The following is a 55,283-nucleotide window of genomic DNA, read 5'->3' on the forward strand; positions in this document are numbered from 1 at the left end:
CGGGGTCCAGGCGTACCGAGGGCCGCACCGCGCGCGCCCGCGCCGCGAACAGATCGGTGGCGGGCGATCCGCCGGCGTCGATCACCAACGGCGGCAACGGATACACGGTCTCGGCCGTGATCTCCAGTGGCGCCCGGCTGGTGGTCAGCACGGTCAGCCGATCGGTGCCGCCCACCAGATCGGCGACCACTTCGGCCACCGCGTCGATGAGATGCTCACAGTTGTCGAGGATGAGCAGCATGGCGCGCGCCCCCAGCGCGTCCCGCAATCGCTGGCCGATATCGCGAGCGGCCATGGGCCGCAGCACATTCGTATCCCGGCCCACCTCGCTCACGCCGAGTGTCGCCGCGATGGCCGCCTCGATATCGGCCCGCGTCGCCGCCGGATTCGTATCCGCTCGCAGCGACGCCAACTCCACCAGGGTCACCGGCATCTCCCGGGCCACCCGAGCCCCGAGCTCATTGGCGACCCGGGTCTTCCCGGTCCCGCCCGGCCCGAGCACGGTGGTCACCCGCGACCTGCGCAGCGACTCCTCCAGCGCGGCGAGATCGCCTTCCCGCCCCAGCAGCGCATTGGGCGCGACCCGCAACCCGATCCCCACCGGCCCGCCCCGCCCGCTCGGAAACGACCGCCCCGCACCCGAACTCGCCGAACCACCCGGTCCCGGCCCCGCCTCGGCCACCACGCCGCGGGTCTGGGCCGCATCCCCTCCTCCGGCCGCGTACACGAATCTCGCCGCTTGTCCGGCTTCCGCCACATACCCGGCCCCTGCCACGTATTCGACCCTGGCCGGGTGCGAGAACCCCGCCGGGTTTCCCGATCCCGTCATGTTCTCCGCGCTCGCGGAGTATCCGACTCCCGACCCCGCCGCGTCGTCGGCCCCGACCACGCGCCCGGCCCGGGGCGGATGCTCGATTCCCGCCGCGTATCCGGCTCCGGGGGTTCTTCCTTCGTCGGCCGAGGCGCGTTGCCCTGCAGGGTATTCCGCCATCGCGTTCGGACCCTGGGGAGGGACGTCGGCGGTGGCTCCGGCTTCGGGAGTGGCCGAAAGGCTCTGCGCGGCTGCGTGACCTGGCTCGGCGGCCGCGGCTCGGTCCGAGGTTCGCTCTGTTCCGGGGCGGCCACCGGATCTGGCTGGGCTCCCCGGTGGGGTCGAGGTACGGATTCGTGCGGTCGGCGCGCCCGGGATCGGTTCGCCGCGCAGGATGGCCGTATTGACTGCGGTGAGGGCGGGGCCCGGGTCCGCGCCGAGTTGGTCCACAAGGCGGGTGCGTAGCGAAGCGAAGACGTCGAGGGCTTCGTTGGTCCGGCCCGCTGCCGCGAGCAGGCGCATGAGGGTGCCGTGGGCGGGCTCGTCGAGCGGCTGGGTGGCGACGGCCTCGCGGGCCAGGTCGATCGCGCCGGTAAGGTCGCCGATCGTCTCGCGGGCCATGAGTTCGAGGGTGTCGAGCGCCTGGCGGCGGGTGGCCGCGACGGTGGTCAGCTCGTCGGCGACCGGGCCGGGCGGGAGGTCGGCGGCGGGGTCACCGCGCCACAATGCACGAGCGGTCTCGATCAAGGCGAGAGCTGCGGCGTCGTCACCGGCCTGGTGCGCTTGGCGCGCTCGAGTTTCGAGCTGGGCGGCGTAGGCGAGGTCGACCTGGTCGGGGGCGAGGAGCAGGCGATAGCCTGCCGGGCCGATTTCCAGGGTTCCGTCGGGTAGCGCCGAGCGCAGCCGGGAGACCTGGGTGTGCAGGGCGTTCATGGGGGCGCGGGGCGGGGTGTCGCCCCAGATGTCGTCGATGAGGGTCTGGGCGCTGCGGCTGCGGCCGGGGTGGGTGGCCAGCGCCGCGACGAGGAGGCGGGCCCGCGTTCCGGGTACGGGTGCGAGCAGGCCGTCGCGCCGCAGCGCGACCTCGCCCAGCAGGGCCACGAGTACCGGATCGCCCGCGGTCGGCCGGGGGTGCCCGGCGGTGTCGGGACTGCTTGTTTCCGAAAACATTCCTCGCCAATCGTAGGTGAGTCGCGGCGCGGCGGCCGGATTCGGTGGACCGGTCGGTGCGGTATCGCTATCAGCGCTGCCTGCCTGGGCCTAAGCTCGTTTCATGACCGACTTCGACATTCACCGGGACACGGTCATCAAGGCCGACCCGGCACAGGTTCAGGCGCTCGTCGACGACTTCCACCAGTGGCGCAAGTGGTCGCCCTGGGAGGACATCGACCCGGCCATGGAACGCAACTACAGCGGAGCCGACCGCGGTATCGGCGCCCGCTACTTCTGGAACGGCAACCGCAAGGCCGGGCGCGGCGATATGGAGATCACCTCCGCCACCTCCGACCGGATCGGCATCCGCCTGCACTTCGAGAAGCCCTGGAAGGCCACCAACCAGGTCACCTTCGAATTCGCCCCGGACGCCGCCGGTTCCACCGCCGTCACCTGGCGCATGACCGGTCAGCAGACCGGGTTCATGGGCTTGATCGGCAAGCTCATCCCGATGGACAAGATGGTCGGCAAGGATTTCGAGAAGGGCCTGGCGCAGCTCAAGGCCGCCGCCGAATCCTGATCGCGCACCCCCGCACACCCTCGCACTAGGCTGCGGTGCATGGCTACAGCAGCACAGTGGATCGAGGGCGCTCGGCCGCGCACCTTGCCGAACGCTATCGCCCCGGTCCTGGTGGGGACGGGGGCCGCCGCCGCGATCGACGGGGTGAACTGGTGGAAAGCGGTGCTGTGCCTGCTGCTTTCGCTGTCCCTGATCATCGGCGTGAACTACGCCAACGACTATTCCGACGGCATCCGCGGCACCGATGACGAGCGCGTCGGCCCGCTGCGCCTGGTGGGTTCGAAGATCGCGAGCCCGGCCGCGGTGCGCAATGCGGCGGTGGGCTGCCTGGCGGTGGGCGCGGTGCTGGGCCTGGTGCTGGTGGCGACCAGCGCGTGGTGGCTGCTGGCGGTGGGCGCGGCCTGCCTGGCGGGCGCGTGGTTCTACACCGGTGGCCGGAATCCGTACGGCTACAGCGGTTTCGGTGAGATCGCGGTGTTCGTGTTCTTCGGTCTGGTCGCGGTGCTGGGCACCGAGTTCGTGCAGGCGGGGCGGATCGATATCGCGGGTGTCGCGGGGGCGATCGCGGTGGGTTCGTTCTCCAGCGCGGTGCTGGTGACCAACAACCTGCGCGACATTCCGACCGACACCGTGTCGGGCAAGCTCACCCTCGCGGTGCGCCTAGGCGACACGCGCACGCGCACACTGCATCTGGTGCTGCTGGCGGTGCCGTTCCTGGCCACGATCGCGCTGGCCGTCACCGTCACCCCGTGGGCGCTGGCGGGCCTGGTGGCGCTGCCGCTCGCGATCAAGGCCAATGAGCCGGTGCGCACCGGCAAGTGCGGGCCGAATCTGATTCCCGCGCTTGCCGGTACGGGTATGGCGCTGCTGGTCTGGTCGCTCGCGACAGCGGTGGCGCTGGTCTTCGCCTGACCCGGGTCCGGGGCGGTCGCGCCGCCCCGGATCGGCTAGTCGTTGTCCGGCACCAGGACGCCGAGCACCCAGTTCACCAGGGCGATGATGATGCCGCCCCAGACCGCCGCCCAGAAACCCTCGACGTGCAGCTGGTACTTGGTGGTCTCGGTGATGATCGAGGTCAGCCACAGCATGAGGGCATTGATCACGATCAGGAACAGGCCGAGGGTGAGGATCACCAACGGCAGTGACAGCAGTTTCACGATGGGCTTGACCAGCGCGTTCACAATGGTGAAGATCACCGCGGCGACCGCGAGGACGATGAGCTTGTCGGAGGTGCTGCCGTCGGGGCGGATGTCGATGCCGTCCACCCATTCCGAGGCCAGCCAGATGGCGAAGCCGGTGATTATCAGACGAATCAGGAGCGTCATGCCCCGATCGTAGAGCCGACCGGCCCGTCCGGCCCTCAGGCGGCGCGATCGAGAAACGCGTTGGTGGCGTCCCGCAATCGCGCCAGCGCCGCGTCGTCACCGACCAGCCGCCGGACCGTGTCGTTGGGGGCGCGCAGGATGCCGAGCAGGATGTGCCCGCCCTCGATGGTCTTGTCGCCACGCGCCAACGCCTCCCGCAGCGACAGTTCGAGCACCTTCTTGGCCTCCCGGGTGAACGGAATATGGCCCCACGGCTTGCCTTTGGCATTGCGGAAGAACCCGCGGCGGGTGTCCTCGGCCGGGGGTCGGTCGAGGGCGTCCTCACCGAAGGAGGCTTCCAGGCTTTCGCGCACGGCGTCGAGGTCGATGCCGATGGAGCGCAGCGCTTCCGCGTCCTCTTCGCCGAGTGGTTCGCCGCCGCGCTTGCGCGCCAAGGCTTCTCGTACGCCGTCGACGGTGAGTCCGGATTCGGCGAGTACGTCTTTCACGCCGTGGCCGGGTGCGGCCAGTAGTCCGAGCAGGACGTGTTCGATCCCGATGGAGGGCGCGTGCAGTTCGCGCGCCTCCTCCTGGGCGACCACGACCGCGAATTTGGCCTCTTTGGTGAATCGTTCGAACATCAGCGGATTCCGCCCTTCCGGTTGTACTTCTGGTGCACCGCCTGCCGGCTGACCTCGAGCGCGTCCGCGATGGCCTGCCAGGACCAGCCCTGCCTGCGGGCATTGGCTACCTGGATGGACTCGAGCCGCTCGAGCAACCGGCGGAGAGCCAGCACGGCCCGCAATCCCACCTGGGGATCGGGGCTGCCGGCCGCGGCCGCCAGAGTTGTTGCTTCACTCATGAGTGTCAATTTACGTTGACACTCCGGGCGCGTCAACAAAAATTGACAGAACCGGAAAGATGTTCGCCGACAGGGAAACCGGTCAGCGGGAAACGGTCAGCAGGGGGTGAACGGGGCGTAGTCGACGACGTGCCCGTCGTTCCAGCCCCACACCGCGTGCGGCTCGACCTCGACGCCGGCCTGCAGCACCAGTCGCCAGCCGCGCGCGTCCTTCTCCCAGACGTCGCCGTCGCGATCGCGGTAGCGTCCGGCCGCGACCGGTTCCCACGCGTGGATGATGCCGGCGACCTCGGCGTGAACCTGCGCCTCGGCCTCGGGCGTGACCACCCACGGACCCGCGGTCACATTGGCGCCTATCACCGAGTGCGGATGCTGCCCCAACTCAACTCCTGGATTGTTGTTGTTTCAAACTATTGGAGCAGAACGGGATACCGCGCAGCCTCTCCCAGCACCACCGTGCGTGTATCAGTTGGCAACCGCGCGTGTACTTATCAGCTATACAAGTAAGGTCAAGCTAACTAATGAACGGAGTTCCCACGTTCGGCGAGTTCATTCGCCAGCGCCGCACGACCGCCAATCTCACCCGCCCCCAACTGGCCTGGCTCGCCAACCTCTCGGTCCCCTACCTCACCAAGATAGAAGCCGGCGCGAACCCGTCCCGCCGAGTCGTCGAATCCCTCAGCAGCGCACTCCAATTGAACCGGGGCGAACACGAGTACGCCCTCACACTGGCCGACGGGCCCGCCCCGCGCGTCGAACCCGACCACCCCACCGAAGCCGATCTGGCCTACCTGCAACTGCTGCCGAAACCGGCGGCCTACCTGTCGGCGGCCTTCGACATCCTGGCCGCGAATGCCGCACACCAGCACACCTTCCCCCAGCTCGAGCCGGGTGCGAACGCGCTGGAGTGGCTGTTCCTCAACCCGATCTCACGAACCGTGCTGGTGGATTGGATGGGTGAGGCGCAGAACGCCGTCAGCCTGTTCCGGTTGCAGCTGGCCCGGCATCGGGATGACGACCGCGCCCTCGAGGTCATCGAGAAGTGCCTGGAGAGCCCGGACTTCTCGCTCATCTGGCGCAGCGATTCGGTCTCCGGCGATCTGGGTAATCCCACCAAGCTGGTGCGTGATCCGCAGACCCTGGCGATTCGCGAGATGCACGTGAACATCTGGCGCGCTCCGGGCCTGCAATCGTGGTCGATGACCTTGTGCGCCATCATCGATCAGCCCATGGCGGTCACGCGTCCAGTCATGCGGGAGCGCCCGGTTTCGTCTACCCCCCTTAACACCCAGGAAGGCAGCGAAAGACCGTCCGGACGCTCGACCAGCACCTCGGTACGACGCGATCCGAACCCGACTCAACCCTTGCAGCTACCTGACAGCAAACAACTGGATGGGTGACCAGAAGTAATCGACCCACCCCTGTGCCGTGCGAAAACTAAGCCGACCAATGACCGGTAGCGATGAATTCGGCCAGCACCGCTTCCGGTTCCGTCAGGCTCAGCCCCTGACCGGCAACCCACTCGTCATTGAAATAGGTTCCGGCATAACGGTCCCCGCCATCGCACAGTAGCGTGACCACGCTGCCCGTGTGGCCATCTGCGAGCATGTCGGAAATCAGGGCAAACGCACCCCAGAGGTTCGTGCCGGTGGATCCGCCGACCCGCCGGCCGAGCACCTGCGAGGCATGTCGCGCCGCCGCGATGGACCCGGCGTCGGGCACCTCGATCATGGTGTCGACCACCTGGCCGACGAAGGACGGCTCCACCCGCGGACGCCCGATTCCCTCGATCCGCGAAGGCATTCCGGTCTGATAGCCGGCGTCGGCCAGCTCGTATCCGCCGTAGAAGGCCGAATTCTCCGGATCCACCACGGCCAGTCTGGTGGCGTGCCGCCGGTAGCGGATGTAGCGGCCGATGGTCGCGCTGGTGCCGCCGGTGCCCGCGCCCACCACGATCCACTCCGGCACCGGATGCGTCTCCAAGGCGAGCTGCTCGAAGATGGACTCGGCGATGTTGTTGTTGCCGCGCCAGTCCGTGGCGCGCTCGGCGTGCGTGAACTGGTCCATGTAGTGGCCGTTCGACTCGGCCGCCAAACGCGCTGCCTCGGTGTAGATGTCGGGCGCGCGATCCACCAGATGGCAGCGCCCGCCCTGCGCCTCGATGAGCGCGATCTTCTCCGGCGAGGTCTTGGCCGGTACGACGGCCACGAAGTCCAGGCCCAGCAGTTTCGCGAAGTACGCCTCGCTGATGGCGGTCGAGCCGGAGGAGGCTTCCACCACGGTCGTACCCTCGGTGACCCAGCCGTTGCAGATGGCGTAGAGGAACAGCGATCTGGCCAGGCGGTGCTTGAGACTGCCTGTGATGTGGGTGGATTCATCCTTCAGGTACAGCTGCACGCCCCAGTGGTCGGGCAGCGGGTAGCGCAGCAGGTGGGTGTCGGCGCTGCGCTGGGTGTCGGCGTCGATGAGCCGAACCGCGTTGTCGACCCAGGCGCGCGGCGTGGAGCGGTCGCAGCGCTTCACGCGTCGTCCCCCTGCAGGCGCTTCATGAGCTGTTCGCGGTCGCCGCGGCGCTTGGCGTCGACGGCGGCGATGTCCTTGTTGACTTGCGTCCGAAGCTTTTTGAACAGCACCAGCGACAGCGGCATGGCGATGAGCAGGCCGAACAGCAGCGCGACGATGATCGGCACGGTCACGCCGGCCAGCTTGGCGACGCCGACGATGATCGCGGCGAGGACGGCCACCAGGCCCAGCCGGGCCACCGTGTAGAGGGCCAGGTTTTTCGCGAGGCGTCGCCCCGCACCGTTCGACTGGGTCGTGTCACTCACGGCCAACAGCCTAGGTGACACCGATTCGGGTATATCCGGTGCCCTCCGCCCGAATGTCGCTGGATATTCGCTACTGGCCAGTCAAAAGTGACCGCGAACACATAACGGATATCCGTTTTGTCTATTACTTCCTCTTTACCAAACCGAGACTGTTCGAACACTCGGGGGGTGCGGTGCAACGATGTCGCTACTGATGAGGGATCTGTCGATACGGAAAGGTTTGCGAATGACTGCGTTCACCGCGGCGAGCCGCGTATTGGGTTCCGTCAACGGCCAGGACACACTGCTCACCCCTGGCCAGGTGGCTTCCCTGTTCCACGTAGACCCGAAGACCGTCACCCGCTGGGCGCACGCCGGGCGACTCGGCTCACTCCGCACACCGGGCGGCCACCGCCGCTTCCGTGAATCGGAGGTCATGCAACTGCTGAAGTCCCTCACCACCGAGGCGACCCGCTCCTAACCGCTATTTCTTGTTCTGCGGTGCCGCAGGTACGTCAACGGATTACCCTCGTTGGCAGGAGGTGAGCGACGTGACGTACCTGTTGGCACTCATCGCGGTGGTAGCCGTCGCGATGTTGTGCTGGAAGGCCTTCGGCCCCCAGCGACCGTCCGGCACCGGCACAGCGCCGATCCGGCAACACCGCATCATCGGGCCCGACGACGACCCCGAATTTCTGCGCCGCATCTCGAAAGAGCGACACGACGGCGAATCTCCGTAATAACGGACTTACTCAGATCTTCCGCACACTCTGGATGATCTGCTTGGCCTGATCGGGCGTGAGCTCACCGGAGGCATTCCGGTCCGCCTCGATGGTCAGCACCAGCGTCACGTCCTGGGGTCCCTTGAACGCGAAGGTGTACACCGCGTAGGCGTTCGCGGTGCAGCCGTCCTGCATGGGCTTCCACGGGCCCGAACCCTCCACCATCTTGCCGGTGATCCCGCTGGTGGTGGTGATATCGGTCGGCGACGACACCTGCCGGCCGCTCGAATCCGAGTACCCGCTCTCCGCGGCGATCTTGGCCACCTTGGTCGCGGCCGCCGCGGGATCGGCCACATCCGACTTCACGACGAAAGCCAGTGTGCGGTAAGCGGATCCGGGGCAGTAGTAGGCCCCGTCGTACGACTTGCCGAAACCGATGGCGGAACCGGTGGTTCCCGCCTGCGGGCTGGTCTCGGACGCCTGCGCGACACTCCAGCCGTTGGGGACGTCGTAGGCGATGTTCATGGACGGCACCACCACACCCTTGAATCCCGGCGAGGCTCCCGCCGTGGTCGACTTGGTCGACGGCGTGGTCGTCTTCGGCGCGGAACTACCCGGTTTGGTGGTGGTCGTGGTGGCCGTGGCGACGGTGTCGTCATCCGAGCCGCGCGTCAGCGCGACCGCCGCGATACCGCCGCCCACCAGCGCCACCACCACGAGCACGATCGCGACGATCAGCCCCGTGCGATTGGTGTTCCGCGGCGGCTGCTGCCCCCACTGCGGCATCGGCTGCTGCCCGTACGGCTGCCCCGGATACTGCGGCGGCTGCTGCGGAAACCCTTGCGGCGCATACCCGCCCGCCTGCGTAGGCCACTGCCCGCCGGTGGCTCCATACGGCTGCTGCGCACCCCACTGCTCCCCGGGCGCACCGGCCTGCGGCTGCTGCGGCCACTGCCCGCCCGTCGCACCCTGCTGCGCCTGCTGCGGCCACTGCCCGCCCGTCGCACCCTGCGGCTGCTGCCACTGACCGGCGGTCGCGCCGAGCTGAGTCTGCTGCGCCCACTGGTCGTCGGTTCCGCCCTGCGGCGGCGGTTGCTGCGCCCACTGATCGCCGGTCGCGCCCTGCGGCTGCTGCCCCCATTGGCCCGCGGTCGCGCCGAGCTGGGTCTGCTGCGCCCACTGGGGATCCGGCACGGGGTGGCCGCCGGTCCCGCCGGGCGGAGTGCCGCCCGCGCCGGGCGTGTTCGGCCACTGATCGTTGCTGTTCGTCATACTTCGTCCCTCATCCCGACCCCACGGCCTGTCTCGCGAATCCACAGCAGGCGGTCTCCGGCCAATCTTGCTGGCCGAGGAGGGGGATTGCCAATCGAAATCCGGTGCGGGGCGAAGATCACCCCGCATCGAATCCGGTTGGGCGGCCGACCGCTACGCGGGTTCGCCGAACCAGGCCGACAGTGCGGCACGCAGTCCGGCCGCCGCGGTGTCGGCGGGCTCGTCGAGCGTCGCGGCCCAGGCGACGTGGCCGTCGGGGCGGATCAGCAGCGCGTCGGTCTGCCGGTCGCCGGTCTTGGCGGTGCGAATATCGATGCGGTGCTGCCAGTTTCGCGCGATCTCGCGCAGGTCCGCGCGGTCCGCGAGATCCAGCAGGATCGGCCGTGCGGTGTGCAGGAGGTCGGCGACACTGCTGGTTCCCGCCTCGGTGTGCAGCGTGAGGTCGGGGACGAAAGCGCCGGTCAGGGTGTGGCCGTTGGGGTTCGGCACCGGGTATCGGATATCGGATCCGGCCAGCAGGGCGGCCATCCGGCGCAGCGCGGGCTCGTCGGTGAGCAGTTCCTGGAACACCGTCCGCAGCGCTTCGTCGGCCGGGTCGTGCCCGCTGCGCAGCGACACCTGGGCGCGGGTGTGCAGCATGGTGCGCGCTCCCGCGAAGTGGCGTTCCTCGTGGTAGGTGTCGAGCAGGCCCGCCGGGGCCCAGCCCCCGACGGCCGCCGCCAGCTTCCACGCCAGGTTGACCGCGTCGAGCATGCCCGCGCTGATGGCCACGCCGGTGGCGGGGAACAGGTGCGCGGCATCGCCGGCGACCATGATCCGGCCCTCGCGATAGCGTTCGGCCTGACGGGCCTTGAAGGTGAAGCGGGACAACCGGAGCGTGTCGGTCACCGGCAGGTCGACGCCGAGGACGCGGCGGATGCTGTCCTGCATTTCGGTGAGGGTCAGCGGGGCGTCGTCGTCGTAATCCTCGGTCTCGTCCTCGGTGGTGTAGACGGCCATGGACTCCGAGGTGGGCGAGGCGCCGAGGCCGAAGAGGCCGTGTTCGGTGCGGGTGAAGCCCGACCGCAGCCTGCCGTATCCGGGCACCTCGAGATCGCCGTTGTCGTGCCGGATGACGGAGTCGGGCACGGTGATCTGGGCCAGCCGGTTGACCTCCGGATAGGTATTGCCGGGGAACGGGATTCCGGCGATGTCGCGGATGCGGCTGCGGCCGCCGTCGCAGGCGACGAGATAGCCGGCGGTCACCTCGTAGGTCCCGTCCGGTCCGTTCACCTCGGCGGTGACCGTGTCGGCGTCCTGACGCACGCCCACCACCTGGTGCCCGCGCTGGATCTCGACGCCGAGTTCGCCCGCCCACTGCCCGAGTACCTCCTCGAGGTGCTGCTGCGGCAGCGGCAGCGCGTGCATCGGATTGCCCGGCAGCTGGGTGAGGTCCAGGTGCACGCCACCGAACGGAAACCGCGGCGCGGGAATCGGATCGGTGCACGCGGCCTCGAATCGATCCAGCACTCCGCGATACCGCAGCAGCTCCAGCACCTGCCCGCCGAGTCCACCGGCCTTCGGCACATGCCGCGGCTGCGGCTGCCGTTCCAGCACCAGCGGCGTCACGCCCGCCAGACGCAGTTCGGCGGCCAGCATCAGCCCGGTCGGGCCCGCGCCCACGATGATCACGTCGGTGTTCTGCACTACTACTCCTAGAGATTCTTCGCCACGTTCCGGCATCGGCCGGGCGCGGTTGTCCTTTCTACAGGTGCGGTCGCGGGTTACCGCGCGCCGTGCCTGCTGTGCCGGGACCACCCGCCCTTGGGAGCGGCGACCGTGCGCGGGTGCACGGGACGGCCCACGAAACGCTGCTTGTTGCCCTGCGCCGGAAAGGTGCCGTGCTGCTTTCGCATTGCTTACCGCCTAAGTTGTAGTACTATGCGTGAAGTGTTTGAAATGTAGTACTACGAATGGAGTGGTGTCAAGTGGTTCGCACGAATCCAGAACGCAGGCAGGCCCTACTCGACGCATCGATCGAGGTCCTGGCCAAGGAAGGGGCTCGCGGCCTCACCTTCCGAGCAGTCGACAAGGAGGCCGGCGTCCCCGCGGGCACCGCCTCCAACTACTTCGCCAACCGCGACGCGCTGCTCGTCCAGGTGGGCCACCGCTACTACGAACGCCTCATCCCCAGCGAGGAGACCATGGCCAAACTCCACGGCCTGGGCACCCGCGAAACCATCACCGAACTCATGACCGAAGTGGTGAACCGGGTCACCCACTTCCGCACCGGCTACCTGGCCGTCCTGGAACTCCGCCTGGAAGCCACCCGCCGCCCCGAACTCCAGGCCCTGCTCACCGAGCGAGTCCGCGCCGACATCGACTTCAACATCAGCAACCACCTCGGCTCCGGCCTCCCCGGCGACGAGGACACCGTCCTCATGCTCTACCTCGCCCTCAACTGGCTGATCCTCGAACGCCTCACCCTCCCGGGCATTTTCGACGAAAAAAAAGCCGCTGAACTGGTGGAGGTGATCGTCGACCGCGCTATCGGCGACCGCTCAGCCGGGTGATCCACGATCGCCGCGACACGGCGACAGGGCGCACAGTACCTTTCGACGCCGGACGGGGTCCGGGGGTCTTACGTAGGCTGAGCGGGTGGACAGCGAGGACCTCGAGAGCGGGCGGGGGTTGGATTTCACGGGTCCGGTCGCGGGCGGGGCGGCGGGGGCCGCGATTATCGGCTATCGGGCTGCGGGCGGGATGGATCTGCGTGTGGCGGGGGCCGCGGTGATCACGGTGGTGATCGAATTCGGGGGGCGGGGGCTGGTTGTCGAGGATGCGGCGGGGCGGCGGGTGCTCGGAGGGTTCGTTGCCGGGTTGCCGCTGGAGGCGATGCGGGTGCGGGCCGATCGGGCGTCGTGTATCGAGATGCGACTGTCTCCCCTGCAGGCGTATTCGCTATTGGGTGTTGCCCCAACCGATCTGGGGTCGCGGGTGGTCGCGCTCGAGGATGTGTGGGGGTGGCGGGCACGGGTGTTGCGGGAGGAACTCGCGGCGGCCGCGGATTGGAACGAGCGGTTCGCGGTGACGAAATCGTTTCTGGCGCAGCGGGATAGCGCGATGCGCGGTCCCGACCCGGAGGTGCGCGCCGGGTGGGATCGGATCGTCGGGTCCGGCGGGCAGGTGCGGATCGGGGAGCTCGCCGAATCGCTGGGGTGGAGTTACAAGCGGTTGGGGGCGCGGTTCGAGGCGCAGATCGGGTTGACGCCCAAGCGGGCGGCGATGCTGGTGCGGTTCCGGTCCGCGGTGGACGAGTTGCTGGCGGGGCGGCCCGCGGCCGTGGTCGCGGCGGAGTGCGGGTACACCGATCAGGCGCACCTGTGCCGGGATGTTTCTCTTTTCGCCGATCGGACGCCGAGAGCGGTGACGACGCATTATCTGCCGGAGATCGCGCAGCGGCGGTACCGGGCGTGGGGAGAATTCTTCCAATACCGGGCGGTGCCACGCGGCCGATAGTGGGGCCATGACAACCATTTTCGATCCGGGGAAACTACAGGACGCACTGGAGGGCATTCATCGGGCCGGGGTGCCGGGAGTGTTCGCCGAGGTGCGTGATGACGGCGAAATCTGGCGTGGCGCAGCAGGAGTGGCCGACCTCGCCACGGGGCGGCCGGCTACCGCTGATATGCGGCATCGGGTCGGCAGCCTCACCAAGACGTTCACGGCCGCGGCGGTGTTGCAGCTGGTCGATGCCGGTGAGGTCGAGCTCGACGCACCGATCGGGTGGTATCTGCCGCGGCTGGTGCCGGGTGAGCGCGGTGCGGCGATCACGGTGCGGATGTTGATCAACCACACCAGCGGCCTGGCCGAATATCTGCCCCGCGCCTATCCGTCGCTCGCGGCGTTTCCGAATCTGGCGCGGACCACCCCGGAAAGTCTGGATGCGCACCGGCTCACCAGGTTTCGTCCGCGCGAGCTGATCGAGCTCGGGGTCTCCGGACCCGCCACCGGCGCTCCGGGTGGTGCGCCGGGGGTGTATTCGAACACCAATTATCTGCTCATATCCCAACTGCTGGAATCGATTACGGGCACTCCGGCGGAGAAGCACATCACCGGCAGCGTCATCGAGCGCGCCGGCCTGTCGGATACCGAACTCCCACTCGGCACGGAAATCGCTGGGCCGCATGCCCTGCACTACGAATCCTGGTTCGGCATGATCGACCCGCCGCGGGATTTCAGCGTGTTCGACATGTCGTGGGTCGGCCCCTCGGCATCGCTGATCTCGACCGTCGCGGATCTGAACCGCTTCTACGGTCTGCTGCTGGCGGGCGAGATCATCAGCGGGGAGGCGCTGGCGCAGATGCGGCGCACCGTCCCGGTCGTCTCCTTCGAACTGAAGCAGATCGACTACGGGCTGGGCCTGCAGCGGTTGGACATCCCCGGGCATGGAACCTATTGGGGCCATGAGGGTTCGGTGTGGGGTGGCGGCGCGATCTCCTGGACGCGAGCCGACGGCGCACGGCAGCTGTCGCTCGCGGTCAACCTGCAGCGCTGGAACCGCCTCGACGCGTCCGGGAGGCCACAACCCCACCCCATCGACGACGCCCTCCGGGCTTTCACCCAGCTGGCGCTGCCGAGTCGAGGGTGATCAGAACTTGAAGGATCCGGACGAGGAGCCGGTGTTGCCGCCGCCCGGGTTCGGGTTCGGCTCGGTCGGCTGGTCGGCGACCGTGACCACCTTGCTGGTGGACGAGCCGACCACGCCGGTGCGTCCGGAGAAGACCGCGCCGATGGTGTACGAGCCCGCCGCGCCCGGGGTCCACACAAAGGAGGCCTTGCCGTTCGCATTCACCGGAATATCGCCGAGGACATTGTCACCGGCCTTGAACTGGATGGTGCCGCCCGCCGCCGCGGGTGACACGGTGGCCTCCAAGGTGACGGCCTTGCCGGTCTGCGCGCCGCTCACGTCGGCGAGCACGGTGGTCGACAGCGCGTCGCTGGACACCGTGATGGTCGGACCCTTGCCCTGGTAGGTGCCGTCGCCGAGCGAGCCGCCGTAGTGCATGGAGGTCATCAGCGGGGTGTCGCGGGCGCAGTCGACGCCGACCTTGTACTGCACCTCGAAGGTCTGCGACTTGGGCTGGATGTTCGGGTACACCGGGTATTTGGTGATGCCGAACTGCGCGCGCACCCAATCCGACGACGAGGTGTCGAGTTGCACCTGGTCACCGCCCATTTTCGCGGAGCCGTTGACCGGTGTCAGGCAGGCCGGGTGCAGGTCCTTGACCGAGTAGATGTACTCCACCGGGATTCCGGTCCGCTCGAACGTCGTCGTGACCGTCACGATGTCGCCGACCACCGGGTTGGTGTTGGACACCGTCCGGGTGTACTTGCTGTTCCCGTCGGTCCAGGTGACCGTCCCCGGTGCGGCCGCGGCCACCCCGGACATCGCCGTGACCGCGAACCCGGCCGCCACCGCAAGCGCGGCCACCGACCCGGTCGCCCGCTGAATCCTACTGTCCACCATCGCTTCTCCACATGCGTCGGGTGCCGCTCGACTTTGTCATCGAGGCGCTCACGCACCCGAGTTGGCGCGATTAGATCACGCCCGGACCCGGCGCGGATCGGATTCCGAAATGATCGTTAGTCAGATTGCCCGATCGGTCAGCAGCTTCAGATTCGATGCCACGACGCGACGCAGCTCACGAACCCTTTCGGGACGATGGCAGGATTCGTCGAAAGTGAACTCGACATTCAGCCGCCCCTGGAATGTGTAGGCGAAATAGCTGATCTCCGCCCTGGCGCTGCCCGTGACGAACCCGCGGAAATCGACCATCCGCATACCCTTCGGGACATCGAGTTCGGGAACCACACCCCAATTGGTGATGATGTTCGCCACGAAATCCCGCGTACCGTGCTCGGGAATCACCGAGGCCGCGAACATCGTCGTCAGCGCGGCCCCGCTGTCGATACCGCCGACGATCTGCGCTTTCACCTCCTTACCGAGGGCGTGGAGATCGGTGTGGGGAGTACAGAAGGTGACGGTCGCCGCGCAGCCGAGGCCGTTGGTCACCTCGGCGGGCTGCGCGGGCGGGCACAGGTGCGGGCGCATATCGACGGCATGGGCGGCGATCATGGGAAGCTCGTCCGCTGGTGCGGCACTGGATGTTTCGGCGAGTAGCGTCCGTTCGGCCCGGATGATCGCGGCGCTGAGCAGTGCGTGCAGCGTCGTCCCCTGCGCCCGCGCGTGCTGCAACAGTGCCGTGGTGTCAGTGGCGGACACCGTGATTCGCTCATCGGCCGCGAGCCGCAGCCCCGGCCTGCCGTGCGTTTCCGCGGGCGTGAGGGCGTACACGCCGGTGAGATCCGGCATGACCGGCTCCTGCAGTGCGACGCCGCGCTCGATCAGCAGTTCTTCCAGAGTGCGCGGGAAGACCGGAACGGGATCCAGGACCGTGGCATTCGCGCCGAGTTCGGCCGCCCTGCGCCAGAATTCCCGCAGCAGTTCGAATCCCATATGCGCGTCGTTGACAGCATGCGAGATCCGCAGCGCCACAGCGGTGGTCAGACTGCCGCGCACGATCTCCAGTTTCGCCAGCGACACCGCCGGATCGAGGGCGGCCGCGCCGTCGGCGAACCAGTCGGACACACTGCCGTGCAGTATCTCCGTGACGGCGTTACCACCATCGTCCTCGGGGATGTCGAGTTGGTATGCGCCGCCGTCGAATTCGATGCGCCCGCGCAGCATGGGGAAACGGCGACAGGTGAGCGCGAAGGCCCGCCGCAGCAGTTCGTCGTCGACCGCACCGGTGCAGATCGCGACATACGAGACGGTGACCGCGGTCGGTACGAAGCCCTGGTCGATGAGGCCCACACGGTATTTCATGATGATCTCCTGTCCTGGTGACAGGTCGATCGTGCGGGCGGTGCTCGAGCATTCGTTGAGCCGCGAATGAACCGCCCGGTCACACCGGGTCGAGGCACTCCGCGGGGATGATCGGGCCGATCCGCGCGGTCAGCTCGTCGATCTGTGCGCGCACCTGCCGGGCCTCGTCGCTGCGCCCCAGCTCGGCGAGCGCAATCGCCCGGCAGTGCAGTGCGTGACCGCGACGGAACGGGTCCGCCGCCTCGGTGAGCACCGAAACAGCCTCCGCCGCAGCCGATTCGGCGATATCGAAGCGGCGGGCGTGCAGGCTCACCTCGGCCAGCCGGAACAATGCCCACCCCAGCAGCAGCCGTCGCCCGTGCGCACGGGCCACCCGCACCGCGTCCTCGCACATCGAGATCGCCCGCTCGGGCTCGTCGTCGCGCATGAGGACGACCCGGGCCAGCTGACAGCGCGCCAGCGAGTCGAAGGCCGCGCCGCCGACCTGCGCGGCGGCACGCACGGCCCGTTCGGCGTAATCGGCGGCCGAATCCCACTGCGCGGCATCGCCGTACCGGTCGGCGAGGGTCGCGCACGCCCACCCCTCCCAGGCCGGGTCGCCCAGGTCATGGAAGATATCGACCGCCGCCGTCATGTGGACGATCGCCTCGGCGGTCCGCCCGGAGAGCAACGCGGCTGCTCCGAGGACGTGTTCGATGAACCCCAGCAGCAGGCTGTTCCCGTTCGGCCGCAGCATCTTCCGCGCCGGTTCGAGGACGACGACGGCCTCGTCGCCGCGGCCCAGATCCAGTGCGAGCACCAGGCCGAGGGTGGCGCGGGCGCGGAGCTCGGCCTCTCGGTCGTCGAGTCTTTCGGCGACCGAGAGCAGTTGGCGCAGCGCGTCCGCCAACTGCCCGGATTGAGCCGAGGGGTCGATGGCCTCGCTGATCAGCATGGCGATATCCACGCTCGACGGCACCAGGTGCGGGTGATCGGCGGCGATCTGCCGGTGCAGGGCTATCAGGGCGGTGCGTTCGCGGTCGAGCCAGGCGTGCGCGTCGGCTTCGGAGCCGATCGCCGCGCCGGGGTGCGCGGTCGCCGCGACATAGTCGAGACGGTGACCTGGATAGCGTTGGCGGACAATGGTTTTCACCGTGGCACGGTAGTAGTCCAGCACGCGGGCCAGCACGCCCTGCCGGTCGAGGTCCGGGGCGGTCGTGTGGGCGAACAGGCGCAGCAGATCGTGATAGCTGTAGCGATCGGTGCCGACGGATTGCAGCAGTCCGAGATCCACCAGGGACTCGCAGATCCGGGCGGCCTCCGCGGTGCCGACCTCCAGAATGGCGGCGGCCGCGGCGACCGGCAGATCCGGTGCGGCGGGTACGGCCAGGGTCACGAAGGCCCGTGCGGTCTCGGCGGGAAGATCCCGGTACCCGAACGCGAAGCAGGCGTCGACAGTGAGGTCGCCGCAGCGCAATTCGGCGAGACGATGCCGTTCGTCGGCCAGCCGCTGGGCGACGGCGGCGATGGTCCAGTGCGGTCGCGCCGCCAATCGCGCGCCGATGATCCTGATGGCCAGCGGCAGTCGCCCGCAGGCGGCGATCACCGCGTCGACGGCCTCCGGTTCCGCGGCGACGCGACGGGCTCCGACTATGCGCCCCAGCATGTTTCGCGCCTCGTCGACGGTCAGGACGTCGAGGTGCAGGTAGGTGGCGTCCGGCAGCGGCAGCAGCGCCCGGCTGGTGACCACCACCGCGCAGCCCGGTCCACTCGGCAGCAGCGGCGTCACCTGGTCCAGGGTGCCCGCGTTGTCGAGCACCAGCAGCATGCGCCGATCGGCGAGCAGACTGCGCAGCAGCGCGGACCGCTCGGATTCGGTGGGCGGAATATCGCTGTCGGCCACCCCTACCGCGCGCAGCAGTGCGCCGAGGACGCCGACCGGTTCGGCGGGCCGATCATCCTCGCCGTGCAGGTCGGCGTAGAGCTGACCGTCCGGGAATCGATCTCGGACCTCGTGCCCGGCCCGGGTGGCCAGCGTCGTCTTGCCGACGCCGCCCATACCGGTGATCACCACGACGGGCGGGGCGAATCCGGTGGGCGTCAACGCCTCGCACAGCTCCCGCACCAGGTTCGCGCGGCCGGTGAAATCGGCTATCCCCCTGGGAAGTTGAGCGGGCCGCACGCTGTCACGGCGCGCGGGGCCGGAATGCGTCTCCGGTGCGGACAGCTCATCGGCGAGGATGCGCTGATGCAGTTCGGCCAGCTCCGGCCCGGGTTCGATACCGAGTTCCTCGATCAGCAGGCGGCGGGTGTCGGCGTAGACGGCCAGCGCCTCACCGCGCCGCCCGCACCGGTACAGCGCGGTCATCCACAATCCGCGCAGACGTTCACGCATCGGGAATTCCGCACTGGCCAAAGCCAATTCGCCGACAACCCGATCATGGTGGCCGAGCCGCAGATCGACATCGAGCCGTGCCTCCCACAGCGTCACCCGCAGCTCCGACAACCTCCGCCGCTGATCCGCGGCCCGCGGCCCCGGCACTCCGGCCAGCGCCTCCCCCTGCCACAATTCCAGCGCCTCGCCGAGCAGCGCCCGCGCCCGCTCGAAATCTCCTGCGGCACGGGCATCTTCAGCGACAGCGGCCAGCGACCGCGCCCGGTGGGCGTCGACCGAATCGCGCGGCACCCGCAGTTCGTACCCGTCCCCGACCGAGACGAGCACCGACGCCGCCCCGCGCCGAACCCGCGCGGGCTCGACCAGCTTGCGCAACAACAGCACATGCGACCGCAACGACCCGACCGGATCCCCCGGAAGCTCCTCCCCCCACACCGCGTCCACGAGTTGCGCCGCGCTCAACGGCCTCCCTTCGGCGAACAGCAACGCCGCGAGCACGGCCTGAGTCCGCAACCGCCCCGACTCCAGGGCCACCCCGCCCCGCCGGACGGTGACGCGGCCCAGCACCAGAAAACTCAGCTCCGCGCCATCCATCGGTTTCTCTCAGTGGAACATGGGATCACCCCATCATATGTGTCCGATCCCCGCGCCTCCCCGCCCGCCCGACAAACAGATACTTCACCTCGAGCCCCGCCGCCAGCACCCCCACGAACACCAGCACCAGCACCCGCTTCACCCACCCCCACGGTTCGTGCAGCGCGGCCAACGGCGGAGGTTCCGAATTCATCATGCCCCGACCGTAGAAATCGCCGATCACCACCGAATCCCCCGCAATGAACAACCGATCAACGCCCGGTGCCGGCATCGAGGCTAGGATCATCGATCATTCACCCCTGCCTCTCCTTGATTTTCGCTTCCATCTCCGCGGCCAGCTTCGGCTGCGCGGCCTCCCATTTCTGGACATAAGCGACCGCATCACCGACCGTCCTCAGACTCGCCATGTCCTCATCCGGAACCGTCACGCCGTACTTGTCCTCCAACTGGACGGCGATCTCCACCAGTGACAGGGAATCGATCTCCAGGTCGTCGACGAAGTTCTTGTCGATCAGCACCTCAGCCGCGTCGATGCCGGTTACTTCCTCGACGATCTCCGCGATGCCGGCGACGATCTCATCCTGTGTGGTAGCCACGAATCACTCTCCTCGGTGTAATCACTTGTCCCCGACCGCCATTACGCTAGGAGCTCCAGTGGGGTGGAGGTTCTACAGGTTGTGACGGACGACACACGATCGAGCGGGCTGGTGAGCATCGGGGAATTGGCGCGCAGCACCGGGATCGCGGTGCGCACGATCCGGTTCTATTGCGACGAAGGCATTCTGGAATCGCAGCGCAGCGCGGGCGGGCATCGCATGTTCGATGCCGGTGGCGCTACGGAGCGACTGCTGCTGGTGCGCCGGATGCGGGCACTCGGGCTGGGGCTGAATGCGATCACCGAGGTATTGCACGGAGAACGGTCCGTGGCCGAGGCGGCCGACGCCGAAAGTGCCCGGCTCGACATCGAATTCAGGTCGATGGCCTGGCGTCGGGCAGCGCTGCGAGCGGTCGGGGCCGCGACTCCGGCACAGCGGGCGGCACGGCTCGCCCTGCTGGCCGACGTAGAGAACGGCGAAACGGCCTATGACTGTCTCGTGCAGTTCTGGCGGCACATCCTCAGCCCCATCTCCGGCCGTGACGTCAGCGCGTGGCTCTGCGGAAACGTCCCCGAGCCGCCCGCCGACCCCACCGTGGATCAGGTCGTCGCCTACGCCGAACTGACCGCTCTCGCCACCACTCCCGGCATGACAACCACTGTCCGGCAACAACTCTGGCGAACACAGCCGCACCTGGTCGGCGATCCCCAAGACCTGTTCGACCGCATGAGCGACCTCATGACGGACGTGGCAGCCCTGGTATCCGGCGGCATCGAACCCCGCAGCGGCAGCGAACTGGACCGCTTCGTCGACGCGCACGCCCGCGCCCAGGGCGAGCGCGACACTCCCGACTTCCGTCAGCGGCTGCTCACCGACGCCACCGACAGCGACCCGCGAATCCACCGATACTGGAGCCTGACTGAACAACTCCTCGGCACCCGCCTCATCGTGGGTCCCGTCCACAATTGGCTGTACGAGGCGCTGGCGCGCGCCGAGCCGACTACCGCGCGTTGACGGAGCAGGCCACCGCCACCCTCCGGGATGCGATCCCATGTATTCGAAAACTTCGGCTTGACCTTTCCCCAAGGGCAAGGTTTCACGATGGTGCGCATGAACGAGAACACACTCGGTACAGCGGTCGCGGGCCAGCTCAGCGAGCAAATTGCCGCCTACTGCGACGCGAATGCCATCCCCGGTTTCGTAGCGGGGGTCTACCACTCCGGAGAGCAGATCGTCGTTGCGCACGGCACGGCCAATGTGACCACCGGCGCGGCCATGGGCGCGGACACCGGATTCCTTTTCGGATCGGTCACCAAGGTGCTGACCACCACCATGGTGCTGCAGCAGGTCGAGCGCGGGTTGCTGGATCTGGATGCGCCGGTGGTGAAGTACCTGCCCGACTTCGCGTTGAACGTGCCCGGCGCGGCGGACAAGATCCTGGTGCGGCATCTGATCTCGCATACCAATGGCATCGACGCGGACCTGTACTTTCCGGATGCCGAGGGCCGCGATGCCGTGCGACGTTACGTCGAGGGGCTGGCGACCGCGGGCGGAACGCTGTTCGAACCCGGTGAGCAGGTCAGCTACTCCAACGGCGGCATGATCGTCGCGGGCCGGTTGCTGGAAGTGGTTACCGGGCTGCCCTTTTCGGAGCTGATCGACCGCGAGATCTATCAGCCCGTGGGTATGACGGATTCCAGCACCTCAGCCGAACAGGCCATCCTGCGCAGCACCGCCATCGGGCATTTCCCGAACCCGGAGACCATGGTGGCCGAGCCCACGCGCATGTTCACGCTGCCCCAGACCTGGGGGCCGGCCGGTGGCACACCCATCGGCACCGTCGCCGATCTTCTCACCTTCGGGCGCACCCATCTCGCGGGCGGTGTGTCGCCGTCGGGAACCCGGGTGTTCTCGGCGGAATCCGCCGCGCTCATGCAGCGGGTCTCGGGCGATATGGTCTCGCCGAACGTCCCGCCGATGGGTTTGGGCTGGGTGCGCTATCCCTTCGGTGACACGACCGTGCTGGCCATGTCCGGCGCCTCGCCGGGCGGCGTCTCCATTCTGTGCGTCGTGCCCGAATTCGACCTGGTATTCACCGCTTTCGGCAATACGCCCGGTGCGGTCATGCTGCAGGACCAGCTGTTGCAGTGGTTGCTGCGCGAGCATCTCGGCGTCGAGATCCCCACGCTGATAACGGAATCGGCGGCGGACTTCGACCTGACCCCGTACGCGGGCACCTACCGCTCCGATCAGCTGCGCATCGATATCAGCGTCGTCGACGGGACGCTCGAGGAGCGCACCGCCTATGAACCGGCGGACGCCGCGCAAGGGGCGATCTTCACCGCGTTCGCCGGGGGCGTCACCGCCGCACCTCCGCAGCGCTATGTGCCGATCCGGCCCGGCCTGTTCGCGCCCGAGGGCTACCCGCTGGAACTGTTCGACGGATACCTGCGCCTGCTGCTGGTGTCCTTCCACGACATCCGGGACGGCCGGGCGACCTTCCGCAACGGCGGCGGGCGTCTCACCCGCCGGGTGTAGTCGATTCGCGGTGCCGCGGCGGTGAAAGGATATCGGGCATGATCACGATCGGCCGGCTCGCGGACTACGCCGGGGTGACCATCAAGGCCATTCGCCACTATCACGAGCGCGGGCTGCTCCCGGAGCCGGAGCGCGACGCCTCCGGCTATCGCCGCTACACCGCGCAGGCCGCCATCGATCTGGTCAAGATCAGGACTCTGGCCACCGCGGGCGTCCCCCTGGCTCAGGTCAAGGAACTCCTCGACACCGACCCGGATACGCTCGCGGCGGCCCTCGCCGAGATCGATCGCGAACTGTGTGAACGCATCTCGGAGCTGCGCCGGACCCGCGGGCAACTCGCCCAGATACAGGGCGGCGAAAGGCTTTTCGTCTCCGCCGAGGTCGCCGACTATCTGGAGCGGTTGCGTGAGCTCGGCATCAGCGAGCGTCATATCCGGTTGGAACGCGACGGCTGGATCCTGCTGCAGACCGCGTCGCCGGAGGATGCCGCCGAGTGGATCGCCGAAAAGCTCACGCTCATCGCCGATCCCGAATTCCGCGCCATCTGCCTCGACCATGACGCGGCCTACGACTGGTCGCCGGACGACCCGCGGCTGCGGGCCCTCGCCGACCGGGTGCGGAACTGGCATGCGAACCGGCCCGTCCCCGGTGCGCCGCGCCACCCGAGCCTCGCGCGGTTCGTTGCCCGATCCCAGGCCGGTGCCTCGTCGCCGGGCTGGGACCGGTTGGTCGAACTGCTGCGCGGCTGAGGCTGCGGCGGTCCGTCAGCCGCGGGTGAGTCTCGCGAGCACCGGGATTCTCGACAGCGGCCCGGGATCGCGGCGGGCCGGGGCCCGAAGCGTCCACGAGGCCAGGGTGAAGGCCGTGAAGAACAGCGGGCCCATCCATTTGGCGGCGGGGTCGCCGACAGCCAGATGCGAGGCGGCCGCGCCTGCGTAGACGAATACCAGTCCGGCGTAAGCCCATTCCTTCAGCCGGGGAAAGCGGGGCACCAGGAGCGCGGCGACCGCGAGCAGCTTCGCGACACCGAGGATGGTGGCGAAGTACATGGGATATTCGAGGACGGCGAAGGTGTCTACGACGTATTGCGTGCGGGCGAGATCCCAGTACGCACCGACCACGGATTCGGTGAGGACGATACCCGAGGTCACCGCGTAGATGCCGAATCGTATTCGGGACGACCAGGTTTCACCCACGAGCGAGTTGATCAGGGCGCCCCTGCGCGCGGTGGCGGGCGGGGTGATTGTTTGCGCGTTCATATCCGGAGCTCTCAGCGTTCGTCGACGATTTCGCCGGTTTCGACGGTGGCGTCCGCCGTGAGCCCCATGGTGGCGTCCACCAGCGGGAAGCCCTGCGAGGCATTGATCGCGGTGAGCAGCTGTTCGGCGGTATCCCAGCGCCAGGTGTCGGTGTATCTGCCGTCCTCGAGACGGGTGAGGCGGGTTTCGGTCAATCCCGGGTTGGCGCTTCGGATTCCGTCGATCAGGATGGCGCGTTTGGCCAGCAGCTCATCGAGCTGCCCGGCTTCGACGCGGTAACGGTGGATACGGATTACGGGCATGAGGACTCCTATCTATCGGAAGACACTGTCGTGTCGACGACGAAAAGCCTCACACCGCAAGACAATTGCCGGTAGTGCGCTGGACACCGATCGCAGGTGCACGATTACCGGCCGGGATGTGCGGTCCGCATCCCCGCTTCTCCGACGCGACAAGGAACGACATCACATGATCAGGGTGCTGATTGCCGAGGATATGCGCCTACTACGCGAAACCTTGGTCACTTCACTGGAGTTGGAGAACGACCTCCAGGTCGTCGCCGCACTCGACAACGGCGACTCCATCGCGACCACAGCAATCGCCCAACAAGCCGACGTCGCCCTGCTCGACATCAACCTGCCCGGAACCGACGGACTGACCGCCGCCGCCACCCTGCGCGAGCGCCACCCGAACTGCCGAATACTCATCCTCACCACCCTGGCCACCCCCGCTCACCTACGGCGTGCCCTGCACATCGGCGTATCCGGCTACCTGCTCAAAGACACCCCCAGCCGAGAACTCGTCCGCGCGGTACGCACCGTCGCCTCCGGCGGACAGGTCCTCGACCCCGGCCTCGCCATGACCGCCCTGCGCACCCCACCCAACCCACTCACCACACGCGAAGCCCAGGTACTGCGCTGCTACGCCGAAGGCGCCGACCCCAAAGAAATCGCCATACACCTACACCTCTCCCACGGAACAGTCCGCAACTACCTCGCCGCCGCCGTCACCAAACTCCAGGCCCGCAATCGCATCGACGCCGTCCGCCTCGCCACCAGCTCCGGCTGGCTGTGACCGGCCCCGAGATCCGAATAAGCCTCCAGACACTCGACGGTCGACCGCACGCTCGGTGTTCGTTGGATCCCAAAGCCCGTCTGCTTCCCCGCGGGCGAGGTGGTCGGCGTAGACGCCAACCTTCCAGGTGATGACGGTGCGGCAGTCCTCGAGGGCTTTGATCTGAGAATCGACGCGCTGCCGATGGGTGTCGAGTAGTTGCAGGCGTTCGGCCTCGTTGCCCGGCCCCTGCCGTACCAGTTCGGCGAATCGTTTGAGATCGGCCAGGGGCATACCGGATTCCCGGAGTTTGACGCAGATCGACAGCCAATCGACGTCGCGACCGGTGTAGCGGCGCCGTCCGCCGCTGGTGCGCTGCACCGGTCCGACCAGCAGACCTTCCCGCTCGTACAAACGCAGCGTGTGCACACTCAGCCCGGTCCGCGCGGCCACTTCCCCGATACTCAGCGAGTTCTGTTCATCCGGTGCGGTCGTCGTCACACCGTACAGATTACGACTTGATCTAGACCTCGCTCTAGATCGTAGTGTCGGGGCCATGCGCATCATCGATCAGCAGCCCCTCGCTTCACCCTTTTCCGCTACCAGCACCGCCGAAGACGTCATGGCCGGCCTCGACCTGTCCGGTAGGACGGCTGTCGTGACCGGGGGCTATTCCGGACTCGGCCTCGAAACAACCCGCTGCCTGGCCGCCGCGGGTGCACAGGTCATCGTTCCCGCACGCCGGCCCGACGTCGCCCGCACCGCGCTCGCGGATGTGCAAGGCTGCCAGATCATTTCGCTGGATCTGGCCGACTTCGCGAGTGTGCGGACCGCCGCCACCCACATCAAGGACTCCTTCGACAGGCTCGACCTGCTGATGGGGATCGCGGGTGTCATGGCCACCCCGGAAACCCGCGTAGGCCCTGGCTGGGAAGGCCAGTTCGCCATCAATCACCTCGGGCATTTCCTGCTCGCCTGCGAGCTCTACCCGCTGCTGGCCGCGGCCGACGGCGCGCGTGTGGTGGTCAACAGCTCCGCCGGACATGCACTGACCGACATCCGCTGGCAGGACCCGCACTTCCGCACCGGCTACGACAAATGGCTGGCCTACGGACAGGCCAAGACCGCCAACATCCTGTTCGCGATCCACCTCGACGCACTCGGCCACGACGACGGTGTGCGGGCGTTCGCCCTGCACCCAGGCAAGATCATCACCGGTCTCCAGCGCGAGATGACCTTGCAGGAGCAGATAGACCGCGGATGGGTAGACGAACACGGAACCGTGATCGGCGCGGATTTCAAAACGCCCTCCCAGGGTGCCGCCACCGGCCTGTGGGCAGCCACGTCCCCACTCCTGCATGACAAAGGCGGGCTGTACCTCGAAGACTGTGACATCGCGCGTGTCGCCGACCCCGACCAGCACATGGACAACGGTGGCGTTCGTGAATACGCTATCGATCCCGAAGCGGCCGCCCGACTGTGGGACCTGTCCCTCGCGGCGACAGGTTCCCAACCCGTTCCTCGATAAGGACAGCGAGATACGGAGCTGACCGCCACGGCAGAACCATCCGGAAGCTCAGCGCTGGGCGAATACCCATGTGCAACAACGAAACTACTGCGGACGATCGTCCTGCATTCGGGATGAGGGTGCGTCTGGCCGAGCCAGATCGGCTCAGCCCGTTGACCTTCGGCCTGCCCGCGCTGGCCGGTTCGGTCAGCGTGACCAGCGGCAGAACAGGATGTTTCGACGCTGCACAGGAGAGGCCCCGGCGGGAGCCCAGCATGGCATCAGTCGGCAGGAGCTATCTGGTCGGCGCGAGCGCTGAAGAACACGATGGTCGCGCCGGTGTCCGCGTCGGTGTAGTCGAGTTCGAACCCACCGTCAGGGTAGAGGTCGAGGATGAAGCACGTCGCGCCATGCGGTACGCCAAGATCCTCGAAGTCGCCGGTGGTGACCACAACGCGATCGAACTGGCTAAACACGATGCCCCTCACGTTGGTAGCAATCCGGTCGAGTCGGAGTCTAAGAACAGCGAACTGCCACGAATGCCCTGACACGTTCATCGGCAGATCAGTACGTTCGGTCGGCCGGGGCTTGGCCGACTCGGTCCGCGCGACCACTAGCTTTGCCGAATGACTTCCTGCCAGTGGTTGATCTGGTGCTGCAGGTAGTGGGTGAAGGTTGGCCAGCGGTCGATTCCGGCTGAACTGAAGGCGAAGATCGGCCCGGGTGTGGCAGTGCCGTAAGGGGATCCGACGATGGCGGCTGTGTAGAACACGTCTTCGGTCGCTTCGATGGGGATGAGGAGTTCGGCTGGAGGATGGGGTTGGTTCCATGCCTTTTCGCCGCCGTCCTGCAGGAAGATGTGTAGTCCTTCGAAGACCGTCGACCATGTGGCCCGTGATCCGTCGAAGATGACCTTGTCGGTGACCATCTCGTGGGTGCCGAGCAGAGACTGGTAGCGGTCCCAGCGCGGCCGGCCGTCGGCACGGCTGAGGAACTGTCGATACTGAGGGTCGAGATGAAGCCCAAGTCTCTGTTCGGCTGCGGCAAGCGCGCTCTCGTCAGCACCCGGGGACTCCGGTCAGCAATGACCACGAAGTAAGCGCCCCTCGCGCAGTATGCATTTTCTTGGCTACCAGCCAAGAAAATGCATAGTTCTGGGGTGTCTGCGGATTCAGCCGCGCAGGGTGGTGATGGCCTTTTCGATGCGGCGCTGCCGTGTTTCAGGCTTCTTCGCGCTCTCGATGGCGTGGACGTGTTCGCGTTTGCGGCTGTAGGCGAGGTTGTCGTAGGCGGCGCGGGCGACGGGGTCGGCGTCCAGGGCTGCGGTGAAGTCGGGGGGTTCTACGATGACGCGCGGCTCGGTGTCCAGTTCGAGGTCGACTTCGATCCTTTCGCCGATCTCGACACCTGCGGCCTGCCGGTTGGCGTTGCTGAGGCCGAGCAGGTAGCGGCCGCGCATGAGGGCGACGCGGCTCTTCCAGGTATGCCCGTTGATCGTGATCGTTACCGGCGGGCGGGCGCCTTCGCCGAGCGCTTCGACCACTTCGGGTGGAACCTCCAGGCCGCGCATGGGCTCGGGGGGTTCGACGAGAGTCCGGAACTTCATGATCGTTCTCCTCCGTTTTCCATGCTCATAACGCTAGACACGCGCCGCCGCGGTGACATCCGTGGCGACCACGGAGCGAACCACTGAGATTCGCGCTACCGCGGGGCGCATGATTCGTACAAGCTCCGGAACGGTGGTTGACAGCATGAACGCCCCGGCCTGGGCGACCGGGGCGTTCGGCTGTTCGGGGGCGCGGTTAGTTCAGGCCCGCGTAGCTGTGCAGGCCGCTGACCACGATGTTGATGATGAAGAGGTTGAAGAGCATGGCGGTGAAGCCGGCGATGTTGATCCAGGCGGCTTTGGTGTCGCGCCAGCCGGAGGTGGCTCGGGCGTGGAGGTAGGCGGCGTAGACGACCCAGGTGATGAAGGAGACGGTTTCCTTCGGGTCCCAGCCCCAGAAGCGGCCCCAGGCGGCTTCGGCCCAGATGGCGCCGAGGATTACGCCTGCGCCGAAGAGGGGGAAGCCGACGATGGTGGTTTTGTAGGCGAGGCGGTCGAGGGTGCGGGCGTCGGGGAGGCGGCGGGCCAGGGCGCCGAGGAGGTTCGAGGATTCTTCGCCTGCGGGCTGGCGGAGGCGGAGGAGGAACAGGATGCTGGCTACGCCGGAGAGGAGGAAGATGCCGGAGCCGATGCTGACGATCGTTACGTGGATGGGGAGCCAGAACGATTTGAGGGCGGGGACTACCGGGGCCGCTTCGGCGTAGAGGACCTGGCCTGCCAGGAACATCAGGATGAGGACGGGGGCCAGGAGGAAGACCCACATGGCGCGGTAGCGGCGGTCGTACATGAAGACGAGGCCCGTGACCACGCCCGCGGCGGTGGCCATGGTGATGAACTCGTACATGTTGCCGAGGGGGAAGCGGTGGGTTGCGAAGCCGCGCAACACGATCGAGGCCAGGTGCAGGCCGATGCCGACGAAGAGGACGGCGAAGGCCATGTTGCCGAGGCGCTCCGGGAGGGGGCGCGGGGGGCGGGATTCGAGTTTGCCGACCTCGACTTTGCCTACGGCGGGCGGGGTTTCGATGCCGCCCGCGGCTACCAGTTCGCGTTCTTCGGATTTGGTTTTGCCCTTGGCGGAGTACTGGATGATGAGCATGGCCAGCACCAGGGTGTAGACGATCCACGCCGTTTTGAAGGCGAGGTTGCTGTAACCGGCGAGGGTTTCGTCGATCGGCATGTTCATTCTCCCGTGCGATCGGTGGTGGCCGAAGGCTTGTCCTTGTCCAGCAGGCGTTTCCGGAGCCGGTCGAATTCGCCGCCCCAACCGGCCTGGTCGGTGCGGGCCAGTCCGCCCATTTCTACTACGGTACGTCGTTGTTCGCCAGGGGTGGGGTCCGGGTAGACGCGCAGCCAGATGCGGCGGCGCTTCACCAGCAGGGACACCAGCAGGCCCGCCATCATGGTGAGGGCGCTGACCAGTACCCAGCCCTGTGCGGGGTCGTGCGAGACCTGCACGTTCACGAACTCCTCGGCACCGTCGAAAGTGACCTTGGTGCCGTCGGAGAGCGAAACCGATTCGCCGGGCTTCAGGTTGACGCGCTGTTCCTTCGTCAGACGACCCTGCTTGATCATCTCCGGGTCCAGGGTGAACAGCGACTGCGCGCGGCCGGTATCCAAACCGGTTTCACCACGGTAGATGTCCACCGCCACCATCGGATCCGTCAAAGTCGGGAACGCGGAGGTGAGCAGTGAGCCGTGCAGCAGCGCGGTCGGCGCGAACAGGCCCTGGATGGCGATCTGGTTCTTGCGACGATCCGTCTCGTTCGGGTACATGCCGCCCGGCGGATCGATGCGCAGCACACCGGAGGACAGGAAGGTGGTGGCATCGTCGGGCCGCCACTGGATGGCCTCGGTACGGGTCTGCCCGTTCGGGAAGGTCACCGTGAACTTCGGCGCGAAACCATGACCCTGCAGGTAGAGCCGGTCCCCCGCCACCCGCAGCGGATGATTCACCTTGATGGTGGTGGCCCGCCAGGTGTTCGTGTTCAGGTCGTCCCCGGCCTGATATTCGATATCCGAGGTGAACATCTCGGCCTGACCGTTCGGCAGATAATCGGCCTTGAAGTTCTTGACGCGGATGCACATCGGCGTCAAACCCGTGCCGTCGATGACATTGCCCGCCCGGAACGAGTCGAACACCGCGGGCGAGGTCGTGCAGAAACCCGGGCCGTCGTTCGCGATCACGACCACATTGCCCTCGTACCCGAACAGCTTGCCGATCGCGATGGCCGCCAGCAGCGCCACCAGCGCCAGGTGGAAGACGATATTGCCGAGCTCTCGGGTGTAGCCCTTCTCCGCGGACAGCGTCAGCTCGCCCTCGCGAGAACCGGGCAGCACCAGCGTCTTCCAGCCGCGCAGCTCCTTGCGCGCCCGGTCGACCACTTCGTCCGGCGTCTCGCTGTCCGCGCCCGAATAGTTGTAGGGCAGCCGGGACAGATTGCGCGGCGCCTTCACCGGCTGCGTCCGCATCGCCTGATAGTGATCCCACACGCGCGGCAGGATGCACCCCACCAGCGACACGAACAGCAGCACGTAGATCGCCGTGAACCAGAAGCTGGAGAACACGTCGAACAGTTCGAGCCGGTCCATCCACGGACCCAGCGTGGGCCGATCCGCGATGTAGGACTTCACCTTCGCCTCGTTCAGGCTGCGCTGCGGCAGCAGCGCGCCCGGAATCGCGGCCAGCGCCAACAGGAACAGCAGCATGAGCGCGGTGCGCATGGAGGTGAGTCCGCGCCAGGTGTTGCGCAGCAACGCGAACGCGCGCCGCGGCAGCGACTGACGCGGCGGACGGGACGGGGCGGGGGCGGGGGTTTCAGCGGTCACGGTCATGTCAGATAGGGAGGGTCACATTCGAGACGAAGGCGTCACGGACCCAGGAGACGAACTGGTCCCAGGCCCCGGTCACCAGGGCGAAACCGACGAGCACCAGCAGGATGCCGCCGATCACCTGGATGGTGCGGGAATTACGGCGCAGCCAGCCGACACCGCGCAGCGCGGACGCCGAACCGAACGCCAGGATCACGAACGGCAGGCCCAGGCCGAGACAGTAGGCCACGATGAGGGCGACACCGCGCGCGGCGGTGGTGCCCTCGGTGCCCGCGGAGACGGAGATGACACCGGACAGGGTCGGGCCGAGGCACGGCGTCCAGCCGAGCGCGAACACCGCACCCAGCAGGGGCGCGCCGAGCACGCCGCTCAACCGCTTCGGCTCCATGCGGGTGTCGCGCTGCAGCGCCGGGATGAGGCCGATGAACGCCAGCCCCATGATGATCGTGACCACGCCGCCGATGCGTTGCAGCAGTTCACGATTCAGATCCAGCATGCTGATCGCGCCGAACACGGACACCGACGCGAGCACGAACACCACGGTGAATCCGGCCACGAACAGGCCCGCCGCACCGGCCACCCGCAGTCGGCCGCTCTTCTCGGCAACCGCTGTGCGCCTGGCGGATTCGACGGTCACCGGCGGCGCTTCCGCACCGACCACACCCGCCAGATACGACAGGTAACCCGGCACCAGCGGCACCACGCACGGCGACGCGAACGACACCAGCCCGGCCAGTACGCACGCGCCCAGGGCGAGCAGCAGCGGGCCGGTGGCCGCCGTCTGCTGGAACGACTCCCCCACGCCCGCAAGCACTGTCACGCCGGCGCTCACTCCTGACCCTCTCGCACGAGATCGTCGATGGTGGGCTGCAGATCCTCGGCGAGCAGCGAACGCAGGAACACCGCCGCCACCCGATGCTGCCGATCCAGCACGATGGTGGTGGGGATGACGCTGGTCGGGAACTTGCCGCCGAGCGCGAGCAGGCTGCGCATGGACGGGTCGTAGATGGACGGGTAGCCGACCTTGTTGTCGGTGACGAAATCCTGCGCCTTGTCCTTCTGGTTGTCGCGCACGTTGATACCGAGGAAGGCGACGCCCTTGTCCCGGTTGGCCTCGTAAACCTTTTCCAGCGCAGGGGCTTCCGCGCGGCAGGGGCCGCACCACTGGCCCCACAGGTTGATGACGACGATCTGACCCGCGAAGTCGGTGACGGAGGTGGTCTTATCGTCCGTCATGAGATCGGGGCCCGACAGCTTGCCGATGGTGCCGCGCGCGGACGGCGGATCGTAGAAGATATCGGTCTTGCCGCCGGGCGAGACGAAATCGAAGGTGCCACCCTGGGCCACCGCGTCCTTGCCCGCGGTGGAGCAACCGGCGAGCACCAGGCAGATGCTCGCCAGTGCAACCACCGCCCGGATCGGACCCGGCAGTGACGCGATGGCCCGTCTCATGCTCCGGTCACCATGGGATCGGTCGCGCCCGCGGGTTCGGAGTAGACAATGTCGATCAACGTATCGCCCTGGTAGACAAGGGAAGTCAGGGAGGCGAGAGAGCACTGCCGCTGCCGCGGGTCATGCCACAGGCGCTGACCCTGCAGGAAACGGCGCAGCGTCCACACCGGCAGCTGATGCGACACCAGCACGGCCTCGCGGCCCGCGGCCTCCACGCGCGCCTTGTTCACGGCGGCGAGCATGCGGTGCGCGATCTGCAGGTACGGCTCGCCCCAGGACGGGGTGAACGGGTCGCGCAGCTTCCACCAGTGCCGGGGCTTGCGCAGTGCGCCGTCGCCGACGGACACGCGCAGACCCTCGAAGGTGTTGCCCGCCTCGATGAGATTGTCGTCGGTGCGGATGACCAGACCGTGCTGTCCCGCAACGGGTTCCGCGGTTTCCTGCGCGCGCTGCAGCGGCGAGGCCACCACCAGCGCGATATCGTGATCGGCCAGCGAGCGCGCCACGGCGGCGGCCTGCGACCGTCCGGTCACCGACAGCTGGAAGCCGGGCAGGCGGCCGTACAGGATCCCCTTCGGGTTGTGCACCTCCCCGTGCCGCATGACGTGCACGATGGTCTCGACATCCGAGGCCACGTCGCCCGGAATGATCACGTTCGACGAACCGGTGGCTTCGGCCACGGCCTCCTCCACGGTGCCGGACACGAACGCGAAGTCGACCCGCTCGACACCGGCGGCCTCGGCGGAATCAGACTCGGCCGCAGCGGGATCGGCGTCCGAGTTCGCAGATCCGATCGAAACAGCCTCGGCGACAACATCTTCCGCAGCGAGCAGCTCGGCGGCGTCGACATCGGGCGAAACAGCCTCGGCGGCAGCGTCTTCCGCGCCCTCCGAGATCGGCTCGGCTGCGGCGCTGCCGGACTCACCCCGGACAGGCGCGGCGGAGTCGGCTGCGGGAGCGGCGGTTTCGGTCTCGGCGGCCTGGTCCTCGGTCTGGCGGATGGCGGCCAGCAGGCGGGCGGCATCCTCCTGGGAGAGGGGGGCCTGGGCTTGGGCGGGCGGGGTTAGGGAGGTATCGGGGTTGGAGGTCACGCGGCGGATCCTTCAGGGGTGGCGGCCGCCGCGGCGCGGGCGGCGGCGGGGAGGGCGGCGGCGATGCGGTCGAATGCGTTCTCGTCCAGGGCCGCGGAGACGAACCATGCCTCGAAGGCGCTCGGCGGGGCGTAGACGCCGTGGTCGAGCAGCGCGTGGAAGAAGGCGGGGAAACGCCAGGTCTGGGCGGCCTTGGCGGTGGCGTAGTCGGTGACCGGGCTCTCGGCGAAGAACACGCTCACCATATTGCCCGCGAATTGCACCTGGTGCGGGACGCCTTCCGCCGAGAGGGCCTCGGTGAAGAGCGCGCCGAGGCGCTTGGCATTGCGGTCGAGGGCCGCGTAGACCTCCGCGTCGGCGGCCTTCAGCGTGGCCAGGCCCGCCGCGACGGCGACCGGATTACCGGACAGGGTGCCCGCCTGATAGACCGGGCCGAGCGGGGCCAGATGGTTCATGATGTCGGCGCGACCACCGAAGGCCGCGGCGGGCAGGCCGCCGGACATGACCTTGCCGAAGGTGTAGAGATCGCCCGCGACGCCGTCGATGCCGTACCAGCCCGAGGCGCTCACCCGGAATCCGGTCATGACCTCATCCATGATGAGCAGTGCGCCGTGCTTGCGGGTCAGCTCGCGCAGGCCCTCGTTGAAGCCGGGCAGCGGCGCGACCGCGCCCATATTGCCCGCGGCCGCCTCGGTGATGACGCAGGCGATCTCACCCGGGTACGCGGTGAAGGTGTCCGCGACGGCCCGCAGATCGTTGTAGGGCAGCACGATGGTGTCGGCCGCCTGCGCGCCGGTGACGCCGGGCGAGGTGGGCAGGCCGAGCGTGGCGACACCGGAGCCGGCGTCGGCCAGCAGCGCGTCCACGTGCCCGTGGTAGCAGCCGCTGAATTTGATGATCTTGGAGTTGCCGGTGAAACCGCGTGCCAGGCGGACCGCGCTCATGGTCGCCTCGGTGCCGGAGTTCACCAGCCGCACCCGCTCGACCGGCTCGACCCGCGCCGCGATGGCCTCGGCCAGCAGGATCTCCGCCTCGGTCGGCGCGCCGAAGGACAGGCCGCCGGTGGCCGCCCGCTGCACGGCTTCGACCACCGCGGGGTGCGCGTGGCCCAGGATCATGGGCCCCCACGAACACACCAGGTCGACGTAGTCGTTGCCGTCGGCGTCGGTCAGTGTGTACCCGCGTGCGGAGGCGATGAACCGCGGGGTTCCGCCCACGGAATTGAACGCCCGCACCGGTGAATTCACGCCTCCGGGAATGACACCGGCGGCGCGTTCGAAGAGTTGGGCCGAGACCGGCACCGAAGCCTGGCTCGCACGCGGAGAAGAACTCACGGCACCCAGTGTCGCACGTGCCTAATTTGCCCTCCGCTTCGCTCCGGGCGGTTCGCGGCCCTGTAACCCCGATTCTTCCCTCCTCCGCTCCTCCGCTTCGCTCCCCCGCTCCGTCAGTCCAGAATCGGGGGCGGGCCGCGAACATACAGGTGCAGCCATCCGCAGACCCGCATCTGTGAAATTGATTCGCTCGCCAGGCAACACGCCCGCACGCGAATCGGCCGATCTTGGTCGCTGAAAGGTTGCTTGTGAGTAATCTCTCGGCCCAAGGAAGCGGCATCGGCGAGAGGGCGGGACGTTGCGGGTCAGGCGGTTCGGCGCGGGGATCATCATGGTCGCGGCGGGTGCGGCGGCAGTGTGTGCGGCAGCCGGGGAGGCGGTGGCGGGTGCGCCCATCGCGCAACCGGATCAGGGGCGGGTCGGCATGCACCTGTCGCCGGAGGAGACCCGGGCGGTGGCGAGCGGGCCGGTCCCGGCGATCGTCACCATGTTCGTGCCGTTGAATCGGATGGGCGCGGGCCTGCACCCGGAGACCGAGATCTACCGGGACGAGAAGGGCGGCGTGCACGCGTCGCTGCGGCAGGTGGTGATGGAGGCCGCCGAGCATCCCGGTGGCAGCGTCATCGTGTACGTGAATGCGCCCGGCACCCGCGGTGGACGAGTGCTGGATATTTACCAGAGCTGGGACTGACGGCTCGGCTCAGGACAGCGGCAGACCTAGGCAGAACAGCGCCCACCCTGTGCTGAACAGGCAATTCAATTGGGGTGGGAGCAGATCCAGCCCGGATGTCGAGACCTCACTGGTTCGCATCATGCGCCCATTGTCCGCCGGTTGATCAGTGCGCGCGGCGGAACGCGCGAGTAACCAGATCGATCAGCAACAGCCCGGCGATGATCACCGTGCCGGCGGACAGCGCCAGCCACGGCCCCGAATACCGGACCGCCTCGAATCCCGGTGCGTCGCCGACCGGTTGGAACCAGGTGTGCTGAATGCCATTGCGCCAGCACCACACCGCCGCCACCGTCAGCAGCGTGGCGAGCATGAATTCGACGAGCACGGCGAGCCATCGCATCACCGCGCCTCCTTCGCCTCGTCACCGGTCGCCGGTTCCAATGCCGCGGACAATTCCGCCCGCAGCGTCCGATGGTCCCGGGCCCACGCCTGCACCAGATCGCCGTTCTTCAACTTCAGCCCGATGCCCTTGCGCCGCCGCGGCACTCCGGTGAGCTCACCGAGGGCGCGCGCCGACTCCCAATCCTCATCATCCCAGGATTCTTCGTCGACTTCGGGCAGCACGGCGGCGATATTGCTCAGCGGCACCACCTCGGTGCCCTGTCGCAGCTGCTCGGGCGTCAATTCGACGCTGATGTGACGTTTGCCGGCCAGTACCTGCAACCAGACGAATCCGGCGAGCAGGGCGGCGCAGAAGACGAGCCCGAACCAGTGGACGGCGCCACCGCGCACGACCTCCAGAATCAGGATGATCGCGCACAGCGCGGGGCCGTAGGCGATGGTGCGCCAGCGCGCGCCAGGTTCGGAAAACAGCACGGCCGTGGGGGTCTGGGCCGCACTCATAGGCCATGCGCACAGGTCATGGGGCTCAGCCGACGAGACCCGGAATCAACAGCACGGCGAGGGTGAGCAGTCCGAACAGAAACAGCAGACTCAACACCAGCACATCTCGCCGAAGGCTGTGCGGCTGCTGGATCACCACTCGCATCGTTGCCTCCGCTCTCCCGGAAGCAAACCGACCATGGCACAACGCATGACGAACGACTTCCGGTTCCCGAAATCCCTGTGACAACCCTCACCATACCCGTTAGTACGTCCGTAACAAACTCGGGAGTACTCATCGTGCTACCGGACGGAAGTACGCGTCGGAATCCTTTCGGAAGCAAAGGAATACGGCTCCGGCCGCCAGCACGCCCTGCACGATTCCGGCGCAGCTCGCCACCAGCGACGCGGCCCCGGGCGCTTCGTCGCCACCCATGAAGAACGTGCCCACCGCGCCCAGCACGAAGAACAGCGCCAAACCGGTGAGCAGCGCACGCGCCCAGTTCTTTCCGCGCCCGAGCTGATAGACGATGGCCGCGCCGACACCGGTCAGGATCAGCCAGAAGAATCCGACCAGTCCGAAGACGATCGGCACCCACATCTCCACCTGCGCCAGCGTGATCGTGGGCTGACTGTCCTTCATCTCGTCGAACATCTGCTGCGCCAGCTCACGCCGCCGCCCGAGCTGGGACAGCAGACCCGCCACCACCTGCACCACCCCGACCGCCAGCGCGGCATACCAGAGCTGACAGGCGGTGCGGACGTCATCGGGCGGCGCGGGGCGCGGCGCCACCGGGGGAACCATCGGATTCACGATCGTCGATACTCGTTCGCTCACTTCACGACAGCCAGTGCGAGGCCTCGGTGGCCCAGTAGGTCAGCACCATATCCGCGCCCGCGCGGCGAATACCCATGAGCGACTCCAGGATCGCGCCACGACGGTCGATCCAGCCGTTCTGCGCGGCGGCGGTGATCATCGCGTACTCACCCGAGATCTGATAGGCCGCCACCGGAACCGTCGAACGATCCGCGACCTCACGCAGGATGTCGAGGTAGGACATGGCCGGTTTCACCATCACGATGTCCGCGCCCTCGGCCAGATCCAGCTCCAGCTCCCGGATCGCCTCGCGGCGGTTCGCCGGATCCTGCTGATAGCTGCGCCGGTCGCCCTCCAGGGAAGAGGCCACGGCCTCCCGGAACGGGCCGTAGAAGGCCGAGGCGTACTTGGCGGCGTAGGCCAGGATGCCGGTGTCGGTGTAACCCGCCGCATCCAGGCCCGCGCGGATCGCGCCGACCTGACCGTCCATCATGCCGCTGGTGCCGAGCAGGTCGGCGCCCGTTTCGGCCTGCGCGACCGCCATATCCACGTAGCGGCGCAGGGTGGCGTCGTTGTCGACCGCGCCCGCGTCGTTCAGCACGCCGCAGTGGCCGTGCGAGGTGAATTCGTCGAGACAGGTATCGGCCATGACGACGGTGGAACCGCCGACCTCCTGCACGAGGGCGCGCAGACCGCGGTTCAGGATGCCGTCCGGATCGGAGGCCTGACTGCCGTCCGCGTCCTTGTCCTCGGCGCGCGGGACGCCGAACAGCATGAGACCGCCGACGCCCGCCGCCACGGCTTCCACCGCGGCCTTGCGCAGCGAATCCATCGAATGCTGGTAAACGCCTGGCATGGAAGAGATTTCACGCGGCTCGTCGAGGCCGTCGGCGACGAACATGGGGAGCACCAACTGCCGCGGCTGGAGCGTGGTTTCGGCTACCAGACGACGCATGGCGGGAGTACGGCGCAACCGCCGTGGGCGGTCCATTCCGGTCATACGGCTGAGTTTAATTGCCTCCGCTTCGCTGCGGCCGTCCGCGGCCCTGTAACCCGATTCTTCCCTCCTCCGCTTCGCTCCCCCGCTCCGTCGGTCCAGAACCGGGCGGGCCGCGAACCCGCGTGCGGGCCTCCCAACTGTCGTACGCTGCACAACAGCGACACTGGTGGACTGCGCGAGGTAGGGGTATGCGACCGGACCAGGACCCGGCCGAAACGGCACTCGGCGAACTGCTGGGCACGATCCTGCGCGACTGCGCGCACGACCCGCTGCTGCTCATCGCCTCGACGGGCAGCGCCCTGGTGCGGGTCGCGCGGACGCGAGCGTCGGGCGCGGGCGACGTATTCGACGAAATCCTCGTCGAGGCCTACGAATCCGAGCGGGACAAGCTCATCGGATGGGCGATCATCCAGGTCGGGGATCGCGCGGACGCCGAGGACATCGTGCAGACCGCGCTCATGCGCACCTACGCCGCACGGCCCGAGATCAGCGACACCGCCGCCATGGTCGGCTACCTGTGGACCGCCACCCGCAACCTGGTGCGCGACCGCTGGCGGCGCAACGCCGCCGACCGCGGCCGCGTCGAACCCGACGGCGAGGAACACATCACCCGGCTCGCCGACCGCACCGGAATCCCGTTCGACGACCTCGTCACCCTGCGCCACCTGCTCATCGACGCCCTCGGGCAACTGCCCCCGCGCGAACGCGAAGCCGTGGTCCTGCACACCTACGCGGGCAACACCTATGCGCAGACCGCCGAGCTGATGGGCCTGGCGGCGGGAACCGTCAAAGCGTACGTGGCGGGTGCGCTGGCCAAGGTGCGCGCGAATCTCCAGGCCGCCTGATCGCGGGATGCCGGGCGTGGGACTGCTCGCCCGCCACCCGCTGTGCGGGCTGCTCCAAACCCAGCAGGGCGATACCCAGCGGCGTCAGGTGATGGCGGACCTGATTGCGGGCGCGGACGCTGATCACCAGACCCGCGCGGCGCAGGACGGCGGCGTGCTCGCTCGCCGAGGACGGGGAGACACCCAGGCGCAGTGCGACTTCCGTAGTGCTGCCGCCATCGGCGATGGCCTCCAGTACAGCGGCGCGGGTCGCGCCGAGCAGGGCGGACAGGTCACGACTGACCAGGTTGCTCATGGGGCCTCCTCGGCTCGGTGCAGTGGCGCGCGCCGTACCCCTCCGACGGCGCGCACCGTCTGCATGAGGAAGGACTCCGGTGCGGGCGGAAAGGTTGGGTCGAATTTCCGGGAACGGCGGATGCGGCGGACCCTTCTTTCCGGGGCAACCCTTTCCGGGGCAGTCACTTCCGGGGCACGTGAACGCGACGGGGCGCGGGTGCGCTCACGAACACGGCGGCGTGTCCTCCGCGCCGGGCGGCAGCAGCGCGCGCTCGGCGGCCGTGAAATCGCGGGCGCTGACCGCACACAGGCGATCCAGGATGCGCTCGCGATCCAGGTTCAGGCTGAGCAGGCCGTTGTCGGTGATCAGGTAGAAGGTGTCACCGACCCGGTTCACCTGCGGACGAGCGCGCGCGGCCGGCATCTTCGCGTTCACCAGGATGCCGTACTCGCCGTCCATGATCTGCACCTTGCCGTTCTCCCAGCCCGCCACCAGCAGGCCGTTGTGCAGCAGTTCCAGATACGGGGCCCACGGCACCGAGATGGCGACCGGTTCGATGCTGCCCGTCGCCGTATTCCAGCGTTCGACGCGCCTGCGCTCGGTCCAGACGAACACGGTCGGAATGTCGGTGGATTTGAACACGCCCTCCAGCCAGCCGGTGGCACTGCTGGCCATCACCCGCACCCGCGCACCGGAATCGCTGTCCCACACCGTGATCGCGCGACGCGTCACGATCAGGATCTCGCCGGGCACCGTGCCGTTGGCGACGCCGAAACCCAATTCGGCGATGGAACGCAGCTCCGCGGCATCCCGCCAGATCTGCTGCGGCGCGCCGATCGCGGTGGCGGAGGCGGTATTCCAGCGGGTCACGTAGCCCGCGTGCAGGACCACCACCTCACCGTCGCGGGTCGCGATCACCGAACTCGGGGCGTTCTTCGACCGGCCCCCTTGATATTCCGCCGGGACCGGCAGTGGTTGCACACCGGCGGGGCGCAGGTCGGGAAGCGAATAGAAGTGCAGCTCATGCGAATCCAGGGCCACGGCCAGATACCTGTCGTCGGCGGTGACGGCCAGGGCGGCGTTCTCGGTCGCGGCCGGCCATGCCACCGCCACGGAGGCGGTCTGCCGGACCTGCGGGATCACCTCACGTAATTCCAATCGCTTGGTACTCGAATGGAATTCGGCGACCCAGCGGGCATTGTCACTCCACGTCATATCGGCGGGCACGGCCCCGAACTCGGTGAGCGCGGCCATGCGGGCGGCGGGCGCGTGCCGCGTGAGATCGTTCGCGCCGACCACGAACAGCACCGGGCCGTCCGGGCCGGGGCGCACCAGATAGCCGGGCCTGCCGGTGCTCTGATAACGCGCCTGCACCTTGTAGCGGTGCTGGGTGACCGTGTCCACCAGGTGGATCAGCTGGAACAGCGTGCCCTCCGGCATATACGAGATCACCAGGTAGCGGCCGGTCTCGTCCCGGTCCACCTCGGCGCCGCTCGGCACGTCCAGACAGCCCGCGCCGACACCGAGGGTCTTCCGCTCGTCGCTCTCCCGAACCAGGACCGTGCCGATCATCTCGTCGCCGCAACCGGTGATGATGCCGCGCACCTCGTCCCCCGCCCCCGGGGTCACCACCGCGCCGTCCACCGCCCGGCGCTCGTAGCGCTGCTCGCCGCGCGCGTCGACGATATGGAACCACGCCTCCGAACTACTCGAATCCACCTGCAGCGGAAGCAGATCCGCGGGAGACCCGGCCGAGTGCCCGCCGACGCGGACCGGCGGATCGGCGGCCGTGTCGAAGATCTCCACCGCATCCGCGTCACCCACCTCCGCGAGCACACGCTTGGCATTGTCGACCGGCAGCGGAGAGCGCCGCAGATCTCGCGAAACCACAAGGCGCGCACCATCGGTGGAGAATTTCGCGGACACCGCCGTGGGCGGGATCTGCGCGACCTCCGTGGCGGCGACGCCCGCACCGCCGTGCGAATCCACCGCGTCGGTCGCACCGTTCGAATCCACGGCGCCGCTCGATCCACTCGCGGTGATCGCCGCGTCCGCATGCACCCGGTACGGGCCGGTGCGCCGCACCAGATCCCAGACCTCCACTCCCCCGAGACTGTTCACCGTCGCGAGCTTGCCGCCGTTGCCACTCATGGTGAGCGACACCGCGTTCCGGATCGGCAGCTGCCAGGAATCGGTACCGCCGTCGAGCAATCCGGGCCAGACGGTGACGGTGCCGTCGCTGTCACCGGTGACCACCACCGAGCCCGCCTCGTCCGCGGCCACCAACCGGATATCGCGGCCCAGACCGGAGCGCACCGAGGTGGCCGAGGCCAGCCGCAACTGCTGAACCAGCAGTGCGGATTCGACTTTCGGGTCATCGGGGGCCAGCCGCGCCGCCGCCTGCGCGAGCTGCAATGCCTGACCGGGCTGCGATTCCGCCAGTTGCAGTGACTGTTCCGCGAGGGCCGCCCCGGCGAGCGACCGCAACGCCTCGGCTCGCTGCGCGCTCGTCCGATAGGCGAGCACGGCCGTCCCCGCCGCCACCAGACCCACCACCGCCAGCACCGCCGTGACCACCCGCCACCGGCGGACCTCCCGCCGCCGCACGCCTGCCCCCGCGGCGATGTAGTGCCGCAACGGATCCGGGATATCCTCCGGCCGCCGCGCGACCCACTCCTCCGCAGCCGACAGCGCGCTGCCGCGCAACAGCCCGCCGTCGTCACCCAGCTGCGACTCCCAGCTCCGGCGTTCCCGTTCGGTGCGGCGCTGCCAGGCCAGGAAGTCCCGATCGTGCTCGAGCCACTCCCGCAGCCGCGGCCAGTTCTCGATGAGCGACTGGTGCGCGAGCTCCACCACATCGGCGTCGTCCGCGCCCCGGCCGGTCACCACCAGTCGCTCGCGCGCCAGCTGCCCTGCCACCGTTCGCAATTCGGGCAGATCCCGCATGGAGACGGGCACCCGCACGAACCCGTCCCCACGCGGCGCCGCCAGCATGGTCAGCAGCCGCCGCACCGCACGTTGGTCCGGACCCGGCGGCGGACCCCCGTCCCGCGACGGCTCCCGATCGGGCGCCGACTCGCCAGGGGGTGGCGCGGACAGCTGCCGGGGCGCGGGCGGGAACAGACCGTAGACACGTTCGGCGCGGCGGGCGATGGATCCCGCCGCGCGGCCCACGCGTTCGTAGTCGGCGAGCGTGAGACGGCCGCCTTCGCGGTGCTCCCACAGCTCGGTGAGGACCGATTCGAGCAGCGGCAGGCCGCCGGGCTCGCCGACGGTGTCGTCGATGAGGCGTTCCACCAGATCGTCGTCGAGGTCGACGCCGGGGGCATGGGTGGCGGGGCCGCGAATGGCCTGGCGCAGCTGGTCGCGGCCCATGGGTGCGAGGGTCACGGTGGACCGGTCGAGCACCGCGGCGAGGTCGTCGTCGGCCAGTGCTTCCATGACGTCCCAGCGCAGGGTCAGCAGCACATGTACCGCCGGGTCCGCGGCACGATCCAGCAGGGCGCGCAAGCGATCTCGCGCCACCTCGGGGGCGGTAGCGACCAGCTCCTCGAACTGATCCGCCACCAGCAGCGTCTTCTCACCCGGCGCGAGGTCGGGCACCTCCCAATTCGCCTCGGCGGAAAGGTATTCGACGCGGACACCGTCGGCCCGCGATCGCGCGGCGATGCCCGCCATGACCAGTGAGGACTTGCCGATGCCGGAACGGCCCACCACCGCCGCGATCGGACGCTCCCGCAGGGCCTCCAGCACCCGGTCGATATCCGCGGCACGCCCGTAGAAGAACCGGGAATCGTTCTCGCCGAAGGGCTCCAGGCCGCGATACGGGTTTGGCAGCAACTCCGGTTCGATGCCGAGCACCTCGTTCACCGGGATCATGAACGCGGTCCGGGTGAGCCGCCGCCGATCGGCCGCCACCGCCATACCCACCACCGCCGCACTGCCGGTATCCCATACCGGCGACCCGCTGAAACCGCCGGTGATGGGCTGTCCCCCACTCGCCCCGTGCAATTGCAGCCAGCCCGAACCCTGCGCGGCCCGGAACTCACCCCACACCCACACCCCGTCCGCCAGCTCGGAGGGGAATCCGATAGCGCGGAACTCCCGCCCCCACGGCCTTTCCGCACGCCACAGCGGCGGCGGCGCGAGCACTCCGGCTTCCTCGTCCGCCACCGCCAGCAGTGCGATATCGCCGCGCCCGTCCGCGCGCACGGGCTCCCATCGATGCACTCGCGCCACCATTCGCGGCGCGCCCGCCACCATGGGGAAATCCACCATCACCGTGGTGCCGACACCGCCCGCGTCCAGCGTGGCGCCGATACCCGCACTGCCGACACGGCCCGCGCCCACCGCCGCCTCGATCACGTGCGCACATGTGGCGATGCGCCCCGCCCCGATCACGAATCCCGCCCCGACCGGCGAACCGGCCCCATCCAACACCCGCGCCACCGCAGCCTCGAGCCGCCCGGCACCGGGAAAAACCCCAGACATAAGGGACAGCCTCGCAGGTCACCCGCCACCGTGCGACCGAAAGCTCCCCGGAGCAGCAGCCGGAACCCGCTTCGGATCAGGCCGAAACTGCGCGCAGCCCCGGCCACCCGGCACCTAGCGTCGATCGCACCACACGCCCGTGGCAACGAAAGCGTAGGAACCGGGGATGCGCGAAGAATTCGTTCCGGCGGCCGATGGCGGAGATGTCCTGCGCACCACGGCATTCGAAGCCCTCCTGGGCGAGGTGCTGCGCGCATGCGCCCGCGACCCCCGCCTGCTGCTGGGTAGCACCGACAGCGACGCGACACCCGGCCTCGCCGCACCCGACCGCGAATCCGGCCGTGCCGCACCCGACCGCGAATCCGGCCTCGCCGCACCCGACCGCGAAGAGCGCCTCGCCCTGCTCGCCGCCCGGGCCGGTCTGCCCGCCGGCGATCCGATCGCCCTACGCCGCTTGGTGATAGCCGCCCTCGGGCAACTCCCCCGGCGCGAGCGGGAAGCTCTCGTCCTGTGCACCTACGAGGGAAATACCTATGCCGAGACCGCGGAACTCATGGGTTCGGCGGCCGGAACCGTGATGACGTACGTGCGCAGCGCGCTCCGGCGGATTCGGAACACCGTGGCCACAGCGTGAATTCACGTTCCTCCGCGCGTTAACCCGCCCGCCCCCTTTTCGGGTTCGGCCGAAATCCGCGAGGTGCGCCAAACCTCTTGCCGCGCCGGGTGATTGGTCGGGGTGGAAGTTCACACCACATCCGGGGGGATACTCATGAGCAAGTTCGGCTTCGGCCTGTTCGTTTTCGCCGGCCTGGCGGCGACGCTGCTGCCCGGTGCGCCCGCACAGGGGCAGGTCTATTACGGGGCGATGGCCACCGATGCGGAGCGGGGCGCGCTGGGGATGGCGTGGAATCACACGAGCGGGCCGGCGGCCGAGCAGGCGGCGTTGGCGCAGTGCGGCGGGAATTGCACTGTGCTGACCACGTTCACGGCGTGCGGGGCGGTTTCGCATTCGGATATCGCGAATCGCTACACCGGGGGCAACGGGGGAACGCGGGCCGAGGCGGAGGCCGAGTCACGGTGGGATTCGGACTCACGGGTGGTGCGGTCTGTCTGCAACGGGTGAGGGGCGAGCGAGTGGCAAACCTGTTGTGAGCAGCCGATTTTGTCGGTGGCGGCCGGTACAATCGAAGATGTGTTCGAGAGTTCGAGCGGCCACGCCGTTCGAACTCGGATCGCGACGGGAGGATTGGTCGTGCTCACTGCCGTACCCACCATCGACAACGAGGCGGTGCCCAAGAAGGGGGATGTGATCGATCACGCGTGGAAGCCGCTCACCAAGCAGCCGCTCCCCGCGGGACGCCCGCGTTCCTGGTACATCGCCCACAACCGCCGACTCAAGGCCATGCGCCTGGCCATCGCACTGCTCGACGCGGGCACCTTCAGCCCCGATCTGGCGACCAACGAAAAGATCCGGCGCACAGCCGATGCCGTCGGAGTGCACTGGCCCTCCGACGCCACCTGCCGCATGGTCCGCCGGATGATGCAGGCCCAGCGCTGAGTTCGTGGGGATGTATCCCGGCCACCAGCGCCGGGATACCGGAGTCGCGCTGAAATGCGTTGTGCCCCGCACCTGTTGGGGGTGCGGGGCACAACGTTCGTCGGTCGCGGCCTACTACCGGCTGCGGCGGCTCTTCTTGCGCGGCGGGGGCAGCAGGCCCTCGGCGCGCAGGTGGGCGGCGTGCTCGGCGAGGGCCTCGACGAGCGGGCCTACCTGGGCGACCTCGGGCTGTACGTCTACGCGCAGGCCGAATTCGATGGCGGTTTCGGCTGTTTTGGGGCCGATGCAGGCGACGATGGTGCGGGCGTGCGGCTTGCCCGCGATGCCGACCAGGTTGCGGACCGTGGAGGAGGAGGTGAACAGGACCGCGTCGAAACCGCCGGTCTTGATCATCTCGCGGGTCTCCGCCGGGGGCGGGGAGGCACGGACGGTGCGGTACGCGGTGACGTCGTCGATCTCCCAGCCGCGGTCGCGCAGACCCTCGGCCAGCGTCTCCGTCGCGATATCCGCGCGCGGCAGCAGCACCCGGTTGACCGGGTCGAAAACGTCGTCGTAGGGCGGGAAGTCGGCCAGCAGGCCCTCGGAGGACTGCTCGCCCGAGGGGACCAGCTCCGGGTTGATGCCGAAGGAACGCACCTTCTCCGCGGTGGCCTCACCGACGCAGGCGATCTTGACGCCGCTGAAAGCACGTGCGTCCAGGCCGAATTCGCCGAACTTCTCCCACACCGCGCGGACCGCGTTGGTGGAGGTGAAGACGACCCACTGGTAGCGGCCGTCGACCAGGCCCTTCACCGCGCGCTCCATCTGGGCGGGGCTGCGAGGAGGCTCGACCGCGATGGTCGGGACCTCCATCGGGATCGCGCCGTGCATGACGAGCTTCTCGCTCATCTCACCGGCCTGCTCCTTGGTGCGCGGCACCAGCACGGTCCAGCCGTAGAGGGCGCGCGACTCCCACCACGAAGTCTTGGAACGCTTCTCGACCTCTTTGCCGACCGTGACGATCAGCGGGCCCACCATCTCCGACGCCGCGTTGTTCAGCGTGGCGAGGGTGGCGTCGATGGTGCGCTGCTGCCGGGTGGTGCCACGCACGGTCACCGCGACCGGGGTCTGCGGGGCCATACCGTGTTCCACCAGCGCGGAAGCGGTTTCGGCCAGATGGCCGGAAGTCGCGTGCAGCACCAGCGGGCCGGGGGCGGCGGCGACGGCGGCCCAGTCGACCTCACCGCGCACATCCACCTCGGTGTGGCTGGAACCCAGCTCGATACCCGCGTACGCGGGCACGGTGGTACCCGCCGACAGGCCCGGCAGCACCTCGAACATCATGTGCGAGCGGGTGACGGCATTGACCTCCTGGATGACCGAATCGGTGGTCATCGGGTCACCGGACACCAGGCGCACCACATCGAAGCCGTTGCGGGCCTCGGTGATCAGGGTCTTGGCCACCTCGGCGGCGTCACCCAGCGCGGGGCGCACGTCCACGGGACGCTCCCCGTCCGGGCCCGGCTCGACCGCGGTGCCGATCAGGGCGAGCACGCCCTTGTCGACATCGGGATCGGTGAACGCCAGCGTCGCCCGGCCGAGCACCTCGCGGGCCCGCACGGTGAGGAGCGCCGGGTCACCCGGACCGGACCCCACGAAAAGGATCCGACCGGGGTGCTTCTTCGCGGCTCGACTCATCGGTTGTTCTCCATTGGGCTGGGATTGCTGCTGCGGTCGGTTTCCTCTGCCGCCTCTGATGTTGTGGCGCTTGATGTTCCAGCACCTGATCCAGAGACACTGAGCAGGTCGCGCGCCCCCAGCTCCAAGAGCTCACGCGCCAGTGAGCGGCCCAGCTCCGCGGCATCCGCGAGAGATCCGACCGCTGACGCCCGGATCACGTCCGAGCCGTCGATCGCCGCCGCGCAACCGCGCAACGACAACTCCTCCACCACCCGGCCGTCGTCGTCGAGAGATTCGACGACCTCGGCCAGCGCGCCGATCGGCGCGGTGCAGCCGGCCTCCAGCTCGGCCAGCAGCGCCCGCTCCGCGGTGATCGCGGCACGCGTGCCGTAATCGTCGAGGGCGGACAGGATGGTCACCAGTTCTGTTTCCTCGCTACGGCATTCGACAGCGAGCGCGCCCTGCGCGGGAGCGGGCAGCATCTGCACCGGCTCCAGCGCCTCGGTCACGGCGTCGGTGCGGCCGATCCGGGCCAGCCCGGCCCGGGCCACGACCACGGCGTCGAGCTCGCCGTTGGCCACCTTGGAAAGTCGAGTGTCGAGATTGCCGCGCAGCGGCACGATCTCGAGGCCGAGACCCAGCGCGCGCAGCTGCGCGGCGCGCCGGGGCGCGGACGTTCCGATCACCGCACCGGCGGGCAGCTCGCCCAGCACGAGGCCGTCGCGCGCCACCAGGGCATCGCGCGGATCCTCGCGGGGCGGAATGGCGGCCATGGTGAAGCGCGGGTCCGGCGCGGTCGGCAGATCCTTGTACGAGTGCACCGCGATATCGACCGTGCCCGCGGCCAGCTCCTCGCGCAGCGCCGCGGTGAACACGCCGACACCGATCTTCTCGACCGGATCGGAGGACTGGTCACCGGCGGTCTTCACGATCACCAGCTCGGCCTGCTGCCCGGCGGCGATGAGAGTGTCGCGCACGGTTCCGGCCTGGGTCAGCGCCAGCAGTGAGCCGCGTGTGCCGATACGCCACGGGAATTCGGCCGTTCCACGCACTGTCGTCCCTGTCTCGCGCACAGCGTCCTGTGTTTCCTGCACCATCGCTCCGGTCATGCGGTCAGCCCCTTGTCGTCTCCGGGGTGGGAGGGGGTGAAATCGTCGGCGAGCGCGCCACCCTTGGCGGCGATCTCCATGGGCGCGGCAACCGCCTGCGCCGCACCGGGTTTCAGTTCGAACAGCTCACGCAGCGCCTCGGCGTAACTGTCGCCGCCCGGCGTGGACGCCAGCTGCTTCACGCGCACGGTCGGCGCGTGCAGCAGTTTGTCCACCACGCGGCGCACCGTGCGAGCCACCTCTTCCCGCTCACCCGCGGCCAGGCCGGGTAGTCGGGAATCCAGGCGCAGCAGTTCGGACTCGACCACGTCCGCGGCCATCTGCCGCAGTGCGGCGACGGTCGGGGTGACCTCGGCCATACGCTGTCCGGCAAGGTATTTCGCGAGTTCGTCGGCGACAATGGTGCGCGCGGCGGCGGTGTCGTCGGCGGCCGCGCCTGCCGACGGATCGCGCTGCAGCGTCTCCATGTCGATGACCGTCACGCCCGGCAGCCCCGCCACGGCGGGCTCCACATCACGCGGCAGACCCAGATCGCAGATCACCAGGTGCTCGCCGGACGTCTTGGCGGACAGCGCGCGGTGCACATCCGCGAGGGTCACCACCGCGCCGACCGCCCCGGTACAGGTGATGACGATGTCCGCGCTCGCCATGGCGTCCACCATGTGCGACATCTCCAGCGCCTCGGCGGCGACACCGTGCATCTCGGTGGCCGTATTGGCAAGGCGCGCGGCACGTTCCAGCGTCCGGTTCACCACGAGGATGCGGCCGACACCGGCCCGCGCCAGCTGCGCGACCGCAAGCCCGCCCATGGCGCCCGCACCGAGCACCAGCGCGGTACGACCGGCCAGTGCGGAACCGAACGGCGCGACGGTCTCCGTGGTGACGGTCGCCGCCGCCTCCGGGCTCAGCTCCGCCGCGCCCAGGACCGCGCGCGCTCTGTCCAGCGCGACGGACACCACGGAGGCACCCGCACGATCGATACCGGTCTCGGAGTGCACCCGCTTGCCGACCCGCAGCGAATGCTGGGCCAGCTCATGCAACGTGCGACCGGAAGCCTGCTGCGAATCCGAGGCGGCGTAGGCGGCGCGGATCTGGCTCAGCACCTGCTGCTCGCCGACCACCATCGAATCCAGGCCCGAGGCGACGGCGAACAGATGCTCGGCGGCGGCCTCGGCGTAGCGCACATACGCGTGCTTGGTCAGTTCGGGCAGCGGCAGCCCGGAATGCTTGGTCAGCAGTTCGCTGATCTCACCCAGCGCCGGGTGGAAGGCGTCGACCACCGCGTAGATCTCCACGCGGTTGCAGGTGGAGACGATCATCGCCTCGGACACGTGGCTCGAGGCCAGCATCTTGTCGGTGAGCTTGGGCCGGTCGTGCTCGGTGATCGCGACCTTCTCCAGCACCGAAACCGGGGCGCTTCGATGTGAGATCCCGACGAGAAGCACACTCATGGCTGGACCACCGCTCCCTTGCTGGTTGCCTCTTTGCCCGCTGCCGGGCGCCCGGCCGTCTTCGCCGACGACACTGCCGCGTGAGAAGTCTGTATCGGCGCGAGAGCCGCGAGCTCGCCCCCGGCCGCGAGTTCCGCGGCCGATTCGGCATTGCGAGCCAATTCGAAGGACAGCAGCTGCATTTCGACCGCCAGGTCGACGCGCCGCACCTCCACCGTGTCGGGCGCGTCCAGCGCGATCGGCGAGAAGCTCAGAATGCACTGCATTCCGGCGTCCACCAGCAGATCGCACACGCCCTGCGCGGCCGAATCCGGAACGGTGAGAACGGCGATGGTCGGCTGCAGGGCCGCGACCGCCGCGGGCAACTCGGCGACGTCACGCACGGGCAGACCGCCCACCAGCGTGCCGATCACCGCGGGATCGTTGTCGAACAGACCGACCATGGCGAAGCCGCGGCGGCGGAAACCGCCGTAACCGACCAGGGCCCGGCCCAGATGACCCGCGCCCACCAGCACCACGCGATGGCCCTCGGACAGGCCGAGCACATCCTCGATGCGGTCGCGCAGCTTGATCACGTCGTAGCCGACGCCGCGCACGCCGTTGGGTCCGAGGAAGGACAGATCCTTGCGCAACTTGGCCGAACCGACACCCGCCGCGACAGCCAGTTCCTCACTCGATACGATGGCAACAGCGTCGTCGGCGAGCACGGCGAGAACGCGAAGATACGTGGCAAGCCGGGCAACGGTGGCCTGCGGGATGTCCTTCTGCAGAGCCCTGGAGACGCCACCGGTCGGCGTCTCGTGCTGCTCTGTCACGTCGCTTGCGCTCCTCGTCCGGCCGGGGGTAGATGTCCGGGTTCTTTTGTCGACCCGATGCCGTGACCGTGGCTGGGGCGGTCGTTCAGGCGAGGTCGAGTCAGGTCAGGGGCCGCTTCCGCTGCCGTACAAGGCGGGTTGCGTGCCACCACCGTAACCGCTTGTGAAGCCCTGCACAAAGTCGGTGAATTCAGTCACTTTGTACCGGGCTTCAACCCCGGGATTATTCAACCCCCATCAGCACCGACCCGCCTACGCAACACGCTGTGTTTGTTTGCCCTGCGCTTCGCTCCGGGCGGGTTCGCGGCCCGGGGAGTCTCGATTCTTCCCTCCCTCCGCTCCTCCGCTTCGCTCCCCCGCTCCACTCAGTCCAGAATCGAGACGGCCGCGAACCTGGTCAGCGCGCTAAATCGGCGCGGAGGCGGTCTTCGTCGACGTCGAAATAGCTGTGCTCGCGGCTGTCGAGCAGGACCACCGGGAGGCGGTCACCGTATTCGGCGCGGAGAGCGGGATCGGTTGCTGCGGCCTCGTCGACATCGGTGGTTTCGGGGGTGATGCCGAAATCCGCGCAGATGACGCGCAATTGCTCCAGCGCCACCGCGCACAAGCCGCAGCCGGCGCGGGTCAGCAGGGTCACCGTATGTGTGGGGTCGCTCATAACCGCCATTTAACTCTCCGTTATGTCGTTCGCCGTCTACGTCCCGGTCACCCCTGGGCGTTACTGTTGAGTTGTTCGCGCTAACAGGCGGAGGTACTGGTGCCGGAACGATCGAAAGAGGCCGGAACGGGGTCGAAGGACTCACGGACAGGTTTGATCGCGGGACGATTCGGTGAATTCCCGGTTCGGTGGGAGCGGGGCCTGGAGGATCTGCAGGATCGCTTCACCCGCATCACCCGCAGTCCGTTCGGACCCAGCGAGGAAGAGGTCCGCGCCAATCTGGCCGGCGAGGCCAGCGCCGACGCCGCGCTGGCGCTGGTCGACGCCGAGCAGGCGCTGCACGAGGACAACGGGCGTCCCCCGGTTCCGCGAGATCTCACCGCGGCCGCGTTCTTCGACGTGGACAACACCATGGTGCAGGGCGCGTCCATCGTGCACTTCGCGCGCGGCCTGGCCGCCCGCAAATACTTCAAGACCTCCGACCTGGTCGATGTCGCCTGGAAGCAGGTGAAGTTCCGGGTCACCGGCAAGGAGAACACGGCCGATATGGCCTCCGGCAAGGAGAAGGCGCTGTCCTTCATCGCCGGGCGTTCCACCGCCGAACTGGCCGCGCTCGGCGAGGAGATCTACGACGAGATCATCGCCGACAAGATCTGGCCGGGCACCCGGGCGCTCGCGCAGATGCACCTCGACGCCGGGCAGCAGGTGTGGCTGGTGACGGCCACGCCGGTGGAACTGGCACAGGTCATCGCCAAACGCCTCGGCCTGACGGGCGCGCTGGGCACGGTCGCCGAGAGCCACGACGGCGTATTCACCGGGCGGCTGGTCGGCGACATCCTGCACGGGCTCGGCAAGGCGCACGCGGTCCGCACCCTCGCCATTCGAGAGGGCTTGAACCTCAAGCGCTGTACCGCCTACTCCGACAGCCACAACGACGTGCCGATGCTCTCGCTGGTCGGCACGGCCGTGGCGATCAACCCGGACGCGGACCTACGCGAGGTGGCCAAGAACCGGGGCTGGGAGATCCGCGATTTCCGCACCGGCCGCAAGGCCGCGAAGGTGGGCGTGCCCACCGCGCTCGCGCTCGGCGCGGCCGGCGGCGCGGCGGCCGCGGTGATCTCGCGGCGACGGGAGTCCAAGGCAAGCTGACGCGCCGGAGCCTCCGCAGTCGCCTGCATCACACAATTGGGATCGTGTGCACCGGGCCATGTAGTTTCCTGCGCATGAGTTTGTTGCTTATCCCGATCTCGTCCCTCGTCAGCTGCGTCCTCATCGCAGGACTGTTCTCCATCAGCTTCCCCAAGGACTGATTCGGCGAGAAGTACGAACGTGAAACGGCCCGGTCCACAAGGACCGGGCCGTTTCTGTTGCCCCGCAAACCAACTGGCTCACTCGGGGGTTCGGGGGCGAAGCCCCTGAGAGCCCCGAGAGTTGGTTTATCCGGTGAAGGGATTACGCCGCTTCGTCAGGTTTTTGTAGAGGGTGGTCTGAATGGTTTCGCGGACCTGATCGGTGATTTCGAACATGGTCATCGGATCGTCGGCGTCGGCCGGTTCGTACTCGCTCGTCGAGATCGGCTCACCGAATTCGATATGCCACTTCGACGGCAGCGGCAGCGCACCCAGCGGACCCAGATGCGGGAACAGCGGAGTCACCGGGAAATACGGCAGGCCGAGCAGGCGCGCCAGCGGCTTGAGATCGGCCAGCTTCGGATAGATCTCCTCCGAACCCACGATCGAGCACGGAATGATCGGCACACCCGTGCGCACCGCCGCCGATACGAAACCGCCGCGGCCGAAGCGCTGCAGCTTGTACCGATCCGAGTACGGCTTGCCGATGCCCTTGAAGCCCTCGGGGAAGACGCCCGCGACTTCGCCTGCGCGCAAAAGCCTTTCGGCGTCCGCCGGGCAGGCCAGGGTGTGCCCGGCCTTGCGCGCCCAGCCGCCGACCACCGGCAGCTGGAAGATGAGATCCGCGGCCAGCAGGCGCAGCGCGCGCTGCTTGGGATGCCGGTCGTGCACGGCCAGCTGCAGCATCAGGCCGTCCAGCGGGATGGTGCCCGCGTGATTGGCCACGATGAGCGCGCCGCCCACCTCCGGAATGTTCTCGATCCCACTGGTTTCCACGCGGAACCAGAGATCCGACACCGGCCGCAGCATCGGCAGGATCAGGGTCTCCAGCAGGTGCTCGTCGAGGCCGAACTCGTCGACCTGATAGTCGCCGGTCAACCGGCGGCGCGCGAAATCCGCGGTGCGACCGACCCCCTCGGTCACCGCCCCCCTGATGAGTTCACCCAGGGATTTCGGCTGCTGCGCTTCGGTTTCGGCGAGCCGATCGGTCAGCGAGGTGACCGGCTTCAGCACCGGTTCCTCGGGCCAGACGCGCGCCGGGCGATGGCGTGCCTCGAAATCCACGTCGTGAAGTCGAATCACCTTCGCTACGTCGTTCATTGGTGTGCTCCCGTCCCGGCCCCGAGCAGGCCGAGAAGTTTGTTCTCTGCGGCATCGATCCACGCGGGATCGATCACGGGCCGCAACGCTGCGCCCCCTATGAAGTCGTCGAAAGCCTGCACCGTGGTCCAGCGCGGCTCGAAACCGAGTTCGGTGCGCATCCGGGTGGTGTCCAGACCGCAGCCGAAATGGAAGTAGTCGATTTGTTCGGCGGTGAATTCCCGCATCACCGGGCCCATGAAGGTGCGCCCGACCGTGCGGAAAACCGTGTACGGGACCGGCATTTCGATCCGCCCGGCCCGGCGGATCGCCTGCGACAACGCCATGGCGCCGTCCCCGGCCACATTGAAGGTGCCGCCCGGCGCAGCCACCGTGGCATGCGTCAGCGCGGCGATCGCGTCCTCTTCGTGCAGGAACTGCAGCCGCGGATCACGCCCCAGGATGGTGGGCGTCACCGGCGACCGGAAATACTGCACGCCGCGATGAGCCAGCTGCGGTCCCACGATCGGCGGGAAACGCAGGATGGCGGTACAGATATCGGGACGGCGCCGCGCCAGGCCGCGCACGAATCCCTCCACCTCGATCATGTCTTTGGCGAACCAGCCGCTCGGCGGAGTCCGCGCCGACATCTCCTCGGTGAACTTCACGGGGTCCTTGGCGCTGCACCCGTAGACGGCCGAGGACGACCGCACCACTACCCGGCGCACGCTGGATGCCTTGCGGCACACCGCGAAAAGCTGCATCGCGCCCAGGACGTTCATATCCTTCATGGCGGCCCGGCCGCCACCGGCGGGCGGTCGCGACAGTGCCGCGGGATGCACCACCGTGTCCACCTGATTTCCGTCGACCACCTTGCGTATCAACGGATTCCGGATATCGGCTCGAACGAACTCGGCGCGCCCCATGCGGCGCAGCATGTCCGGGCTGGGCTGTTTGGCGTCCACCGCGATGACTCGCTCGATGGCGGGATCGGCCGCGAGGCGGGCCACCACCGTGCCACCGAAGAACCGGCTCGCACCGGTCACCATCACAACCTTGGGCGCCTGCCCGTCCCGGGTCCCTGCCACGCCGGATCCCACTCTCGCAGCCCCCATTTCCGTTATTTCCCGCGCTCCCAGGGTAACCGCCGGACCCGGTGCCGCCGAAGGGTATTAACCAGGATCTAACGATGAGTTCTGTCACCGTAAGAAAAAGGAAAGCCCGCCACCGAAGGTGACGGGCTTCCAGTTACGACCCAGCGTTTACTTGCCGAGTTTGCGACGCTGCACGCGGGTGCGACGAAGCAGCTTGCGGTGCTTCTTCTTCGACATGCGCTTGCGACGCTTCTTGATCACAGAACCCATAGGGTCTTCCTCGGTTTCTCTCGGCGGGTCACCCCCGCTCGCGCGGGGTGTACATTCCTGACCCTGCACAGACCTACCCGGTACGGGCCGATTCGGACCCGACGGCACCACCGGCACGTACAGGATGCCGGTCCATGCTACCGGGCCACTTATCGGCGAACGAAACCGGTGGGCCTGGAGACTCTGGCTTCGACGCCTACCCCGCGTCGAAGTAGGACGTCTCCAGGTAGTCGTGCACCGCCTTGGCGTGCACCCGGAAGGATCTGCCTACCCGCACCGCGGGCAGCTCTCCCGAATGCACCAGCCGGTACACCGTCATTTTGGATACCCGCATCAGATTCGCCACTTCGGCGACGGTGAGGAACTGAGTTCCGCCGCCTATGACGTTCCCTGCGTTGATTGGGCTGTTTCCGGACCTCGCTTGACTGTTTCCAGACATCATCGCGTCACTGACCTCCGGCACGTCCGCGCCGCCGGCTTCCCCACCGGCGGAACAGACACGCACGTGCTCCATGCAGCTTATCGTGACCAGTGGGATTGCTGCGACGGGTGTGAGAAATCAGCCTTTGCTGTGGCGAGTCGGCCCCCCGCAGCAAACCAGCTACTCCCCCGCCTCTCCGCGACTCTTGCGCACGGCTGAGTGC

Annotated in this window: 60 protein-coding genes and 1 pseudogene (1 of these 61 only partly in view); 19 read left to right on the top strand and 42 right to left on the bottom strand. The window is 68.1% G+C overall.

From position 1 onward, the window contains the following. Window positions 1–1,981, bottom strand: partial view of an AfsR/SARP family transcriptional regulator gene (locus tag JK358_RS14770; protein ID WP_201947918.1) — the 5' portion only. It extends 1,895 nt beyond the left edge of the window; the window shows 1,981 of its 3,876 coding nt (coding positions 1–1,981); the start codon lies at window positions 1,979–1,981; the stop codon falls past the left edge of the window. 103 nt (window positions 1,982–2,084) lie between these two features. On the opposite strand from JK358_RS14770, the gene JK358_RS14775 reads away from it, so the two are divergent. Then, on the top strand, window positions 2,085–2,543 hold the full coding sequence (locus JK358_RS14775; protein WP_201947921.1) for an SRPBCC family protein: 459 nt from the start codon (window positions 2,085–2,087) through the stop codon (window positions 2,541–2,543). Window positions 2,544–2,582: 39 nt separating this feature from the next. Beyond that, on the top strand, window positions 2,583–3,455 hold the full coding sequence (locus tag JK358_RS14780; protein WP_201947923.1) for a 1,4-dihydroxy-2-naphthoate polyprenyltransferase: 873 nt from the start codon (window positions 2,583–2,585) through the stop codon (window positions 3,453–3,455). Window positions 3,456–3,490: 35 nt separating this feature from the next. Here JK358_RS14780 and JK358_RS14785 read toward each other — a convergent pair whose 3' ends face one another. The 4 genes from JK358_RS14785 to JK358_RS14800 form a co-directional block, all read right to left on the bottom strand. Beyond that, on the bottom strand, window positions 3,491–3,868 hold the full coding sequence (locus tag JK358_RS14785) for a phage holin family protein (RefSeq protein ID WP_201947926.1): 378 nt from the start codon (window positions 3,866–3,868) through the stop codon (window positions 3,491–3,493). Between the two features lie 35 nt (window positions 3,869–3,903). Next, window positions 3,904–4,488, bottom strand: coding sequence for a Clp protease N-terminal domain-containing protein (locus JK358_RS14790; RefSeq protein ID WP_201947928.1), 585 nt, complete (start codon window positions 4,486–4,488; stop codon window positions 3,904–3,906). Continuing rightward, window positions 4,488–4,709, bottom strand: a complete 222-nt coding sequence (locus JK358_RS14795) for a helix-turn-helix domain-containing protein (protein WP_201947930.1) — start codon at window positions 4,707–4,709, stop codon at window positions 4,488–4,490. Before JK358_RS14795 ends, JK358_RS14790 begins: the two co-directional genes overlap by 1 nt. Before the next feature lie 96 nt (window positions 4,710–4,805). Beyond that, window positions 4,806–5,054: a hypothetical protein gene (locus JK358_RS14800; RefSeq protein ID WP_201947933.1), complete on the bottom strand. Its 249-nt coding sequence runs from the start codon at window positions 5,052–5,054 to the stop codon at window positions 4,806–4,808. Between the two features lie 176 nt (window positions 5,055–5,230). On the opposite strand from JK358_RS14800, the gene JK358_RS14805 reads away from it, so the two are divergent. Further along, a complete protein-coding gene (locus tag JK358_RS14805) occupies window positions 5,231–6,109 on the top strand; it encodes an MmyB family transcriptional regulator (RefSeq protein ID WP_201947935.1) in 879 nt (292 codons plus the stop codon). Window positions 6,110–6,146: 37 nt separating this feature from the next. Here the strand turns inward: JK358_RS14805 and cds1 are convergent, their stop codons facing one another. Together cds1 and JK358_RS14815 are read right to left on the bottom strand one after the other, a co-directional pair. Continuing rightward, window positions 6,147–7,232, bottom strand: coding sequence for an L-cysteine desulfhydrase Cds1 (cds1, locus tag JK358_RS14810; RefSeq protein WP_201947937.1), 1,086 nt, complete (start codon window positions 7,230–7,232; stop codon window positions 6,147–6,149). Next, the gene (locus JK358_RS14815; RefSeq protein ID WP_201947940.1) at window positions 7,229–7,537 is read right to left on the bottom strand and encodes a DUF4229 domain-containing protein; all 309 of its coding nucleotides are present in this window, start codon (window positions 7,535–7,537) and stop codon (window positions 7,229–7,231) included. The genes cds1 and JK358_RS14815 overlap by 4 nt, the downstream gene beginning before the upstream one ends. Before the next feature lie 226 nt (window positions 7,538–7,763). Between JK358_RS14815 and JK358_RS14820 the strand changes: the two genes are divergently transcribed. Beyond that, the gene (locus tag JK358_RS14820; protein WP_201947943.1) at window positions 7,764–7,997 is read left to right on the top strand and encodes a BldC family transcriptional regulator; all 234 of its coding nucleotides are present in this window, start codon (window positions 7,764–7,766) and stop codon (window positions 7,995–7,997) included. Window positions 7,998–8,067: 70 nt separating this feature from the next. Then, the gene (locus tag JK358_RS14825) at window positions 8,068–8,256 is read left to right on the top strand and encodes a hypothetical protein (RefSeq protein WP_201947946.1); all 189 of its coding nucleotides are present in this window, start codon (window positions 8,068–8,070) and stop codon (window positions 8,254–8,256) included. A 12-nt stretch (window positions 8,257–8,268) separates the two neighbouring features. On the opposite strand, the gene JK358_RS14830 is transcribed toward JK358_RS14825, so the two are convergent. The 3 genes from JK358_RS14830 to JK358_RS40005 form a co-directional block, all read right to left on the bottom strand. Then, entirely contained in the window at window positions 8,269–9,510 is a 1,242-nt protein-coding gene (locus tag JK358_RS14830; protein WP_201947948.1) for a DUF8017 domain-containing protein, read from the bottom strand. Window positions 9,511–9,663: 153 nt separating this feature from the next. Then, window positions 9,664–11,196 carry an FAD-dependent monooxygenase gene (locus tag JK358_RS14835; protein WP_201947950.1) on the bottom strand — a complete coding sequence of 511 codons (1,533 nt, stop codon included), beginning with the start codon at window positions 11,194–11,196 and terminating at the stop codon, window positions 9,664–9,666. Window positions 11,197–11,273: 77 nt separating this feature from the next. Beyond that, the gene (locus JK358_RS40005; RefSeq protein WP_269811813.1) at window positions 11,274–11,405 is read right to left on the bottom strand and encodes a hypothetical protein; all 132 of its coding nucleotides are present in this window, start codon (window positions 11,403–11,405) and stop codon (window positions 11,274–11,276) included. Window positions 11,406–11,477: 72 nt separating this feature from the next. On the opposite strand from JK358_RS40005, the gene JK358_RS14840 reads away from it, so the two are divergent. The 3 genes from JK358_RS14840 (at window position 11,478) to JK358_RS14850 (ending at window position 14,140) form a co-directional block, all read left to right on the top strand. Beyond that, window positions 11,478–12,062 (top strand): TetR/AcrR family transcriptional regulator, encoded by a 585-nt coding sequence (locus JK358_RS14840; protein ID WP_307817521.1) that lies wholly within the window; start codon window positions 11,478–11,480, stop codon window positions 12,060–12,062. Window positions 12,063–12,147: 85 nt separating this feature from the next. Beyond that, window positions 12,148–13,008, top strand: coding sequence for a helix-turn-helix domain-containing protein (locus JK358_RS14845; protein ID WP_307817522.1), 861 nt, complete (start codon window positions 12,148–12,150; stop codon window positions 13,006–13,008). A gap of 7 nt (window positions 13,009–13,015) precedes the next feature. Then, window positions 13,016–14,140, top strand: a complete 1,125-nt coding sequence (locus tag JK358_RS14850; protein WP_201947955.1) for a serine hydrolase domain-containing protein — start codon at window positions 13,016–13,018, stop codon at window positions 14,138–14,140. On the opposite strand, the gene JK358_RS14855 is transcribed toward JK358_RS14850, so the two are convergent. From JK358_RS14855 to acpM, 5 genes are all read right to left on the bottom strand, one after another. Then, window positions 14,141–15,019, bottom strand: coding sequence for an Ig-like domain-containing protein (locus JK358_RS14855; protein WP_201947957.1), 879 nt, complete (start codon window positions 15,017–15,019; stop codon window positions 14,141–14,143). Window positions 15,020–15,139: 120 nt separating this feature from the next. Then, window positions 15,140–16,378, bottom strand: a complete 1,239-nt coding sequence (locus JK358_RS14860) for a phthiocerol/phthiodiolone dimycocerosyl transferase family protein (protein WP_201947959.1) — start codon at window positions 16,376–16,378, stop codon at window positions 15,140–15,142. 79 nt (window positions 16,379–16,457) lie between these two features. Continuing rightward, entirely contained in the window at window positions 16,458–19,346 is a 2,889-nt protein-coding gene (locus JK358_RS14865) for an AfsR/SARP family transcriptional regulator (RefSeq protein WP_201947961.1), read from the bottom strand. A gap of 25 nt (window positions 19,347–19,371) precedes the next feature. Next, window positions 19,372–19,542 (bottom strand): hypothetical protein, encoded by a 171-nt coding sequence (locus tag JK358_RS14870; protein ID WP_201947964.1) that lies wholly within the window; start codon window positions 19,540–19,542, stop codon window positions 19,372–19,374. A gap of 97 nt (window positions 19,543–19,639) precedes the next feature. Next, window positions 19,640–19,942 (bottom strand): meromycolate extension acyl carrier protein AcpM, encoded by a 303-nt coding sequence (gene acpM / locus JK358_RS14875; RefSeq protein ID WP_201947966.1) that lies wholly within the window; start codon window positions 19,940–19,942, stop codon window positions 19,640–19,642. Window positions 19,943–20,023: 81 nt separating this feature from the next. Here acpM and JK358_RS14880 point away from each other — a divergent pair, with 81 nt between their 5' ends. The 3 genes from JK358_RS14880 (at window position 20,024) to JK358_RS14890 (ending at window position 23,229) form a co-directional block, all read left to right on the top strand. Continuing rightward, window positions 20,024–20,956: a MerR family transcriptional regulator gene (locus JK358_RS14880; RefSeq protein ID WP_201947968.1), complete on the top strand. Its 933-nt coding sequence runs from the start codon at window positions 20,024–20,026 to the stop codon at window positions 20,954–20,956. A 96-nt stretch (window positions 20,957–21,052) separates the two neighbouring features. Further along, window positions 21,053–22,480: a serine hydrolase domain-containing protein gene (locus JK358_RS14885; RefSeq protein WP_201947970.1), complete on the top strand. Its 1,428-nt coding sequence runs from the start codon at window positions 21,053–21,055 to the stop codon at window positions 22,478–22,480. 38 nt (window positions 22,481–22,518) lie between these two features. Further along, window positions 22,519–23,229: a MerR family transcriptional regulator gene (locus JK358_RS14890; RefSeq protein WP_201947973.1), complete on the top strand. Its 711-nt coding sequence runs from the start codon at window positions 22,519–22,521 to the stop codon at window positions 23,227–23,229. A 15-nt stretch (window positions 23,230–23,244) separates the two neighbouring features. Here JK358_RS14890 and JK358_RS14895 read toward each other — a convergent pair whose 3' ends face one another. Continuing rightward, window positions 23,245–23,739 carry a DoxX family protein gene (locus JK358_RS14895; RefSeq protein ID WP_201947975.1) on the bottom strand — a complete coding sequence of 165 codons (495 nt, stop codon included), beginning with the start codon at window positions 23,737–23,739 and terminating at the stop codon, window positions 23,245–23,247. A gap of 11 nt (window positions 23,740–23,750) precedes the next feature. Then, window positions 23,751–24,041: a hypothetical protein gene (locus tag JK358_RS14900; RefSeq protein ID WP_201947977.1), complete on the bottom strand. Its 291-nt coding sequence runs from the start codon at window positions 24,039–24,041 to the stop codon at window positions 23,751–23,753. A gap of 166 nt (window positions 24,042–24,207) precedes the next feature. Here JK358_RS14900 and JK358_RS14905 point away from each other — a divergent pair, with 166 nt between their 5' ends. Next, complete coding sequence (locus tag JK358_RS14905; RefSeq protein ID WP_201947979.1) at window positions 24,208–24,813, top strand: response regulator transcription factor; 606 nt, start codon at window positions 24,208–24,210, stop codon at window positions 24,811–24,813. On the opposite strand, the gene JK358_RS14910 is transcribed toward JK358_RS14905, so the two are convergent. After that, a complete protein-coding gene (locus tag JK358_RS14910; RefSeq protein ID WP_307817523.1) occupies window positions 24,700–25,293 on the bottom strand; it encodes a MerR family transcriptional regulator in 594 nt (197 codons plus the stop codon). The two genes, JK358_RS14905 and JK358_RS14910, sit on opposite strands and share 114 nt — an antisense overlap. 55 nt (window positions 25,294–25,348) lie before the next feature. Between JK358_RS14910 and JK358_RS14915 the strand changes: the two genes are divergently transcribed. Continuing rightward, window positions 25,349–26,320: an SDR family NAD(P)-dependent oxidoreductase gene (locus JK358_RS14915; protein ID WP_201947981.1), complete on the top strand. Its 972-nt coding sequence runs from the start codon at window positions 25,349–25,351 to the stop codon at window positions 26,318–26,320. Between the two features lie 260 nt (window positions 26,321–26,580). Here the strand turns inward: JK358_RS14915 and JK358_RS14920 are convergent, their stop codons facing one another. The 9 genes and pseudogenes from JK358_RS14920 to hemL form a co-directional block, all read right to left on the bottom strand. After that, a complete protein-coding gene (locus tag JK358_RS14920) occupies window positions 26,581–26,913 on the bottom strand; it encodes a hypothetical protein (RefSeq protein ID WP_201947983.1) in 333 nt (110 codons plus the stop codon). Next, window positions 26,913–27,353: pseudogene (locus JK358_RS14925) on the bottom strand (SMI1/KNR4 family protein); the annotation flags it as partial. The gene JK358_RS14920 and the pseudogene JK358_RS14925, both read right to left, overlap by 1 nt. Before the next feature lie 117 nt (window positions 27,354–27,470). Next, window positions 27,471–27,905 carry a YdeI/OmpD-associated family protein gene (locus JK358_RS14930; protein ID WP_201947986.1) on the bottom strand — a complete coding sequence of 145 codons (435 nt, stop codon included), beginning with the start codon at window positions 27,903–27,905 and terminating at the stop codon, window positions 27,471–27,473. A 196-nt stretch (window positions 27,906–28,101) separates the two neighbouring features. Then, on the bottom strand, window positions 28,102–29,082 hold the full coding sequence (gene ccsB, locus JK358_RS14935; RefSeq protein WP_201947988.1) for a c-type cytochrome biogenesis protein CcsB: 981 nt from the start codon (window positions 29,080–29,082) through the stop codon (window positions 28,102–28,104). 2 nt (window positions 29,083–29,084) lie between these two features. Continuing rightward, window positions 29,085–30,737, bottom strand: a complete 1,653-nt coding sequence (gene resB / locus JK358_RS14940; RefSeq protein ID WP_201947990.1) for a cytochrome c biogenesis protein ResB — start codon at window positions 30,735–30,737, stop codon at window positions 29,085–29,087. A gap of 1 nt (window position 30,738) precedes the next feature. Continuing rightward, window positions 30,739–31,554, bottom strand: a complete 816-nt coding sequence (locus tag JK358_RS14945; RefSeq protein ID WP_372440665.1) for a cytochrome c biogenesis CcdA family protein — start codon at window positions 31,552–31,554, stop codon at window positions 30,739–30,741. An 8-nt stretch (window positions 31,555–31,562) separates the two neighbouring features. After that, window positions 31,563–32,186, bottom strand: a complete 624-nt coding sequence (locus JK358_RS14950; protein WP_201947995.1) for a TlpA disulfide reductase family protein — start codon at window positions 32,184–32,186, stop codon at window positions 31,563–31,565. Next, a complete protein-coding gene (locus JK358_RS14955; RefSeq protein WP_201948393.1) occupies window positions 32,183–32,788 on the bottom strand; it encodes a histidine phosphatase family protein in 606 nt (201 codons plus the stop codon). Before JK358_RS14955 ends, JK358_RS14950 begins: the two co-directional genes overlap by 4 nt. 485 nt (window positions 32,789–33,273) lie before the next feature. Then, window positions 33,274–34,611 (bottom strand): glutamate-1-semialdehyde 2,1-aminomutase, encoded by a 1,338-nt coding sequence (gene hemL, locus JK358_RS14960; RefSeq protein ID WP_201947998.1) that lies wholly within the window; start codon window positions 34,609–34,611, stop codon window positions 33,274–33,276. 298 nt (window positions 34,612–34,909) lie between these two features. On the opposite strand from hemL, the gene JK358_RS14965 reads away from it, so the two are divergent. Further along, window positions 34,910–35,302: a hypothetical protein gene (locus tag JK358_RS14965; protein WP_232851282.1), complete on the top strand. Its 393-nt coding sequence runs from the start codon at window positions 34,910–34,912 to the stop codon at window positions 35,300–35,302. A gap of 145 nt (window positions 35,303–35,447) precedes the next feature. On the opposite strand, the gene JK358_RS14970 is transcribed toward JK358_RS14965, so the two are convergent. The 4 genes from JK358_RS14970 to hemB form a co-directional block, all read right to left on the bottom strand. Beyond that, window positions 35,448–35,684, bottom strand: a complete 237-nt coding sequence (locus JK358_RS14970) for a hypothetical protein (protein WP_201948001.1) — start codon at window positions 35,682–35,684, stop codon at window positions 35,448–35,450. Beyond that, on the bottom strand, window positions 35,684–36,187 hold the full coding sequence (gene mce1N / locus JK358_RS14975) for a transport-regulating membrane protein Mce1N (protein ID WP_201948004.1): 504 nt from the start codon (window positions 36,185–36,187) through the stop codon (window positions 35,684–35,686). Before mce1N ends, JK358_RS14970 begins: the two co-directional genes overlap by 1 nt. A 274-nt stretch (window positions 36,188–36,461) precedes the next feature. Continuing rightward, entirely contained in the window at window positions 36,462–36,971 is a 510-nt protein-coding gene (locus JK358_RS14980; RefSeq protein ID WP_201948006.1) for a hypothetical protein, read from the bottom strand. Between the two features lie 34 nt (window positions 36,972–37,005). After that, window positions 37,006–37,983 (bottom strand): porphobilinogen synthase, encoded by a 978-nt coding sequence (hemB, locus tag JK358_RS14985; RefSeq protein ID WP_201948008.1) that lies wholly within the window; start codon window positions 37,981–37,983, stop codon window positions 37,006–37,008. A 188-nt stretch (window positions 37,984–38,171) separates the two neighbouring features. Between hemB and JK358_RS14990 the strand changes: the two genes are divergently transcribed. Next, window positions 38,172–38,828 (top strand): RNA polymerase sigma factor, encoded by a 657-nt coding sequence (locus JK358_RS14990; RefSeq protein ID WP_201948011.1) that lies wholly within the window; start codon window positions 38,172–38,174, stop codon window positions 38,826–38,828. Here JK358_RS14990 and JK358_RS14995 read toward each other — a convergent pair. After that, window positions 38,770–39,123: an ArsR/SmtB family transcription factor gene (locus JK358_RS14995; protein ID WP_201948013.1), complete on the bottom strand. Its 354-nt coding sequence runs from the start codon at window positions 39,121–39,123 to the stop codon at window positions 38,770–38,772. The two genes, JK358_RS14990 and JK358_RS14995, sit on opposite strands and share 59 nt — an antisense overlap. A 204-nt stretch (window positions 39,124–39,327) precedes the next feature. Beyond that, a complete protein-coding gene (locus JK358_RS40010) occupies window positions 39,328–43,596 on the bottom strand; it encodes a serine protease (protein ID WP_201948015.1) in 4,269 nt (1,422 codons plus the stop codon). A 166-nt stretch (window positions 43,597–43,762) separates the two neighbouring features. Between JK358_RS40010 and JK358_RS15005 the strand changes: the two genes are divergently transcribed. From JK358_RS15005 to JK358_RS15015, 3 genes are all read left to right on the top strand, one after another. Beyond that, window positions 43,763–44,230, top strand: a complete 468-nt coding sequence (locus JK358_RS15005) for an RNA polymerase sigma factor (protein ID WP_201948017.1) — start codon at window positions 43,763–43,765, stop codon at window positions 44,228–44,230. A 135-nt stretch (window positions 44,231–44,365) separates the two neighbouring features. Then, entirely contained in the window at window positions 44,366–44,719 is a 354-nt protein-coding gene (locus JK358_RS15010) for a DUF4189 domain-containing protein (protein WP_201948019.1), read from the top strand. A 129-nt stretch (window positions 44,720–44,848) separates the two neighbouring features. Beyond that, on the top strand, window positions 44,849–45,154 hold the full coding sequence (locus tag JK358_RS15015) for a hypothetical protein (protein ID WP_232851283.1): 306 nt from the start codon (window positions 44,849–44,851) through the stop codon (window positions 45,152–45,154). A gap of 114 nt (window positions 45,155–45,268) precedes the next feature. Here JK358_RS15015 and JK358_RS15020 read toward each other — a convergent pair whose 3' ends face one another. The 5 genes from JK358_RS15020 to JK358_RS15040 all read right to left on the bottom strand — a co-directional run bounded on the left by JK358_RS15020 (window position 45,269) and on the right by JK358_RS15040 (window position 50,846). Continuing rightward, window positions 45,269–46,831, bottom strand: coding sequence for a bifunctional uroporphyrinogen-III C-methyltransferase/uroporphyrinogen-III synthase (locus JK358_RS15020; RefSeq protein WP_201948021.1), 1,563 nt, complete (start codon window positions 46,829–46,831; stop codon window positions 45,269–45,271). After that, a complete protein-coding gene (gene hemC, locus JK358_RS15025; RefSeq protein ID WP_201948024.1) occupies window positions 46,828–47,922 on the bottom strand; it encodes a hydroxymethylbilane synthase in 1,095 nt (364 codons plus the stop codon). Before hemC ends, JK358_RS15020 begins: the two co-directional genes overlap by 4 nt. Then, window positions 47,919–49,373 (bottom strand): glutamyl-tRNA reductase, encoded by a 1,455-nt coding sequence (locus tag JK358_RS15030; protein WP_201948026.1) that lies wholly within the window; start codon window positions 49,371–49,373, stop codon window positions 47,919–47,921. Before JK358_RS15030 ends, hemC begins: the two co-directional genes overlap by 4 nt. Continuing rightward, a complete protein-coding gene (locus JK358_RS15035; protein ID WP_201948028.1) occupies window positions 49,370–50,188 on the bottom strand; it encodes a redox-sensing transcriptional repressor Rex in 819 nt (272 codons plus the stop codon). The genes JK358_RS15030 and JK358_RS15035 overlap by 4 nt, the downstream gene beginning before the upstream one ends. Window positions 50,189–50,585: 397 nt before the next feature. Next, a complete protein-coding gene (locus JK358_RS15040; RefSeq protein ID WP_201948030.1) occupies window positions 50,586–50,846 on the bottom strand; it encodes a glutaredoxin family protein in 261 nt (86 codons plus the stop codon). 201 nt (window positions 50,847–51,047) lie between these two features. Here JK358_RS15040 and JK358_RS15045 point away from each other — a divergent pair, with 201 nt between their 5' ends. Then, a complete protein-coding gene (locus tag JK358_RS15045) occupies window positions 51,048–51,995 on the top strand; it encodes an HAD family hydrolase (protein ID WP_232851355.1) in 948 nt (315 codons plus the stop codon). A gap of 287 nt (window positions 51,996–52,282) precedes the next feature. On the opposite strand, the gene JK358_RS15050 is transcribed toward JK358_RS15045, so the two are convergent. From JK358_RS15050 to JK358_RS15065, 4 genes are all read right to left on the bottom strand, one after another. Further along, window positions 52,283–53,296: a lysophospholipid acyltransferase family protein gene (locus JK358_RS15050; RefSeq protein WP_201948032.1), complete on the bottom strand. Its 1,014-nt coding sequence runs from the start codon at window positions 53,294–53,296 to the stop codon at window positions 52,283–52,285. Further along, a complete protein-coding gene (locus tag JK358_RS15055) occupies window positions 53,293–54,324 on the bottom strand; it encodes an NAD-dependent epimerase/dehydratase family protein (protein ID WP_232851356.1) in 1,032 nt (343 codons plus the stop codon). The genes JK358_RS15050 and JK358_RS15055 overlap by 4 nt, the downstream gene beginning before the upstream one ends. Window positions 54,325–54,537: 213 nt before the next feature. Then, window positions 54,538–54,639: a 30S ribosomal protein bS22 gene (locus JK358_RS15060; protein WP_003402602.1), complete on the bottom strand. Its 102-nt coding sequence runs from the start codon at window positions 54,637–54,639 to the stop codon at window positions 54,538–54,540. A 196-nt stretch (window positions 54,640–54,835) separates the two neighbouring features. Beyond that, window positions 54,836–55,081, bottom strand: a complete 246-nt coding sequence (locus JK358_RS15065; RefSeq protein ID WP_201948402.1) for a helix-turn-helix domain-containing protein — start codon at window positions 55,079–55,081, stop codon at window positions 54,836–54,838. Window positions 55,082–55,283 lie beyond the last annotated feature (202 nt).

Origin of the sequence: Nocardia acididurans, from assembly GCF_016741815.1 — a bacterium.
GTDB classification, from domain to species: domain Bacteria; phylum Actinomycetota; class Actinomycetes; order Mycobacteriales; family Mycobacteriaceae; genus Nocardia; species Nocardia acididurans.

Bases quoted from the DNA above. Each gene is read 5' to 3' on its own strand.
- JK358_RS14970 (WP_201948001.1), bottom strand. From the start codon at position 35,684: ATGCGATGGCTCGCCGTGCTCGTCGAATTCATGCTCGCCACGCTGCTG.
- resB (WP_201947990.1), bottom strand. From the start codon at position 30,737: ATGACCGTGACCGCTGAAACCCCCGCCCCCGCCCCGTCCCGTCCGCCG.
- JK358_RS15005 (WP_201948017.1), top strand. From the start codon at position 43,763: ATGCGCGAAGAATTCGTTCCGGCGGCCGATGGCGGAGATGTCCTGCGC.
- JK358_RS14995 (WP_201948013.1), bottom strand. From the start codon at position 39,123: ATGAGCAACCTGGTCAGTCGTGACCTGTCCGCCCTGCTCGGCGCGACC.
- JK358_RS15065 (WP_201948402.1), bottom strand. From the start codon at position 55,081: ATGATGTCTGGAAACAGTCAAGCGAGGTCCGGAAACAGCCCAATCAAC.
- JK358_RS14950 (WP_201947995.1), bottom strand. From the start codon at position 32,186: ATGAGACGGGCCATCGCGTCACTGCCGGGTCCGATCCGGGCGGTGGTT.
- JK358_RS14955 (WP_201948393.1), bottom strand. From the start codon at position 32,788: ATGCGGCACGGGGAGGTGCACAACCCGAAGGGGATCCTGTACGGCCGC.
- JK358_RS40010 (WP_201948015.1), bottom strand. From the start codon at position 43,596: ATGTCTGGGGTTTTTCCCGGTGCCGGGCGGCTCGAGGCTGCGGTGGCG.
- JK358_RS14890 (WP_201947973.1), top strand. From the start codon at position 22,519: ATGATCACGATCGGCCGGCTCGCGGACTACGCCGGGGTGACCATCAAG.
- JK358_RS14830 (WP_201947948.1), bottom strand. From the start codon at position 9,510: ATGACGAACAGCAACGATCAGTGGCCGAACACGCCCGGCGCGGGCGGC.
- JK358_RS14805 (WP_201947935.1), top strand. From the start codon at position 5,231: ATGAACGGAGTTCCCACGTTCGGCGAGTTCATTCGCCAGCGCCGCACG.
- JK358_RS14855 (WP_201947957.1), bottom strand. From the start codon at position 15,019: ATGGTGGACAGTAGGATTCAGCGGGCGACCGGGTCGGTGGCCGCGCTT.
- JK358_RS14790 (WP_201947928.1), bottom strand. From the start codon at position 4,488: ATGTTCGAACGATTCACCAAAGAGGCCAAATTCGCGGTCGTGGTCGCC.
- JK358_RS14860 (WP_201947959.1), bottom strand. From the start codon at position 16,378: ATGAAATACCGTGTGGGCCTCATCGACCAGGGCTTCGTACCGACCGCG.
- JK358_RS14990 (WP_201948011.1), top strand. From the start codon at position 38,172: ATGCGACCGGACCAGGACCCGGCCGAAACGGCACTCGGCGAACTGCTG.
- JK358_RS14895 (WP_201947975.1), bottom strand. From the start codon at position 23,739: ATGAACGCGCAAACAATCACCCCGCCCGCCACCGCGCGCAGGGGCGCC.
- JK358_RS14820 (WP_201947943.1), top strand. From the start codon at position 7,764: ATGACTGCGTTCACCGCGGCGAGCCGCGTATTGGGTTCCGTCAACGGC.
- JK358_RS14930 (WP_201947986.1), bottom strand. From the start codon at position 27,905: ATGAAGTTCCGGACTCTCGTCGAACCCCCCGAGCCCATGCGCGGCCTG.
- JK358_RS15060 (WP_003402602.1), bottom strand. From the start codon at position 54,639: ATGGGTTCTGTGATCAAGAAGCGTCGCAAGCGCATGTCGAAGAAGAAG.
- JK358_RS40005 (WP_269811813.1), bottom strand. From the start codon at position 11,405: ATGCGAAAGCAGCACGGCACCTTTCCGGCGCAGGGCAACAAGCAGCGT.
- JK358_RS14905 (WP_201947979.1), top strand. From the start codon at position 24,208: ATGATCAGGGTGCTGATTGCCGAGGATATGCGCCTACTACGCGAAACC.
- hemC (WP_201948024.1), bottom strand. From the start codon at position 47,922: ATGACCGGAGCGATGGTGCAGGAAACACAGGACGCTGTGCGCGAGACA.
- JK358_RS14870 (WP_201947964.1), bottom strand. From the start codon at position 19,542: ATGATGAATTCGGAACCTCCGCCGTTGGCCGCGCTGCACGAACCGTGG.
- JK358_RS14900 (WP_201947977.1), bottom strand. From the start codon at position 24,041: ATGCCCGTAATCCGTATCCACCGTTACCGCGTCGAAGCCGGGCAGCTC.
- JK358_RS15020 (WP_201948021.1), bottom strand. From the start codon at position 46,831: ATGAGTCGAGCCGCGAAGAAGCACCCCGGTCGGATCCTTTTCGTGGGG.
- JK358_RS14785 (WP_201947926.1), bottom strand. From the start codon at position 3,868: ATGACGCTCCTGATTCGTCTGATAATCACCGGCTTCGCCATCTGGCTG.
- JK358_RS14885 (WP_201947970.1), top strand. From the start codon at position 21,053: ATGAACGAGAACACACTCGGTACAGCGGTCGCGGGCCAGCTCAGCGAG.
- JK358_RS14980 (WP_201948006.1), bottom strand. From the start codon at position 36,971: ATGGTTCCCCCGGTGGCGCCGCGCCCCGCGCCGCCCGATGACGTCCGC.
- hemB (WP_201948008.1), bottom strand. From the start codon at position 37,983: ATGACCGGAATGGACCGCCCACGGCGGTTGCGCCGTACTCCCGCCATG.
- JK358_RS15055 (WP_232851356.1), bottom strand. From the start codon at position 54,324: ATGGTGACCGGTGCGAGCCGGTTCTTCGGTGGCACGGTGGTGGCCCGC.
- JK358_RS14850 (WP_201947955.1), top strand. From the start codon at position 13,016: ATGACAACCATTTTCGATCCGGGGAAACTACAGGACGCACTGGAGGGC.
- ccsB (WP_201947988.1), bottom strand. From the start codon at position 29,082: ATGCCGATCGACGAAACCCTCGCCGGTTACAGCAACCTCGCCTTCAAA.
- JK358_RS14775 (WP_201947921.1), top strand. From the start codon at position 2,085: ATGACCGACTTCGACATTCACCGGGACACGGTCATCAAGGCCGACCCG.
- JK358_RS15050 (WP_201948032.1), bottom strand. From the start codon at position 53,296: ATGAACGACGTAGCGAAGGTGATTCGACTTCACGACGTGGATTTCGAG.
- JK358_RS15010 (WP_201948019.1), top strand. From the start codon at position 44,366: ATGAGCAAGTTCGGCTTCGGCCTGTTCGTTTTCGCCGGCCTGGCGGCG.
- mce1N (WP_201948004.1), bottom strand. From the start codon at position 36,187: ATGAGTGCGGCCCAGACCCCCACGGCCGTGCTGTTTTCCGAACCTGGC.
- JK358_RS15030 (WP_201948026.1), bottom strand. From the start codon at position 49,373: ATGAGTGTGCTTCTCGTCGGGATCTCACATCGAAGCGCCCCGGTTTCG.
- JK358_RS14915 (WP_201947981.1), top strand. From the start codon at position 25,349: ATGCGCATCATCGATCAGCAGCCCCTCGCTTCACCCTTTTCCGCTACC.
- JK358_RS15040 (WP_201948030.1), bottom strand. From the start codon at position 50,846: ATGAGCGACCCCACACATACGGTGACCCTGCTGACCCGCGCCGGCTGC.
- JK358_RS14865 (WP_201947961.1), bottom strand. From the start codon at position 19,346: ATGGATGGCGCGGAGCTGAGTTTTCTGGTGCTGGGCCGCGTCACCGTC.
- JK358_RS14780 (WP_201947923.1), top strand. From the start codon at position 2,583: ATGGCTACAGCAGCACAGTGGATCGAGGGCGCTCGGCCGCGCACCTTG.
- JK358_RS14795 (WP_201947930.1), bottom strand. From the start codon at position 4,709: ATGAGTGAAGCAACAACTCTGGCGGCCGCGGCCGGCAGCCCCGATCCC.